A 57671-nucleotide genomic window follows, 5' to 3' on the forward strand; every position below is an offset into this window, starting at 1 on the left:
AGGAGTTGGTTTTTGATAGCGTTCTATAATTTTCATAATTCTGTGATTTAATGGTTAATGTTATTCTTTCTTTTCGATCTTTAGCTTGATATACTAAAGACAATAATTTCTGCATTGCATTTCTAGAATAAACACCTCTGCCAATTCCATTTAAATAAGTTACAGGAGCAATACAGCCTTGTAAATCTTTAAGTGCATCATTCGCAGGGTGAAATAAAATAAAGCTTCTACTTCGTACATTTTTCAAAATCAAATGATGCTGAAACCTTTTTGAAAACCTTGGCTCTATTTCATATACTCCTTCTGGTATACAAGAAATATTTCTTTTGTTATTTCTCCAGGGTAACTCAATGGTATGACAAAGGAACCTGTCTTGAACACTGTCGAAAGATGTATCAGAAGCAAACAGAGTACCATTGGTACCCTGTTTAAAATATGCTCTTTGCAATAGCAATTCCATAGTTATGGTTTGTCAATAATCGCAACTGATAAGGCATTATAAGCACCATTTTTAAGGGCATACATGTCGCCATTTACTTCTTGATAAAACTCTACGCCAATTACTTGGGTTACTGGTTGTGTAGAATTCGCAGTAATTGTTGCAGATAGTGCAATTGCAGCAGTGTCAGCAGCTGTATAGGGTAAGATAGCAGTTGCATCACTTTCAAAAGTTGAGGTTTCATTTTCAAAATCCAATTCTGTAGCACCCATTACAATTTTAAAATGTGTCGTTCCTGCAGGAGCTGCAATTCTCACCACTGGTGAAAAAGCAACCAAATCTAAAGTTGCTTCACCAGTTACTCTGTCAAAAGCTTTGGTAAAAGGAGCGAATAAAGTTGCTCCCAACTTTCCATTCAAATTGAATTCAAACCCTTCCAAAAGTGCTAAATTTCCGTCCTGCAAGGTTCTTAAACCTCGCTCATTAACCACATCAGTTTTAGTAACTGCCACTAATGTTTTGGTTAATCGAGAAACCACTCTTTTATCTTTTGCATTCTGTAAAAGCAAACGAATTGCGTTTCGCAATACTCTTCCACCTTTACCAGCTCTTCCAAATTCAGAGCCATTTTCACGCGTTCTTTGAAACGCAGGATCATTCTGAATTCTGTTTTTGTCCACTCCACCTTTTTCACGAGCCAAATGTCCATCTGAAGTTTTGTAAAAAGAAATACCTCCGATAGTTCCTTTTAATTTGATAATTCCTGTTTGTTTTGCCATAATAATTTTAATTTATTTTTTAATAATTAATCAAAACAACTAACTTTATGAGCAATAAAGAAAAAGCGAATACCATATACTACCATTACTTCCGATTTCGCCAAAATCAGCATATAAATGAAGTTTAGTATCAGTATGGTTAAAGCATAGATAAAGTATTATGAATACAAAAAGAGCTTGTATATATCCAAAAGACATTCAGCGCATCACAGGGCGTAGTGAACGTTATTGTCGTAAGCTTATTAATAAGATAAAAGAGTATTTAGACAAAGAGCCTCATCAATTTATAACAGTACAAGATTTTGCTAATTATAGTGGTATTGAGGAAGAAACTATTAATAAATATTTAATAGATTAATCATAATATTTGACGCTATTTGTTTGGTTTTAATGAAGTTAAAATCGTAAATTTGTTTTAGACGTTCAAATAAAACATACTATTTCAATTTAACTATTAGGTCTACAATTCGGTTCACACTGTTTTAGCACTTTTCCTAAAGTATTGATTTTACTGCATAGTGGCGGTTTAGTTATCATCCTGCCACCCCGACAACTTTAAGTATCATATTAGTATAAAACCTTGGTAATCTTACGATTACTAAGGTTTTATAGTTTTTAGACAATCATAAAATTTGATTGAATTTAAACAAACAAGTGACCTATTCGGTTACCTAAATTCTAAATACAAAAAAAGGTAACCGAATTATATTGATTTGACTTTCGTATTAAATAATTGTTTAACAAATTTAATGACGAAAAATTATGAAAACTTCTACCACCTTCAGTATGCTGTTTTGGTTAAAACAATCTAAAGCTAAAAACGGTAAAGCACCGTTGTACGCAAGACTTACGGTAAATGGACAAAGAGTTGAAATCAGTTTAAAAAGAAAAATTAAAGTTGCAAATTGGAACTCCTCAAAAAATCGAGTAAAAGGGACAAATCAAGAAGCAAGAACAATCAACGAATATTTAAACCAGGTACAAAAAGGGATTGTTCAATCTAAAAATGAATTAACACTTGAAAATAAATTCATCACCTCCCAAGCTATTAAATCAAGATATTTAAAAGAAGATGAACAGAACCATACTATAAACGATATTATTAAATATCATAATGAAGATATGGTAAATAAATTAAGATGGGGTACACAAAAGAACTATTATACTACTCAAAAATATATATCAAGGTTTATTAAAAAACGCTTTAATACATCAGATATGTATTTAAAGCAATTGGATTATAATTTCATTTTAAAATTTGAGAAATTCTTAAGAGAATATCAGCCATTAGACCATCAAAAGAAAATGGGAAACAATTCAGTAATGAAGCATATTGAAAGATTTCGAAAAATGATAACATTATCTTTTAAATTAGAGTGGATTGAAAGAGACCCTTTTATTAATTTTAAAGCAAAATTCGATAAAGTAGAACGAGGTTATTTAACGGAAATGGAATTAGAAAGCATTGAAGAAAAACAATTTTCAATACCTCGACTTCAGTTGGTAAAGGATTTATTCATCTTCTCTTGTTACACAGGATTAAGTTATATTGATGTTATCAATTTAACAGAAGAAAATATTAATTTGGGTATCGATGGAGAATTGTGGATTATCAAAAAAAGAGAAAAAACAAATAAACAGTTAAGGATTCCAATCCTTCCAAAGGCAAAAAAGTTAATCGATAAATATAAAACTTACCCAAAACCTGTAATAAATGGAACTATTTTTCCTAAAATTTCTAATCAAAAATTGAATTCTTATTTAAAAGAGGTTGCCGATGTTTGTTCAATAAAAAAGAATCTTACTTTTCATCTGGCTCGTCACACATTTGCTACTACTGTTACTTTAACTAATGGAGTACCAATAGAAACTGTTTCTCAACTTCTAGGTCATTCAAGGATTTCCACTACTCAAATTTATGCTAAAGTTATTGAAAGAAAAGTGAGTGAAGATATAGCAGCTTTAAAGAAAAAATTAATTAGTTGATGAAAGTAAAATGATAACTTTCATAATTTGACCCACAAAAAATACTAAATTGACCTCCTTTAATCTTTATAAATAGAAATATGTTTATTTTTTAGAAACCTTATATATTTTGAAATACAATAAAATACTTTTATTTACATTTTTAATAACCATATCTTTTTTGAGAAGTTTTGGGCAAACTCAACCAATATTTCAAAAAATAGATCAAACTCAGGGTCTTTCAAGCTCAAAAATTACAGGAATTGTAAAAGAAAAAAATGGATTTATTTGGATTAGTACTCAAAATGGACTGAACAGATATGATGGTAATATTATAAAAGTCTATAACAAGCAAAATAGTAATATAGAATCTAATGATATTTCTAGCCTTTATTTAGATAGTAAAAATAGGATTTGGCTAACTTCTTATGGTGGTGGATTAAATTTATATGATAACATAAATGATGATTTTATATCTTTTAAAAATTTAATTAATGATGAAAATTCTTTTATTTCTAATAGAATTAATACAATTAAAGAAGATACAAATGGCTTTTTTTGGATTGGTACAGAAAAAGGATTGTGCTTATTTAATTATGAATTAAATAAAATTACTGGTTTTTCTAATAAGGGGAAAAATAAACTTAACATAACGAGTATTTACCAAGATAAAATGGGCAATTTATGGTTAGGTACTTTTTCAAATGGTTTACTTTACTTTAACACTAAAAATAAAGAATTTAAAAAAATACATACAGAAAGTAAACAAACAAAAAACCCTATTAATGTAATTGAAGAATTAAATTCTGATAAAATTTTATTGGGAACTTCTGGAAGTGGTTTATTAATCGTTGATTTAAAAACTCAAAAAATATCAAACTTTTTCTACAACAATCCATCGTTAAATGATAAGGTTAAGATTGTTCGTTCAATCAGAAAAGATAGCGAAGATAATTTATGGATTGGTACAGATGGTTATGGTTTATTTGAATTGCAATATCCAAATAGTAAAGAGCCAGTCATTCATAACTATATGTATAATTCTCAACAGGCATCTGTAGCTGGTAATGCTATATATGTAATAACTGAAGATGATGATTCAAATATATGGATTGGTACTGCTTGGAATGGTATAAGTGTTTTAGATAAAAAAAATAAAACTGAAATTATGCTCAGTGATATTACTGGTTTAAACCCTACTCCTGTTTTATCAATTTTTCAAAATGAAGAAAATATTTACCTAGGTTTAGATGGTAATGGGCTAAATATCTACAACAAGAAAAATAAAAAGACACTATTTTTTGACAAAGATAAAATAGGTGCTAAATATATTCAAAAGATCATTCAAACAAAAGAGGGTAATATCTGGTTAGGCACTTTTAGTAATGGACTTCTTAAATTGGATAAAAAAAACAAAAGTGTAATAAAATATAAAAATGCTTTTAATGATAATTCGTCATTAAGTTTTGATAATGTAAGAGACTTTATTGAAGATGAAAAAGGTGATTTATGGATTGCAACTTGGGGAGGTGGTTTAAATTATTTAGATGTTAAAAAAGAAACCTTTTCAAGATTCAATTTACCAAACTATAATTTAGTTTCAATTCTAAAAGACAAAGATAAAATCTGGGCAACTTCTTATGGTGGAGGTTTAACTCTTTTTAATGTTAATAAAAAAGAGTTTGTAAACTACAGTTTTAAAGAAAAAGATTCCACTACTATAAGCAGTAATAATCTTTTTTCTATTCTAAAAGACACAAATGGATACTTATGGATTGGCACCTCTGGAGCAGGTGTTAATAGAATGAATTTGAGCTCAAATAAAGTTGATCGTTTTGAAAATTTTGAAGACATTAAATATAAAACAATTACTTCAATAATTGAAGATAATGAAAATAACATCTGGTTTGGAACTAAAAAAGGAATTATAAGATATAGTTACGAGAATAATACTTTTACTACTTTCAGTAATTTAAATGGGGATTTCCATATTAATTCTGCTTTTAAAGACAAACAAGGTTTTCTTTATTTTGGTGGAATTAATGGCGTCCTAAAATTTGATCCAAAAACAGTATCTAATACTAATTTACAACCAAAAGTTATAATTAGAAATTTTAAAATTTTTAATAAAGAAGTACCTATAGAAGAAAAAGGAATCCTAAATAAAAATATAAATATAACAACAGAGATTACACTCGAACATTTTCATAATGTAATTACTTTTGAGTTTTCAGCATTAAAATTTCCAATTTCTACAAATTACGAATATGCAATTAAAATGGAAAATTTTGACGAGGACTGGAGAACTATAGGTAGAGACAGAACTGCAACTTTTACTAATCTATCTCCAGGAAACTATGTTTTCAAAGTAAAAAGTAAAGAAATTGGTTCAAGTTGGGGAACTGATTTTTCATCACTTAAAATAAATATTCAAAAACCATATTGGCTAACTTGGTGGGCATATTCCTTTTATTTTATAGTATTCTTAATTTTTCTTTACTTGTTAAGAAAATATATTTTAGCCTGGGGAAAGTTAAAGTCTAGCTTAGAATTAGAAAAAATTACACATGAAAAAGATACTGAATTATACAATTCTAAACAACAATTTTTTACAAACATTTCTCACGAAATAAGAACACCAGTAACTTTAATATTAAGCTCTATAAACAGATTATTTGATAATCAAAACACCAAAGATAAAAAGCAAATTAAGGCTGCACATACTATTAGAAGAAATAGTAATTTACTTTTAAGATTAGTTAACGAACTTTTAGATGTTAGAAAATTAGAAACGAATGACATTGTTTTAAATGTTTCAAAAGGAGAACTCATCTCTTTTGCTAAAGAAATTTATTTATCATTTTCAGATATTGCTTCAGATAGAAATATTAAATACATTTTTAATACAGATGAAAATTTAATCTATTTATGGTTTGATAATAATCAATTAGAAAAAGTCATTTTTAACTTACTTTCCAATGCATTTAAATTCACAAATGATGGAGGTAAAATTGAATTAAAAATTGTAGCTATTGCAAATGAAGTACTTCTATCTGTAAAAGATACTGGCATTGGTTTATCTGTAAATGATCAAGAAAAAATATTCAACAGATTTTACCAAGTAAAATATACACATACTAAAAATAACAAAGGTTTTGGTCTTGGTTTATCGATAGTAAAAGACATTGTAAAATTACACAAAGGAAACATTAATGTTTCAAGTGAATTAAAAAAAGGAAGTTCTTTTGAGATAACATTATTAAAAGGAAACGAGCATTTTAATGATAATACAACTATCAATCTCGAAAATTTTGAAGAAGCAAATACTAAAGAGAAATTACAAAAGAAAATTTCTATTAGAAAAAACAAGAAAGAAACGATTTTAATTGTTGAAGATAATGTTGAAATTCAAGATTCTTTAAAAGATCTTTTAGAAAACGAAAACTACACAATACTGCAAGCTTTCAATGGTGTTCAGGGTTTAAAATTGGCATCAACAAATTTACCAAATTTAATTATTAGTGATGTAATGATGCCAGAAATGGATGGTTTTCAATTATCAAACAAAATTAAGGCAAATGGTATTACAAGTCATATTCCTCTTATTTTATTAACTGCAAAAACGGCAAATGACGATAAATTAAAAGGTTTTGAAAAAGGTGTAGATGCTTATATTACAAAACCTTACAACGAAGAAATTTTAATCAATAGAATAAAAAATATTCTAAAAAACAGAGTATTATTAAAACAAAAATTTACAACTGAAAAATTGGTTAACCCTAAAGAAGTGATTGTAAACTCAAAAGATCAGTTGTTTTTGGAAGGTATTTATAAAGTTTTAGAAGAAAACTTGCAGGAGAATAATTTAAAAGCAGATGTAATTTCTCAAAGTTTAAATATGAGTCATTCTTCTTTGTATAAAAAAATAAAATCCTTAACAGGCTTAACTTATATAGAATTTATTAGAGATTATAAATTATCTATCGCAAAACAATTGATTGAAGAAAATGGCTATTCTGTTTCAGAGGCTTGCTATAAAGTAGGCTATACAGACAGAAAATACTTTAGTAAATTATTTAAAAATAAGTTCAAAGAAAATCCTTCTTTCTATTTAAAACATTAATAGAAATAACCAAACTGCAAGTATATTATCCAAATTATATACTATTTATACCCATTTTATGAGTTTTTAATACTCATTGAATGAATTTGACCCCTTTTAATATCTCTTCTTTCATCTTAATTGCACCTGTAAATAGAAACTATTTGAAATTTCTATATCAGTAATAATCAATTAATCTAAAATAATATTTAATTATGACGATTTTCTTAAAAAAAGAAAGAGAATTAAGAAGGATGAAAAATAAACTATGTGTAGTCATATTTTTATGTTTTTCATTTATATCATTTGCACAAAAAATTAATGTAAGTGGTAAAATTCTAGATAAAAACAGTAGTACGCCTTTACCAGGAGTTAGTGTTATTGTTAAAGGAACAACAAATGGGACTTCCTCAGATTTTGATGGTTTATATTCCATAAGTTCAAAAAAAGGAGATATTTTAATCTTTTCATATTTAGGGTACAAAACAAAAGAAATAGAAGTAACCTCATCAAAACTAAATATTTCTTTAGAGGAAAGTGCAGAAAGTTTAGACGAAATAGTAATTATAGGTTATGGTTCAACAACCGTAAAAGATGCAACCGGTGCAGTAACAGCAATAACATCAAAGGATTTTAATAAAGGAAATATTACTACTGCAGAAAACCTACTAAATGGTAAGGTTGCTGGAGTAACAATTAATACTGGAGGAGAACCAGGAGCAGGTTCAACAATAAGAATTAGAGGTGGAGCCTCTTTAGGAGCTTCTAACAACCCTTTAATAGTTATAAATGGATTACCAATTGATAATAATACAATTGGTGGTTCGCGTTCTGTTTTAAGCTCAATTAACCCAAATGAAATAGAGTCTTTTTCTATTTTAAAAGATGCATCGGCAACAGCTATTTATGGATCTAGGGCTTCAAATGGTGTAATAATAATCACTACAAAAAAAGGTAAGCAAAAATTAAGTGTAAACTTAGATATGAATTTTGGTATAAATACTTTATCTAATAAAGTAGATGTATTTACAGCAGATGAATTAAGAAATGTAGTAAGTCAGTTTGATGCTAGACCAGATAGAATAAATGCTACTCCTTTACACCCATTATTGGGCAATGCAAATACTGATTGGCAAGATGAAATTTATAGAAATAGTGCTACCTCTATTATTAATGCATCAGCTAATGGAATGTTATTAGATAAGATTCCTGCTAGATTGTCTATTGGTAGAACTTTTCAAGAAGGTTTGGTATTAACTTCTCAATTTGAAAGAAATAATGCATCTTTTAATTTAAATCCAACTTTTTTTGACAATAGCTTAAAGATAAGTGTTAATGGAAACGCTTCTTTTGAAAGAAATAGATTTGCTTCAGGGCAATCTGGTAATGCATTATCATTTGATCCTACGCAGCCTGTTTTTGATAAAAGCTCTCCTTTTGGTGGATATTTTCAATATTATAAGGATAATAATGATGGTATTCTTAATGAAAATGATTTAATACCATTAGCTCCATTTAATCCAGTTGCAGAATTAATACAAAGAAAAAGTATTAGTAATGTTCAACGTTTTTATGGAAACATTAAGCTCGATTATAATTTTAAATTTTTACCTGAATTATCTGCTGTTTTAAATCTTGGTTTTGATAAGCAAAATGCAGATGGAACTGTTGTGGTTTCAGATAAAAATCCATTAACTCAAAATAATGGAAGCATTATTGGGTCTTCTTCAGAATATTCAAATGCTCAAAATAATTCACTTTTAGATGGTTACTTTACTTACAAAAAGGAATTTAATAAGTTAAGTATTGATGCTACTGCAGGGTATTCCTATCAAAAATTTACCAATAAAAGATATGTTAGTGGAGAGTTACTAGATAATGGCCCTGATACTGAACCTATAGAAAACATAGACCCAAATTTAGTGCTTATTGGTTTTTTTGGTAGAACTAATTTCTCTTTCAATGATAAATATCTATTAACTCTATCTTACAGAAGAGATGGTACCTCAAGGTTTAGTACAAAGAACAGGTGGGGTAATTTCCCTTCTGCTGCATTTGCTTGGAAAATAAAAGAAGATTTTTTTCCTAATTCACAAACTATTTCATCATTAAAATTAAGATTAGGTTGGGGTATTACAGGTCAACAAGATATTGGGCGTAACAATTTAGACTTGTTTTTATCAAGATATATAAAAGGTTTACCAAGTTCACAATATATTTTCGGAAACACTATCACACAAGTAGGTATACCTCAATTTAGAAATGAAGATTTAAAATGGGAAGAAACAACAACATACAATATAGGGTTTGATTACGGTTTGTTTAATGATAAAATTTCTGGTTCTATAGAAGGTTTTCATAAGGAATCTAAAGATTTACTGGCAAATGCAGCCATTTCTGATGGTTCTAATTTTAGTAATTCAGGGTTTCAAAATATTGGGAATTTCACCTCACAAGGAATTGAGTTTTCTATAGGTGGTGACATTGTTAGTAAAGAAAATTTGAATATTGATTTTAACTTTAATACCACATTCATTAAAACTGAAATTAAAGAATTAGCACTAAACCAAGACCAATTAGTTGGAGGTATTGCAGGTGGAACTGGAGGGACAGCTCAAATTCATAGAGTAGGTTTTACACCTTATTCATTTTTTGTGTACAAACAAGTATATGACAATAATGGTAAACCTCTAGAGGGTACTTATGCAGATTTAAACGGAGATAATCTAATAACTGATGCAGATAAATACATTCATCATAATGGAGCTCCAGCTATTACTTTAGGTTTTGCTTCTAATATCAATTACAAAAATATTGATTTATCTTTTAATCTAAGAGCCAATTTAGAGAATTATGTTTTCAATAATGTAAATTCAGCTAGAGCTCAATACGATTTATTAGAAAATAGCTCTGTAGTTGCTAATCTACCAACATCAGTATTACAATCTAATTTCAATACTACAGAAAACGTAATACTTTCTGATTACTATATAGAGAATGCCTCTTTTTTAAGAATGGATAACATTGCTCTTGGCTATACTTTTAAGGATGCTTTTAAAAGTAACTCTTCCATAAGGTTATCAGCAAGTGTACAGAATGTTTTTGTCATTACAAATTATTCAGGTTTAGATCCAGAAGTATTTAATAACGGTATTGATAATACCATAACTCCAAGACCAAGAACATTTACTATTGGCGCGAATATTAAATTTTAAAATAGAAAATATGAAAACTAAAAAAAAGATAGTATTTATTAAAACCTTTGTACTCCTTCTCGCATTTGTAGGTTGTACTAATGATTTAAATATTCTCCCTGAAGATGAAAACACTTTTTTAGCTGACGATTTTTATAACTCAGAAGAATCTTACAAACAAGGTTTGGCTGGTGTTTATGGAAATTTAGCTTTAACAAGTTCTCAGGGGCCAGGGAGTTCAAATATTTCTGGTTTAGATGCTGGTACAAGTCAATATGGACGTGGTTTTTGGAACTTACAAGAGCTTACAACTGACGAAGTTAAATGGTCTTGGGAAAATGACCCAGGATTAAGGGAGTTAAATAGAAATACTTGGACTTCTGAAAATGTAATTTTAAGAGGCTTTTTTGGGAGGTGTATGACGCAAGTTGCATTTGTAAATGAATATTTAAGACAGACATCAGAAGAAGTTTTAAATAAAAGAGGTGTCTCAAATAATTTAAAAAATGAAATAGTAGTGTTTAGAGCTGAGGCAAGGTTTTTAAGAGCTTTAGCATATTATCATATGATGGATTTGTTTGGGAAAGCAGGTTTTATTACTGAGAATGATCCTGTTGGCGCATACCAATCACCCGAGTATAATAGAGCACAATTGTTTCAATATATTGAATCTGAATTGTTAGCAATAATATCTAACTTAAAAGAACCTTTGCAAAATGAGTATGCTAGAGTTGATAAAGCAGCAGCTTGGATGCTTTTGGCTAAAATATATTTAAATGCTGAAGTATATATAAATGAAGACAAATACGCTAAATGCATAGAATATTGTGAAAAATTTGAAACAGCTGGCTACACACTTGCTAACAATTATTTAGATAATTTTAAAGCTGATAACAATGAAAATAATGCAAGAAATGAAATCATTTTTCCTATTGTTTCTGACGGAATTGTAACTCAGAATTATGGACCAACAACTGTTATGATAAATGGTCAAGTGGGTTCACTTGAACAAAACGGAAACAACTTTGGTGTAAATGCTGGTGGTTGGGGTGGTGCTTTACGTGTTACACGCCAATTTTCTGAAACAATGTTAAATGGAAATTATAATTCTGATGATCGTAACACAATTATAAGCACAAATAGACCTATTGAAATAACAGATATTGGCAATAATGGCACAGGTTATATTATTACAAAGTGGTCTAATAAAACTTCCACAGGAACTAATGGAGCTTCGACAGAAATTGTAGATACAGATTTTCCTATGTTCAGATTAGCAGATGTGTATTTAATGTACGCAGAAGCTTTTTTAAGAGGTGGTGGAGGTACTGAAAATAAGGCTATAACTTATATTAATCAATTAAGGACAAGAGCAAACAATAATAATAGTATTTCAGCATCAGACTTAAATTTAAATTTTATTTTAAATGAACGTTTGGTAGAATTACATTGGGAAGGTCATAGAAGGCAAGACCTTATTCGATTCAATAAATATACAGGAGGCAACTACAATTGGTCTTGGAAAGGAAACTCAGTTTCAGGAATTCCTATAGGTAATAACAGAAAAGTGTTCCCAATTCCAAGTGCAAGTTTAGCTGCAAACCCAAATCTTACTCAAAATTCAGGTTATTAAAAATTAAAACATATCAAAATGAAAAAAATAATATTAAAATCAGTAATAGCACTTTTACTATTAGTCACATATTCTTGTGAAGAAAATAATTCACCAATTTTTATTGCACAACCGGATGTAGATGGAATTGTTTTTACAAGTTCTTTCGCTTCAAATTATTTAATTTCTGAAGAAACAAAAGATAATATTGCAGATAGAATTATTTGGGAATCTGCTGACTTTGGTGTCGCAACAAACATAACTTATGAAATTCAAGGCTCTATAGACCCTACATTTGTAACATCAGAAGTTATTGGAACAACAAATGAAAATAATTATGCAATAACGGTTTCAAATCTTTTAAATTTTGCAAATCAGTTAGCTTTAGATGATGACCCTAATACTACAGATTCATCTGGATCGCCAAATAATGTAGGTCAATTTTTTATTAGAATTAAAGCTAATGCAGGTACAGCAAATAATCTAGAAACATTCTCTGAATTTGAAACTATTAATATTACTTGGATAGAGAAAGTATTAACAAATACTTGTGATTCTCTTTATGTTCTAGGAGAAGGAATTACAGATGCTGGTTGGAATTTTCCAGGTATAGAGGTAACCTGTGATACGGATGTTTTAACAGTCAAGACTCGTTTACAAAATGGGCATTTTAGATTTTTCACCACTGTTGGTGATTGGAATTCAGGTCAAGATTACTCATTCTATAAAAATGATGGTTATACTATAGATTCAAAATTAGAAAATGCACCTGCAGGAGATAATTTTAATTTTGTAGGTACACCAGGTATTTACACAATCACTATAGATAAAAATAATAAAACCATAGAAGTTAAGGAATCTAGTTCTCTCTGGGCAGTAGGTGCCGCAGTTCCTGGTGGCTGGGGTTTTAATTCAGATACTGTAGAATTTGTGGAGAATACACCAAATATTTGGTCAGCATCTATTGCACTTTCTAACGATATTTTTAGGCTTTTTCAAACATTTGACACCTGGGATACTAACAATAATATGACATACTATGAGGATGAAGGATTTACAATAGATTCTAATTTCGAAAATGATGGTAGTGGTGATGGAAACTTTAAATTTATTGGAACTCCAGGCACTTACACTATGACTATTGACGCTGTGAACAAAACAATAACTCTAAACTAAATTAAAAAAATACAGAGAGGGGATATTTTCAATCCTCTCTCTTTTATATAAACTGTTAAATTTTAAAATGATTAAATTATGAAAACAAAATTACTTTTTATCGCCTTATTAGTATCAACTTTTATCAATGCGCAATCCATTGAATTTACTTCATCGGAATTAACTACAGCAGAAATTGGAAGTACAATTAAAGTAGACTACAAATATACAATTGCTGCTGATGGTTACATTTATTGTGCAATAGAACTTTTAGATGATTGGACTTGGAATGCAAATGTTGCAAACGCTGAATTAGAACCTGCAGTTGCTGGTACAGAAGTAACAGGTTCTTTTAATCTTACTATACCTGAAAACACTACACCTACAGTTGATTTAACGGGGAACTTAAATTATAAAATTAAAATTGAGTTAAAGCAAAATCGTAATGATTGGTTGGCTGGTGCTTATCCTGCAACACAAATAAATATGACAGCTTCTACTGCAAGTGTTGGTAAAATTGACAATAGCTTGAAAAATGTTAAAGTATTTCCAAACCCTGCAGATGGATTTATTCAATTAAAAGGGATTAATGATTTATATAATTCGAATATTAAAATCACAAATGTGTTAGGCAAAGAGGTTTTTAAATCGAATTTAACTGATTCCAAAGTTAATATTTCAAATCTAAAATCTGGAATATACATCTTAACAATTCAATCAGAAAATAAATTAAAAAATATAAAATTTATAAAATAATAATATAAAATTCTATTAAAATTGTTATTTAAAAAAGTTCAAATTTGTTATATCAATATTCAACTTTTATAAATTATAATATGTTTATCACAAAAAATAAATAAATGAAAGTATTTCAATTAGCTTTTTTTCTATCAATATTTTTAGCAATCAAAGGTTGCTCTCGGCCAGAGAAATTTAAAAATCATAAACAAAATTTTAATGCTGATTGGTTTTTTAAAATATCTAAAGATAGTATTGATGATAATTCATCTTTTTTAAATAATAATTTTTCTAATTGGGAAAAAGTCAGTTTACCTCATACTCCTAAAATAGAGCCTAAAATAGTAAACAATCAATGGCAAGGAATTAGTTGGTATAAAAAGGAATTTACCATAGACCAAAAAATGAAAAATAAAAAACTATTTTTCAAATTCGAAGGTGCTATGAATATTGCCGAGGTTTGGATCAATAATAAGAAAATGATAAAACATCAAGGAGGGTATTTACCATTTGTAATAGATTTCACTAATGTCGCAAAATTTGATAATCAAAATACAATTTCTGTCAAACTCAATAATAAAGACAATCCTATCACAGGTCCTAAGCCTTTAAAAAAATTAGATTTCAATACTTATGGGGGTATTTATAGAAATGTTTGGTTAATTACTAAAAATAAGCTCCATATAACAGATCCTATTTTTGCAAATAAAATTGCAAGCGGTGGTATTTTTGTAAAATACCCAAAAGTATCTAAAAAAGAAGCTACTGTTAATATTCAAACACACATAAAAAATGAAAATACAAACGCAAAATCTTTTACTGTAAGAAATACTCTCCTTAAAAATGATAGTATTGTAACTTTTTTAGATAGCAAAAAAAGCACCATAAATCCAAATAATGAAGATGAAATAACAGTTGATTTAACTGTCAAGAATCCTAAGCTTTGGTCTCCAAAATATCCAAATTTATACCAACTTAAAACAGAAATCATAAATAATGGAGAAGTAATAGATACCGAATTAACAACAATTGGAATAAAAACAATAAAGTTTATTGGACAAGATTTCTATTTAAATGGAGAAAAAACTTTTTTAAGAGGTGTAAATCGTCATCAAGAATACCCCTACATTGGCTACGCACTTTCTGATAATGCAAATTATAGAGATGCAAAAAAAATTAAAGAAGCAGGCTTCGATTATGTAAGATTGTCACACTATCCGCAAAGTAAATCTTTTATGAATGCTTGTGATGAATTAGGTATCGTTACAATTGATGCTATTTTAGGTTGGCAATATTATAGTGAAGATAAAAAGTTTCAGGAACATATTTTTCAAACTGCAAAAGAATTGATTCGAAGAGATAGAAATCACGCTTCTGTAATTGCTTGGGAAGTTTCTTTAAATGAATCTTGGATGCCAGAAACTTTTATCGACAAATTAACTAAAATTGCTCACCTAGAATATCCTGGGAACCAATCGTTTACTGCAGGTTGGCAATCTTATGGTTATGATATTTATTTACAAGCAAGACAACATAGATTAAATCATTATGATACATCAATAAAAAAACCATACAACGTTTCAGAATATGGAGATTGGGAGTATTATGCGATGAACGCAGGTCTAAATCAAGATTCTTGGAATGGTTTACTACAAAAAGAACGCTCTAGCAGGCAATTAAGGACTGCTGGTGAAGTAGCTCTTTTACAACAAGCAACAAATATTCAAGAAGCACATAATGATAATTTTAATACACCTGCCTTTGCAGATGGTTATTGGGTGATGTTCGATTATAATAGAGGTTATGCTGATGATTTAGAAGCATCAGGAATTATGGATATTTTTAGAATCCCAAAACCAGCTTATTACTTTTACCAAAGTCAAAGAGACTTTAATGATTCTTTTGGAAATCCAATGATTTACATAGCCAATGAATGGAAAAAAAATAGTCCTTTAGATGTTCGGGTTTTTAGTAATTGCGATGAAGTCGAATTATTTTTAAACGGAAAAAGTTTAGGAAAACAAAAACCTGATAAAAATAGAATCTCTAACAACTTAAAACACCCTCCTTTTACTTTTAAAATAAAATCATATAAAAAAGGTAAACTAGAAGCAAAAGGGTATATTAATAATAAATTAAAATGTGTTGATGCAAAATTAACTCCAGAGCAAGCTACTAAAATTAATGTTATCATAGATAATGACTACAAAGGACTACAAGAGAGTGATTCAGATATTTTCTTTGTAAATGCTTTTGTTGTAGATAAAAATAATACAATAATTTCTGATTTTAAAGGAAAGGCAAAATTTAATGTAAAAGGTGATGGTGTATTAATAGGCGAGAATCCTGTAGTATTTGAAGCAGGAGTTGCATCAATTGTATTAAAAGCGAACACAAAACTAAAAAATGTAGAAATTTTAGCAACCTCTGCTGAATTAAAAAATAATTCAAATGATAATAAAAAGTAATAATATTTTAGCGGCTCTTTTTTTAATAACTTTATGCTATCCTAATGTTTCCTTAGCTCAAGAATATATCATTGGTGCGGATTTATCATTTGTAAAAGAAGCAGAAGATAAAGGGTATCAATTTAAAGAAAATGGTGAAGCGAAACCTTGCCTTGAAATCTTTAAAGATCACGGGTATAAATGGATACGATTAAGGTTATTCCACAGTCCAGAAAGTGGGAAATACAATTTACCTAACAATTTAAGATATACTATTTCTTTAGCAAAAGAAGCAAAAAATAAAGGATATAAGTTTCTATTAGATTATCATTATTCAGATACTTGGGCAGATCCTGCAAAACAATATGTTCCAAAAGCTTGGAAAAGTAAAACCCAAAAAGAAGTAGAGCAATTGGTTTTTGAATATACTAAAAAAACTATGATTGCTTTTCGTGAAGCAAACGTATATCCTGATATGGTTCAAATTGGAAATGAAATAAGTAATGGTATGATATGGCCTTATGGAAAATTACCTGAAAATTGGGATAGTTTTGCAGCATTAATAAAAGCAGGTATAAATGGTGTTTATGCCAGTATTGGCAATAATAAACATCCAAAAATAATGATACATATTGATAAAGGCGGTGATAAGAATTTTACAAAGTATTTCTTCGATAAATTGAATACATATAATATTAAATATGATGTAATAGGACAATCTTATTACCCCTGGTGGCACGGTAGCTTATTAGATTTACGTGAGTGTCTAAATTTTACTGCTCTAGAATACAAAAAAGATATCATTTTAGTTGAAACAGCATATAATTACAGTCCAGCTGAATATATTAATAAATCTGCACCTTTTCCTGAATCTCCTCAAGGGCAAAAAGAATTTTTAGAAAATGTAAATGACATTATATTAAGTATTCCTAATAATAAAGGAAAAGGAATCTTCTGGTGGGAACCTGCTGCTCCAAAAAAAGGATTCTCATTTAGAACATTTTTCAAAGAGAACGGAAATGTCCTCCCTGTAATAAATGTTTTTGATAAATATACTAAGCATTAAATATCTTTAGAATGAAAAATAAATCAAATAAAATTTTAAAAATAGTAGTCTCAGTTTTGGTACTGCTTTTTACTAAGATATCATTAGCACAATCTATTGAAATTGTATCTCATAGCGAAAACCCATTAGAAGTAAGCCCTTTGTTGGGGGCTAATTTAACAATCAATTACATATACACAAGTGAAGCTGGTTCTACTGGAAATCATATTTATATAGGTTTAGAAATATTAGATACCAACAATAATTATCAATCAACAGTAGCAGATGTGACTTTAAATAATCAACCTGTAGGAAATAATACTCAACAATCAGTAACTTTTTTTATAGGTAGCATTCATAAACTTTCTAATAATTTGCCTGCTGGTCATTACTATCAAACTAAAGCAATTTTGTATCAAAGTGGTGGCTGGACAGAAAATGCTTGGGCAGGTCATTGGAATACACCTGCTTTAGTTTTACAAGATACTAATGGTTATAATTTTAGTAGCAAAACTATCTCAAAGGGGGCAGATATTAGTTGGATGACAGAAATGGAATCCAAAGGCTATAATTGGAAAGATAATGAAGGTAATTCTAAAGAATTGATCCCTTTATTAAAAGAATATGATATAGATGCTGTAAGATTAAGAGTCTGGGTAAATCCAGAAAATTCTGGAGCCAATGGTTGGTGTGATATTGATGATTTAGTAGCAAAAGCAGAAAAAGCAAAAAATAATGGACTAGATATTATGCTAAGTATTCATTATAGCGATTGGTGGGCAGATCCCGGTAAGCAAAACAAACCAAATGCTTGGTCAAACTTTTCAGTTTCTCAATTAGAGACGGCTGTTAAAAATCATACGAACGATATTTTAAATGCTTTAAATACAAAAGGAATTACGCCTAAATGGATTCAAATAGGTAATGAAACTAATGATGGAATGTTATGGACAACTGGTAAGGCATCAACAGGAGGTTTTGCAAATTATGCTAATTTCTTAAATGCTGGTGCAAATGCGGTAAAAACATTTAACAACAATATTAAAACCATTTTACATTTAGCAAAAGGTAATGACAATGCTTTATATAGATGGAATATTGATGGATTATTAAATAATGGTTTCCAAATAAATAATTTTGATATAATTGGAATGTCTTTATATCCTGATGAAAATAATTGGAAAACTTATGTAGATGATACATATAATAATATGATTGATTTAACATCAAGATATAATAAAGAAGTGATGATGGTAGAAATTGGTTTTTCTTACAGTCGTCAAGATATTACCTATCAATTCATTACTTATATGATAGAAAAAACAAAACAAGCGAATGGCTTAGGTGTATTTTACTGGGAACCCATTGCAAGAAGCCCTTTTACTTCTTACTCTAAAGGAGCTTGGGATTCTGATGAAAGCCCTTCTATTGCAATGGATGCTTTTTTAGACAAATCAACTTTAAGTGTAGAAAATATTAAAAAATCAAGTCGTATAGATTTTAATGTTTCCCCAAACCCTTCAATAAGTAAAATTATAATTAATGCTTTAGAAAATCAAGTTAAAATAATAAAGCTTTACAACATAAAAGGGAGTTTGCTAATAGAAAAAAAAGGAAAAAAAAGCAGTTTAGAAATAGACATTTCTAAACTAACAACGGGTATTTATTTCATAAATATTAATAATAAAGTTATTAAAAAAATAGTTAAACTTTAATAAAAAATAAATGCAAATACTCACTTTTTTAGGATTTACAATTTTAGTCGCAGTAATCTCTTATCTAGCAACAAGAAAAACAAAAGAAGATTCTTCAGATGGTTATTTTTTAGGAGGTAGAAGTTTAACAGCAGGTGTCATTGCTGGGTCATTATTATTAACCAATTTATCTACCGAACAAATTGTAGGCTTAAATGGTGCTGCTTATCAAAGCGGATTATCAGTTATGGTTTGGGAAACTTTGGCAGCAATTGCAATGGTGGTTACAGCGATCTATTTATTACCTAAATATTTAAAAAGCGGATTAACAACTGTACCTGGTTTTTTAGAAAAAAGATTTGATGTAACAACAAAAACATTAACCTCAATATTATTCTTAACAGGTTATGTAGTTGTTTTATTACCGGTAATTTTATATTCTGGTTCTTTAGCTATCAGTGGTATGTTTGATGTGCCTACTCTACTAGGTGTAACCCATACACAATCTATTTGGATTTGCGTTTGGGGTATAGGTATTATTGGCTCTATTTATGCAGTCTTTGGTGGATTAAAAGCTGTGGCCGTTTCAGATTCAATCAATGCTGTAGGCTTGCTAATTGGAGGTATTCTAATTCCTTTCTTTGGATTGTTATTAATTGGAGATGGTAATCTATTTGATGGTCTAAATATTTTAACAACTCAAAACTCAGATAAATTTAATTCTATTGGAAGTAAAACAGATCCTGTTCCATTTTACACCATTTTTACAGGAATGATGTTAGTGCAATTATTTTATTGGGGAACAAATCAACAAATTATTCAAAGAGCTTTAGGTGCAAAAGATTTAAAAGAAGGTCAAAAAGGATTATTGTTGGCTTCATTTATTAAAATTTTAGGACCAATCATCGTAGTTTTACCAGGTATAATAGCATATCATATTTTTGAAGGGAATTTAGAAACCTCAGATAGTGCATATCCAATGTTAGTAAAAAAAGTATTACCTCAAGAATGGGTTGGCTTTTTTGCTGCAGTATTATTTGGAGCAATTTTAAGTTCATTTAACAGTGTATTAAATAGCGCTGTAACCTTATTTGGTATAGATATTTACAAACAACATATCAATAAAAATGCCAATGAAAAAACGGTTGTAAAATATGGTAAAACCTTTGGAGTTATTCTGGCAATAGCTGCAATGTGTATTGCACCATTAATTGCAAATGCTGGTAGTTTGTTTGATTACTTACAAGAAATAAATGGTATTTATAGCATCCCTATTTTAACGATTATTGTAGTAGGTTTTACCACTAAAAGAGTACCAGCTATTGCAGCTAAAATTGGTTTAGTGTCTGGTTGTATACTCTATATAATTAGTCAATTTTTCTTAAAACCTTACTTTATAAATTCAGCTCTAGATAATGCAAAACTAAAAGGGATTGTTGACGCTTCTGAATTAGCTGTTATTGAAACACTAGCCTATCCACATTTTTTAGATATAATGGCAATCCTATTTGTTTTAAACATTTTAATTATGCTGATAATTGGTAAAATAAAACCTAGGAAGACTGCTTACTTCCAAGAGTATACAAAACAAGTAGATATTTCTCCTTGGAAATATGTAAATAGTGCTGGTATACTTATCTCTTTAATTGTAATATTTATTTATATATACTTTGCTTAAAATGAAAAAAAAGATACTAGTAACAGGAGGTTGTGGTTATATTGGCTCACATACTATTGTAGAGTTAATACAAGGTAACTTCGATGTGGTAATTATAGATGACCTATCAAACTCAAACATTAACACTATTGATAACATAAAAAAAATAACAGGTGTACAACCAATTTTTTATCAATGTGATTTAAAGGACAGTAATCACGTTAAAAAAGTTTTAAAAGAAAATAAAGATATAGAAGCAACTATACATTTTGCATCATACAAAGCTGTAGGTGAGTCCGTTGAAAAGCCTTTATTATACTATCAAAATAATTTAATTTCTTTAATAAACATATTAACTGCTCAGCTAGAAAACGGTAATACAAATTTTATTTTTTCTTCTTCAGCTACTGTATATGGGAGTCCTAAAAAATTACCAATAACAGAAAAAAATGAAACTCAAAGACCCTTCTCTCCATATGGTAATACAAAAAAAATGGCAGAAGAAATTTTGGAAGATTTGTCTAAATCTCATAAAAAAACCAATATTATCTCTTTACGTTATTTCAATCCTATAGGAGCTCATCAATCAGGTTTAATAGGAGAATTACCTAACGGTATACCAAATAACCTAATGCCATACATTACTCAAACTGCTGTTGGTTTGAGAGATAAATTGTCTGTTTATGGCAATGATTACCCTACAACAGATGGCACCCCAATTAGAGATTATATTCATGTAGTAGATTTAGCCAAAGCACATGTTAAAGCACTAAAAAGACAACTTGAAGATAAACAAGATAAAAATTTTGAGATTTTTAATTTAGGAACAGGTAATGGGTATTCAGTATTGGAGGTAATTAAAACTTTTGAAGAAGTTTCTAAAAAGAAACTCAATTATGAAATCATTCAAAGAAGAGATGGTGATGTTCCTAAACTATATGCAAATGCAAAATTAGCTGAATTAAAGTTGGGTTGGAAAGCAGAGTGTAATTTAAAAGAAATGATTGATTCTGCATGGAAATGGGAACAGAAAATTAGAACAGAAAATAAATCTAATGCCCTATAGTCAAATTCATATAGATGATAATTTGTCTTTTGTTACTTTACAGCATCATAATAATTCAACTTTAGCAAAAATTTCTTTGAATGAAGGTGGAAGATTAAAGGAATTAATACTGAATAATAAAACTGTTATAAAAGAAATAGAGGGTTTTAAGTATAGTAAATCTTATGCTTCTTCAATTTTATTTCCTTTTGCAAGTAGAATTGAAAATGGAAAATATACTTTTAACAATAAAGAGTACGAATTAGACTGCAATGACTCTAATAAAAATGCATTGCATGGTTTAATTTATAATAAAACTTTTAAAGTTGTTAAGGTTATAGAGAACCCAAATTTCTCATCAGTTACAATCAATTATAAAGAAAATCAAAAAATTAAAGGTTTTCCTTTTAAATATAGTATAGCTTTAACTTACACATTATATGAAGATGAAATAGCACTTTCAGTAACGATTAGAAATATTGATAAAACTTCTTTTCCTTTTACTTTAGGTTGGCATCCTTATTTTATTACTGATGCTTTATCAAAAAGCATTTTAAAATTTAAAAGTGATCAAAAAATAAAATTCAATAACAATTTGATTACTCAAAAAGTGATTGATGAGAAAACAGAGAAAGAATTTAAAATAGAAAATAAACAATTTGATGATTGCTTTATTTTAAATACAGATACAGTCGAATTTATAACTCCAAATCATCAAATAGAAATTACAACAAATCAATTAGAAAACTATTTACAACTATACACACCTAAAGACTTACCACTTATAGCAATTGAGCCAATGACTGGCATTTCTAATAGTTTTAACAATAAAATAGGATTGCAAACTTTGGCACCTAATCAATCGCATTCAGTAAGTTGGAATGTGAAACTTAAACATTAACATATCAACTAACAATATGAGTACTATATTAATTGAACAGGTTAAAGAAGAATTTATAAAAATTTTTAAAATAGATCCTATATTAATTTTTTCTCCAGGAAGAATTAATATTATAGGAGAACACACGGATTATAATGGCGGGTTTGTTTTTCCTGCAGCCGTAGATAAAGGTATAGCAGCAGCTATCCAAAAAAGCAATACAGGAAAATGCACCGCAGTTGCTATAGACTTAGAAAGTACAATTGAGTTTGAATTAAGTACGATAAAACCATCAAAAGAAGGAAGTTGGGAAAATTATGTTTTTGGAGTTGTAGCTGAGATTCAAAACAGAAATAAAATTATTGGCGATTTTAACATCATATTCAAAGGAAATGTGCCAGCTGGTTCAGGTATGTCATCATCGGCAGCACTAGAAAATAGTGTAGTGTTTGGTTTGAATGAATTGTTTGATTTAGGATTAACTAAAACAGAAATGATTTTAATTTCACAAAAAGCAGAACACAATTATGTAGGGGTAAAATGTGGAATTATGGATCAGTATGCTAGCATGTTTGGAATTAAAAACAACGCACTATTATTAGACTGTAGAACTATTAAATCTACTGCTTATGAAATTGATTTTAAGGATTATCAATTAATGCTAATCAATACAAATGTAAAACATAGTTTGTCTGATAGTGCCTATAATGATAGACGTTCTGCTTGCGAAAATATTGCAAAAATATTAGAAGTTGAAACGTTAAGAGATGCTACAGAAGCAGATTTACAAAAAATCATTGATAAAGTTACTCCTACAAATTATCAAAAAGCATTGTATGTAATACAAGAAATAGATAGAACTCAAAAAGCAGCAAGAGCAATTGAAAATAACGATTTAGAATTATTAGGTTCTTTAATTTATCAATCTCACTCAGGTTTATCAGATCAATATAAAGTAAGTTGCGATGAACTAGATTTTTTAGTAGCTCAAGCTAAAAAAAATAAATATGTATTAGGTGCAAGAATGATGGGAGGTGGTTTTGGTGGCTGCACTATCAATTTAATTGCTCGAAAAGAAGCTAAAGTTTTTACAGAAATAGTTTCAAAAGCTTATCAAAATAAATTTAATAAAGATTGTTCGGTCTATTTTGTAGAGCTTTCAGAAGGAACACATTTAATCAAATAGAAAATAGTAAAATGGAAAATACAAACTTGCAACATTACTCGCATAAAAGGTTTAATATATTAACAGGAGAATGGGTTTTAGTATCACCTCATAGAGCAAAAAGACCTTGGCAAGGTCAAAATGAAGAAATATCTGAAGAGCAAAGACCTGCTTATGATGAGAATTGTTATTTATGTGCAGGAAATACAAGAATTAATGGTGAATTAAATCCAAAATATTCTGATGTTTTTGTGTTTACAAACGATTTTGCTGCGCTACAAAATGATTCACCAAAATTTGGTGTAAATGATGGTTTATTCAAAGCAGAAAGTGAAACGGGTATTTGTAAGGTGATTTGTTTTAGTCCTGATCATTCAAAAAGTCTGGCAGATATGTCATCGAAAGAAATACAGAAAGTAGTTTTTGCTTGGCAAAAAGAATATACAGAATTAGCAATAGAGCCTACAATAAATTATGTGCAAATCTTTGAAAATAAAGGTGCGGTAATGGGGTGCAGCAACCCTCATCCCCATGGACAAATCTGGAGTCAATCAACACTGCCAAATGAGGTTGATAAAAAAAACACACAACAATCAAGCTATTATAAAGAAAAAAAAAGTAGTCTTTTAGGAGATTATTTAAACCAAGAATTAAAAACTAAAGAAAGAATCATTTTTGAAAATAATGATTTTGTAGTATTGGTTCCATTTTGGGCTATTTGGCCTTTTGAAACTATGATAGTTCCTAAAAAACAGAGAAAAAGTATTTTAGAATTAAATATTCAAGAATCGCTAAATTTTGCTGAATCAATATCAGTAATTACAAAAGCATATGATAAACTATTTAACACATCATTCCCTTATTCTAGTGGGATACACCAAGCACCTACAAACGGTTTAAACAATAGTCATTGGCATTTCCATATGAGTTTTTACCCTCCTTTATTGCGTTCTGCTTCAGTAAAAAAGTTTATGGTAGGTTATGAAATGTTTGGAACTCCTCAAAGAGATATTACTGCAGAACAAGCAGCAACAAGATTGAGAGACTTAATTTAAAGTTTATAGCTAGCTCAAATAAAATTTAACTTTAAAAAGATATGGCAACTGCCATATCTTTTTTTTTCAAAAAAAAACACGGCAATGTAAAATTACTAAAAAAGAAAAAACTAAATAATTGCAAGAAAATGAAAAAGTATATCCCTCTAGTTGAACAATATTATGTTCAACAAAAAGAACTCTCACTAAAAAAAAATACTAAAATTGTAAAATTAAAACTCCATATAAAACAAGCAAAAGAGATTCTTCAAGATTTAAGAGTCAATATTAGAAACAGAAAATTCAAAGACTATAATGATGAAATTCATTTCTTTAAGCAAGTAAAACCAAGTATTTATGCTGATTTTATTTTTTATAATAATCAATTAAAATATCAAGTAGGTAAACCAAATTCTACTAATTCAATTTTAAAAAATTATTTGAAAAACGAATTAAAGAAATTAGAAGTAAAAAAGCGTAAGAATTTAGAGTTCTATAGATATTACAAGCATAAAAGTACTTTTTTAGATCATATATATTTTCTTCGGGAAAATAAACAATTAGAATTATTTTCTACAGATATATCAGTCTATTTAGATTCAGAATTTTACACAAGTCACGATACATTAGCTGCAGAAGTATTAGCCTATGATTTACTAACCAACTTTTACAAAAAAGAAATCAATACTTTAAAAAATATTTCAACTGGTATTTTTGAGGATAATAATAAAAAATTGAAGACATCATTAAACTGGACAGCATCAAAAACTGATTTCGTTGAATTGATGTATGCATTAAAAGTGTCAGGTGCAATCAATACAGGTAATATCAATACAAAAGAATTGATAATTAAGCTCTCTAAAGTTTTTAATTTAGAGATTTCAAATTCTTATAAAACCTATTCAGAGATAAAAAATAGAAGTTTAGAAAGAACAAAGTTTCTAAATAAACTGACATCTAACTTACAAGAAAAGTTAGACTATGATGATGGCATCTAAACTCGTAACCTCTTCGTAACTACGAAAACAATATTTTTAGAATAGTAAAGTATCATTTCTTACCAAAATGCAACAAAAAACAAGATAAAAGTGGTCAAAAAAGGCTAATAAAAACTTTTCGTAGTTACGAACAACTACCGAAATCATTCTAAAAAATCTTCTGAAGTTTGCCAACGAAAGTCAAATCAATAAGAAGAAGTTACTAATAATGTTGGGGGACATTCAGTAGCTTCTTCTTTTAAAAATCGTTTACAAATGCCAACATCAATTATTACCACAGAAGATTTACGAGAATTCAAAGAAGAATTACTAGAAGACATTAAAGCAATGATTAATCATCAATCTGGTTTTGCACCAAAAAAATGGCTCAAATCTCCAGAAGTTAGAGATTTGTTAAGTATTTCTCCAGGAACATTACAAAACTTAAGAATCAATGGAACACTCCCCTATTCTAAAGTTGGTGGTGTTATTTATTACGATTATGAAGAAATTGTAAAAGTGTTAGAGGAAAATCGTATTCATAATAAATTTTGACGCTTGCGTCACACTGTAGAAGTCAGCTTGAGCTGTATCAAAAGGTTATTACAATATCTCATTATAAACGACGAAATACAATTCAAAGTAAGAATCTAAATCCGACCTATTTTATTTTTAGTGGAAATTCAATTTTTATGGAACGGGAGAATCCAAAGAGTTTACGGTCTGGATTCGTAAGTGTAATAAAAAGTAGAATTCAATAAAAATGAAAGTGAGTCTTGATTTTTTGAATACTTTTTGATCAAGCAAAAAAGTATTGATATAAATTATGCAAAACGTAAATTTCATAAAACATCTCAAAGGAGTTTTCATTCAATTCTCAAAAGATAATCGTTTAAACCCAACACACATAAGTTTATACATTGCTCTATTTCAAATATGGAACAACAATCGATTCCTTGAAGAATTCTATATCAATCGTGAAGAAGTAATGCGTTTTTCTAAAATTGGCTCAAAATCAACATACCATAAGTGCATTAAAGATTTAAGTCATTGGAAATATATCACTTACTATCCTTCACACAATCCATACAAAGGCAGTAAAATTAAGATGTTCAAATTCGAGACAAGTTCTGGACAAGCAGAAGTACACAACAATACCAAAATAGAGACAAGTACTGGACAAGCACTGGTATCTATTAATAAACATATACAAACTAGTAGAAACAATAAAAACATTAATAAACTTGACCAGCCTAAAAACGAAAAAGAAGTAATCGATTTTTTTAAAAAAGAAAACTGGCCAAAAATAGAAGCACAAAAATTTTACAACCATTACCAAGGTATTGGTTGGAAAGTTGGAGGTAAAACAAAAATTGTCAATTGGCAAGCAACAGCAAAAAATTGGATGATAAAAGCTGAAGAAATAAAAAACAAAGAAAACCAAAATCCAGTTAGCCAAAATCAAGACAACTTAAAGACAAGTAAAAATAAAAACTACAATGAACCGCTCTAAATATCATTAAGAGAAGTTTTCGATGTGGCAATATCATCATAAAAAATAAAATATAATTTAGATAGTCAGAGTTTCCAATCGACATAGGATTTGCAGACAAGTGTCAATAGTTAGAAAATGACTTTAAAAATAAAAGCTGTTTGAACGAAGTGAGTTCTTTTATTTTAGGCATTAAAAACGTAATTGACCGTCGAAAATCCAAGTATTGAATTTTTGGTTCGTTTTGTTTCAAGACAAAATGAACAATATAAAATCAAGAAAAAGTATTAGAATAAAAAAACATCAATACTACATAGTCAGGAATACAGTAAGAATATGAAAATAGAATCACCCCATATCATTCAAGAAGGCAGCGTCCAATACCAATTAGGCGAACTAAAAGGAAATCAAATAATATACGATTTTCCAAAAATGCTAATCTATTTAGAAGCAAAAGGGAAATTATTATTTGACAAAAATTTCAAAATATATTCAGAAGATGAAGCAATTTTATACAAGTTATGCATTTATTTTATTCGTGATTTTGATGCTTGCAAAAAATTAAATATAGATCCCAATAAAGGAATTTTATTATCTGGTCCAGTAGGTTGTGGTAAAACAAGTTTAATGAAATTATTACCACACATTGTACCGCATCAAATTAAGCATATAGTTGTACCTGCAAGAAATATTACATTTAATTTCAATAAAAGCGGGTTCAAAATTATTGAAGATTATGGTAATAATGGTTTTTATTGTTTTGATGACTTAGGTGTAGAAACAACTGGCAGGCATTTTGGTCAAGATTGTAATGTAATGGGTGAAATCCTTTTATCACGTTACGATTTATCCCTAAAAAAAGATACTAAAACACACGCTACAACTAACTTAAATGCACAAGAATTAGAAGAAAGATATGGCAATAGAGTAAGGAGTAGAATGCGTCAATTATTTAATTTGATAGCTTTTGATAAAGAAAGTGTTGATAAAAGAAAATAAAGATAACACCTTCTCAGCATCGTTAAAAGTGTAATGTAAAGCCTAAAAACCAAACAATTTTAATAGATTTGTGAATAGTAACTACCCAATAATTTATGTTAAGTATCAACGAAATAAAATCACTTATAAATTCTGGAGAAGGATTCAATCTTGAATTTAAAGTAAGAATTCCTAATAAAATAAAAGAAGTTACAGAAGAAATTTGTGCTTTTGCAAATGCTTCTGGTGGTACTCTTATTTTGGGTGTTGATGATGCAAATAATATTCAAGGAGTTAATTTTAACAATGCAAAACGTTCTGCTTTGCAGAATTCAATAAATGAAATTACACCAACATTACATTGCAATATTTACACAACAACTATTGATAAAAAAGAAACTGTAATAATTGAAGTTCCTTCAGGTATAAATAAACCTTATGTTCTTTCTGGTGCTATTTATGTGCGTCAAGGTCCTAATTCTCAAAAATTAACTACGGTAGAAGAAATGAGAGATTTCTTTCAGCAAGCTGATAAGATTTATTACGACGAAGCACCTTGTAAGACAATTGATATTACTAAAGATATTCCTAATACCAACATCAATCAATTTAGAGAATTAGCAGGTTTAGGTACTACAGTTTCAAACGAACAAGTATTCAACAATTTAAAATTAGTAACTAAAGAAGGCTTCCTTAAAAATGGGGCTACTTTATTTTTTGCAGAAAATCCAGAATATTTTTTTGAAAAAGCAGTAATTAGATGTATTGTTTTTGATGGTATTGATAAAAGATATATTACTGATGATAAGATAATGACAGGTACTTTGTATCAGCAATTTTTGCAAACAATGTCTTGGTTAAAAACAAAACTAAATGTGCGTTATGATATTGAAGGAAATGGTTCAGAACCTCGAAAAGAAATATGGGAAATACCCGAAACAGTTTTTAAAGAAGCAATTATAAATGCTTTAGCACATAGAGATTATTATGATAAAGGAGCTCGTATTTCTGTGGAAGTTTTTAATGATAGAATTGAAGTTTCTAATCCTGGTGGTTTAGTAAGTGGAATTCCTAAAAATGAATTTGGAAAAAGAAGTTTAAGTAGAAATCCTTTAATATTTGGTCTTTTTGAAAGAATACGAATGGTAGAACAAGTAGGTTCTGGTATTAGTAGAATGAGAGATTTAATGTTAGAAAATAATTTAACGCCACCTGAATTTAATACTGAAGGTATATTTACTGTAACATTTAGAAGACCTTTTGATTTTAATAAGTGGGTAAATAAGTGGGTAGATAATCTAACAGATAATAGAGTTAATATTATTAAAGTTATTCATAAAAATAATAAAGTTTCTAAAAGAGAATTAGAAGAAATAATTGGCTTAAGTGCTACTGCTATTGATAATAATCTAAATGCTTTAAAAGATCGTGGACTTATTGAAAGAGTAGGAAGCGCAAAAGGTGGTCATTGGAAAATAAACTACATACTTCCGTAAGTGGGTAGAAAGGTGGGTGGAAAACTTTAAGAAGTAATAGTAGATAAATTCTCTTTGAAAATTTTTAAATCTAATTTTAATAATTTGTTTCCATAGCTCTTTAATTTTTCAACTTTCATAGCACAACATTTTTTATATTTTGGTTTACCACATATGGGGCACTCTCTGTTGCGTTCAGCTTTTAAAATCCCCAAAGAACACTCAAGATATTTGATAATAATAGTAAAATCAGTTAGTTCAAACTCTTCTTTATAATATTGTATTACACCAGCTATATCATGATCATATTCACCATTTGCATAAGAATCAGTTTTAATTTTAAATTGATGGTTCGCAAAAAAAGGATAAACAAATCTTTTATAAAAATCAATAATATTTATTCCTCTTCTTTGAACTAAAGCTAATCTATGGTAGATATCCAAACAACATTTTCCATTTGTATCAATATGAAATTTTATATCCCTATCTATTTTAGAACTTAATTCAAAAACTTCTGGAATAACGTTTGGATAGTTTAATTTTGATAAAAGTATTCTTATATTATAATTTTGCCAAAAAACACCTTCCTTATCTATAATATCAATAACACCATCTAAAACTAAACAATTTTGTATTTCCATTTCAGTGTTAATACTAAAATTAAAATATTTTTCTAAAAAATCTTCAGTATCTTTCTTTAAACAATAATTCATTAAAACTTAAAATATGGTTTATTTATCTCTGCAATAGGTCTTAAATGAGCTGGGTTTAATATTGGAGCTAGTGTATTACCGATGTTTAAAATTAAATCACCATCAATATTTTGCTTTGCAAATTCATTATCTACAAGATACTTTTCCCAATTGAAATCATATTGGTTATAAAATCGGCCATCTTCGTAATCCCAAATAGTGCTATTCTTTACTTTAAAATACTTATCTGATGAAGAAATTTGATTAACAATATTTTGCCCAGTAACGATTCCGTTTGAGGTTGCATTAGCTTGCATTTTAGGAGCAAGACTTGTATGCAGACTACACGTAGTCACTTCTCCAGAATTACTCAATCCTGAATACATCCAAAGCACTTGGCTATCGTGTCCTAAATCAATACCAGTTCTTGTAGATATGTCTTTGATATTCATTGATTCAAAATACTCTTTTAAATCATTTTTTACAAAGTAAGAAATCATTGCAAAAGCTTTTAAAGCATCTTTTGTTGCTTGTCCTTTATCAATTTTTTTGCCTCCAAAATAAACCATTAAACCATCTCCTTGTATTCTATGTACATATCCTCCACATAAATTAACTGCAAAAATAGATGCCTTTACAATACTTTCAGTAATTAATGCTGCAGTTGCAAGAGTAAAGCGATTATGTAGTTGAGTGCTTTTTTGCACATCAACAAAAGCTGAAATAATCCAATGCTTTTCTGTATCTGATGTATTTCTTAAGTCTGCAAAATCAGGATGATTTCCTAATCTTGGTAAGTTCTCTATTTCTAAAGCATTAAGACCTTTAACTAAACGAGAAGATTCATTTAATTTTTCTAAACCAGGTAATTCATTTCGTAATGCTTTTATATAACTTGTGTCAAAATCAGATTCTGGTTGTTCAGAAAAAAGTCTAATATTGTTTTGTTTAGGATCTTTATCTATTGCTTTTTTGATAACATCCAAATATGGGTTAAAAATGCTCATAACTCTTTATTTATAGTTTAATTAATATGGTTGTTAAAATTAATAATAGCATAGAAAATTGAATCACTAATAATATTCCTGCTAATTTTAGTTTTGTAAATTTTTTTGTTAAGCCTTCTGAAAGAACAAAAGCTTGTGACCTTAAATCTTTTAATTCTTCTTTTTGTGTATAATTTTTAGAAGTTTTATTAAAATCGGATTGTGTCATTTTAGATATCGCTCCAAAATAGTAGATAGATTTTGGTTTGGTTGAAAAAAAAGGGATGCTTGCAATAGATAGTACAATTAGATTTATAATACCAGTAATTAATAATAACCAAACAATAACTTGTCCAGCAATTATTAAGTCTTTAACAATTTCAGTTTGTGTAAGCAATACTATAACACCTCCAGTAATAAAAGTATTTATTGCTATATAAACAGCAGTTTTATTATTAACACTATCAAAATAATGATCAAATCTATTTATAGTATATTTCAATCTATCTTTTTCCATCTCCGCCAGTAATTAATTTTAAAGTGCCTAAACCTGCCAATATTAGAAAACCATTAGTAACTTGACTGCTAGTTTCTTTCCCATATTGTACCCAATTAGCAAAATGCTCACAGTTAAATCCTAAAAAACTATAAGGTTGCCCTAATTTTTGTCTCACTCTAATTACTGCTTCTTTAGCATCAAAATGATTACCAGTAAACTTTCTTATTTTTATTGGTTCATATACTTCCAATAATTCAAAGAGTTCTGGATATGTAACTTGTTTTACACTTCCTTTTAAATTTCCAACAAATATCCCATTACCTAAATAGACGATGTAGTGATTTAGAATTCTTCCTAAACCATCTCTTTTTTTAGCTACAATGACATCTATTGGTTTTAAGCTGTTTAATAATCTATTATAATCCTCCATAACTTAATTTTCTTTTCGAACTCCTTTAAAAGGTGTTTTACTTGATGTTTTACCATCTATAAAACGTCCAGTTTCCGAATCTTTTTTTACCCAAATATCAGTTTTTGGGCTTTTTACTTGTGAGCGCCCTTTGACTGCTCCATGTCTGCGATTATCTCCGCTTTTACCATTTGTTGCCATAAAATTTAATTTAATGGGATTAAGTTGTCTAAATTATCTTTGTCTGTTTTATTTCGATCAGTTCTTATAAACTCTTCGTTACCAATTTTTACAATATGAACATCAGCTCCTTTATTCCATTTTGGATAACCCCATATTACTGTTTTAAAAGTGTAACCTTTCTTAATTAGAACTATTACCTCATTTTTAGTTTTTATTCCCAATTGTAAGATTGATTCTCCTTTGTCTTCATGCATTAAAACACTTGTAACATTTCCATTAGAATCTCTTCTAACATGAGATATTAAATAGTCTGCCCATTTTGCCATAATTATATTTTTTTTAGTTTTATACAATGTAATGCTATAAAAAAATGATAAATTGCCATTACTATGGAAAAATTATTAAAAATATTAGCATTACTATATAGATGAAAGTTGAAAAAAGAGATATTGCAACTTTTGATGAAAAATGTAAAGCTATTAAGACAGCATTAACACCAGAATTCTATTCTGTTTTAGTAAAATATTCAATAAAAAGACTACATCTAACCTTTAACATAAAATATGATCTAGGTAAAGGATTTAGAGGTATTATGGTTGAAGATTTAATAAGTAACACATTTGAGACTTTACTAAAGAAAGATGGTAGAAACTGGTATAAGGACAAGTTTCCTGATATAAAACAACAGATAATTAGTTCTTTAGATAGTGTAATTTATAATTACATTTCTTCAGAATTGGAAAAAATAAATAATATTTTCGAAATTTATGAAAATGAAAATATAGAAACGGTTGAAAATTATGATTATGAGCAAATTTTATCTGCCTGTATAGATATTTTAGAGAAATTAGGTTGTAGCGACGATGAATTACTACTTTTTGAACCATATATTATTCACGAAATGAAAAGGAAAGATTTAGCCGACTTATTTGGTATTCCTCTCAATGTCATTACAAACTTAAAAAAGAAGTTAGATAGAAAACTTCCTATTTTAAAGATTAAACTAAATGAATTAGGTTATGAAAAATAATTTCGTAAAGAAGATTGACAAAGCAATAATTTCACAAATGTTAGAGGATAATAGTTCGCTTTTAGACTCTGAACTAGAAACTTTCGATTATAATATTAATGAAATTGAAGAGTTTTCTCAAAAAATGTTCAAGAGACAATCATTTTTCATAAAGGGTTACATCAATAAACAAAATGATGTACAACTTCTAGAGAAAGCTACAAAATTGTTACATAAGGCAATAGAAAGTCATATCGAAAAGCCAGTTAGTTACTTAAAGAATCTCATTAATAACAATGAATTTCAAATACAATATAGAAATCTTGAAAATCTAACAATTGAAGAAATAAAAGACATTATTAAGGATCAAAACTTGTTAGAGATCTTGGAAAAATTAAATGATGAATAATAAGGGTTCTAGAAAAGCAAAAGAACTTTTAGAAGAAATTGGTTTATATGATATTACAGATATGCCTATGGATTTATTTGTTTCAGCTCTAGGGGCAACATTAATTGAAGAGCCATTAAAAAATTCTGATGGGAAAATAATCAGAGGAAACACTAAAACCTTAATTAAGATAAATTCAGAAATTTTATACGAAGAAAAAAAAAGATTTACAATTGCTCATGAAGTTGGCCATTATCTGCTTCACGATAAATTAGATTTGGCAGTTCATAATGAAAATTCAAATACCTTAAACTGGTTTAAAAACATTGAACATCAAGCCAAAAAAGGAATTCAAGAATATGAAGCAAATGATTTTGCTTCTGAACTATTAATGCCAGAAAGTGTTTTTCGAAAATTTATAGAACATAAACCTTTTAGTCCATCTTTAATTAAGGAAATATCAAATAGATTTAAGACTAGTTTAACTTCTGTAGTTTATAGATTGATAACTTTAGATGTTTTTCCATTATTAGTTGTTTTTATTTCTGATGGCATAGTTAGATATTGGAGAAAATCTCCTGATTTAAAAGGGTGGCTAAAAGACGTTACAAAACTTTCACCTCCTGAAGATTCAGTTGCAAAAGAATATATTGATGCAGATTATGAATTTATATACAAAGGTGATGATAAAGCTCAAGAAATAGAGCGTTCTACCTGGTTTAAAATTTATGAAGATCAAGAAGATTCAGATTTTATGGAATATTGTATACCCACAAAGCAATACAAAACCATTATTAGTATTATTTGGGAAGAATAAACACCACAAAAACCAAAATCCAGTTTTCTCGTTCCTCAAAACCCTCTGTTTTTTTGGTTTGTTCAGCGCGCCAACGCAAGTTTAGCGTTTTAATATTCTAAAGGTACTTGCATTTTAGAGTTTGTTGCATTCGTAAACTCATTTCACAACTCTAAAAAGCAAAGCTTTTATATTTTTTTCATAAAACACAAAACTCCTCAAAGCTATATTAACATAATGCGCAGTTATATACACATTCATTCACTTTCTGGTCTATAACGCCATTATGTAAAATAGCCGCTCTTCCATCGCGCAAATCCGTTATCAACAATAAAATTAGTTATTTAAACAACATTCCGTATTTGTTGCATTGTTTTTATAAGTGCTTATTTGTAATTTAAATTAACATTACTAAAATTATTAATATTTCAGTTTATATTACAATTATAAAGCACCCATAAAATCAAAAAAAAGCCAATAAGAGTATAAATTTTTATTTGTCAGAAAATAAGGTAACATTGTTTTCACTAAAAGTAAATGAGTATTTACTAATCATAAAATATTAGTTTAAAATAAAAATTAAGTTAAAATAAATACGTTTTCTGAAGCATTCACTTTTAACAAAACCATTAATAAAAACAGAACAAAACAAATAAAAAGTTATACACTTATGTTCGCTGCTGCCAGCGCACTAGGTATTTTATTTTTTTATAATCCCTTACCTCATTTAACTGCACAAAACCATCGCTAAGTCCAAGTATTCCTTATCTCAAGTCTTTGTTTGTTTCATTTCGTTAAGTAATCACAAAAAAAATCCAGATAAAATCTATCATTATAGATATAATAAAAAGTAAAGGATAAAAAGAAAAACAAAAAAAAGACAGCAAAACAAATGGTTCCCTTAATGTTGCAATACTTTCAGCATCTGTTTCATTCAAGAAAAAATTTAATTGTATAATATTTTGTCTTTTAAAAGCCTCCGCTTTTAGCCTATAAAGGTCAAGCCCTTCGGGTTTTGAAAAAAATCTCCACCAAATAACAACTTAATACTTAAAATTCAACATTCAGTAGTTGGTAGTATTTTTTTCAAAAACCTTGATAGTCTATCCTCTCCATTTAGAAACAGCTTTCTTTTTGTTGTTTTCCTTTCCAAAATTTTATGGGCAAAAAAAATAGCAAAAGAATCTAAACCTAAAAAATGGATACTTATGCAAATTTTTGAAATCAAAACCCACAAAATTGGACGAACTTACCCAAACCCACATTTTTTTATTTTGAATAAAGGATTAAATTCTGGAAAGCCATTAGACAAACCTTGTCCAAACTGCTTTGTAATTTCCACAACTTCTACAGCAAATAGAGAGTCTTTGTATTACCTGTGTTTATCTTTAAAAGTTGGTCAATACTTTGGGTATTATTTAAAAGGTTCTGTCATTCCATTTATTGATATTTCAGACGTAAAAAAAGTAATCAATACTGCGCTGCAGAACTATGAAGAACAACAATGGCAATTGAAGGTTGAAAAACTTAAAAAAATAACTGCTTTCGAAGAAAACTTACAACAACAATTGTCAACTATATCAAAACTAAAAATAGCCTTACTAAGATCTTAACAAATTAAACTATGAAAATAATTATAGCTGGGAGCAGAAACTTCAACAACTATCAAAAATTAAAGCAAGAATGTGATAAATTTCTCCAGGATTATAAAAATATCGAGATTGTATCTGGAGCTCATTACAAAGGTGCAGACAAATTAGGAGAGCAATACGCGTCCGAAAAAAAAATCAAAATCATAAAATTTCCGGCTGATTGGATAAAATACGGAAAAGCTGCTGGACCTAAAAGAAATAACCAAATGGCAATATATGCAGACGCATTAATTGCTTTTTGGGATGGAAAAAGTAAAGGAACAAAAAACATAATTCAACTTGCTAGACAAAGACATTTAAAAACTAGAATAATTCTCATTGAAAACGAAATTCTTACTACCTAGTCAATGAAAAAAAAAAAGAATACCCAGTACTAAAACTAGGTATTCTTTTTTTGCTTTCTAAAAAACAACCACTTTAATAATGTAGAAACAGAAAAACTAACAATTGCTCCAATAACAGCCATAATAATAGTAAAAAGTATATCGTCTAAACTAATAGTAAAAACTGTAGAAAGTAATGTTCCCCCAACAACACCTGACTTTATTTGTATATCGTTCTGAAACATATTTTATTCATCCTTTTTTTCCTCAGAAACAACAGCTTGACTAACTGCTGTAGCTACAGTTCCTGCAACAGTCATATAGGTTGCCACAGTAATTATTGCAGCAGGTATACTAACAGGAGCTGCAATAATAGCACCTCCTGCAGTAGCTAATGCAATACCTATATTTCTTAATACTCTAAAAAATTTCGGAGTTGGTTTTTTATAACGTTCTATAATTTTCATAATTCTGTGATTTAATTTTTAATAGTATTTTTTCTTTTCGGTCTTTAGCTTGATAAACTAATGATAATAGTTTCTGTAGTGCATCCTTGGAATATACACCTCTACCAATACCATATAAGTAAGTTACAGGAGCAATACAGCCTTGTAAATCTTTTAAGGCATTATTTGCTGGATGAAATAAAATATAGCTTCTCCCTTTGACATTTTTCAAAATCAAATGATGCTGAAATCGTTTCGAAAATCTAGGAACAACTTCATAGGCTCCTTCAGGAATACAAGAAACATTTCTCTTATTATTTAACCAGGGTAACTCAATGGTATGACAAAGAAAATTATCAGAAGAAAAGAGAGTACCGTTAGTACCCTCTTTAAAATAAGCTCTTTGAAGCACTAACTCCATTATTACGGAGTATCAATTGTAACAACAGATAGCGCATTGTAAGCACCATTTTTAAGGGCATACATTTCTCCATTCACCTCTTGATAAAACTCTACACCTAAAACCTGTACTACTGGTAATGTAGAATTAGCAGTAATTGTTGCAGATAATGCAATTGCAGCAGTATTTGCAGCAGTATAAGGCAAAATTGCTGTTTCATCATTTTCAAATGTTGAAGTTTCATTTACAAAATCTAATTCAGAAGCCCCCATTACTACTTTAAAATGGGTAGTTCCTGCAGGTGCAGCAATTCTAACAGTTGGTGAAAATGCAGCCAAATCTAAAGTGGTATCTCCAGAAACTCTGTCAAATGTTTTTGTAAATGCAGCAAATAAAGTTGCTCCTAACTTTCCATTCAAATTGAATTCAAAACCCTCTAAAAGGTTTAAGTTTCCATCTTGCAACGTTCTTAAACCTCTTTCATTAGTCGTATCTGTCTTTGTGATAGCCACTAAAGATTTTGTCAAACGAGAGACAACTCTTTTGTCCTTTGCATTTTGCAAAAGCACACGAATTGCATTTCGCAATACTTTACCACCTTTACCTGCTCTTCCAAATTCAGAACCATTTTCACGAGTTCTTTGAAAGGCAGGATCATTCTGGATTCTATTTTTATCCACACCGCCTTTTTCTCGAGCTAAATGTCCATCTGCTGTTTTGTAAAAAGAAATACCTCCGATAGTTCCTTTTAATTTAATAATTCCGGTTTGTTTTGCCATAATTTTTACTTTTTTTATGATTAATATTTCAAATCACGTAACTTTATGACTTACTAAAGAAAAAGAGAAACCGATTAAAACCATTCTTACCGATTAAACCTAAATACTCCTAAAATGACACTACTGGTTTTAAATATGGTTAAAGCATAGATAAAGTATGATGATTACAAAAAGAGCATGTATATATCCAAAAGACATTCAACGCATTACAGGTCGAAGTGAGCGTTATGGGCGTAAACTTTTAAATCAAATCAAAGAACACTTGGACAAAAAGCCTCATCAATTTGTTACTATCAATGAATTTTCAGAATATTCTGGGATTGAAATAGACATTATTAATCTGTATATTAATTAGTTGCAAAATTACTTTTATAAATCATAAAATTTGCGTAAATTTATGTTGGATTGTATGTATAAGCGTATTATATTTGCACCACTTTTGTATAAAGCAATTCAAAACGAAAGTTCTTATCATTAAAGTTACCTATTCGGTTACCTCAAAAAGGAGATAATTTGTAACTAATTGATAATTAAAGATATTAGAGTGGTAGTTATAATCCTGCCACCCCGACAAAAAGCTTAAAAATCAGAAGATTTTTAAGCTTTTTTATTTTTCTAACATTTCTTTGGTAACTACTGTTCTAAAACCAATGTGGTCTGAGCTAGAACTTGGTTCCATTCCCATTCTTGCTGATATTCTAAAACTTGCGCAGTATGATTCGTGACATAAAAATGATCCACCTTTCATAACATATTCTAATTGATAAGGATTTGCCGGCGAATATGATTTTTCAGCTCCTTTTGGATTGTTTAAAACTTCATCTTTGTTTAAAGATTTATAGTAATTTACATTAAACAAGTCTGAAGTCATTTCCCAAACATTACCTGCCATATCATACAAACCAATATCATTAGCTGGATAAGAACTTACAGGAGAAATGTATTCAAAACCGTCTACCGAGTTATTTTCTGTAGGAAAAGTTCCTTGCCAAGTATTAGCGTTGTTATTTAAAGCCTCTTTATTATTACCCCAAACAAAAATATTGTCATTATTTAAACCTTGCGCAGCAGCTTCCCATTCTGCTTCTGTTGGCAACCTTCTGTTTGCCCATTTGCAATACGCCAATGCATCACTATAACTCACGTGCACAACAGGATAATTGTCTTTACCTTCTATAGAACTTCCTGGTCCTTCTGGATGTTTCCAATTTGCGCCAATTTTCCAACTCCACCATTGCTGATAATTATTCATAGAAACAATTTTACCTGCGTTTTTATTAAAAATTAAACTTCCTGGTTGTAAAATAGAATCGGCAGGCTTTGGAGTATTTGGCGGTAAATCCTTTTTAATTTCATCCCAATCAATAGGCTTTTCTGCAGTGGTAATATAGTTCGTAGCTTCTACAAATTTTCTAAACTGAAGGTTTGTAACTTCATTTTTATCAATATAAAATCCGTCTACATATACTTCGTGGGCCGGTTTTTCTCTCATCATTGCAAATTGGTCACCTTCTTTAGCGCCCATCAAAAATGTTTTTGAGTCGACCCAAACCATTCCCTTTGGCATAACAGACTTCCTTTTTTTTACGGATAATGAATTGTCGATAGAGGTTTTATTTTGCTCTTTCTTTTGGTTACAACCAGTAAAAAAAAGAAAACTAAACACTGCTAAAGAAACAGTTAAGTATTTATTGATAATCATTTAATAATATAATTTTATAGTTTATGGTTAAATAATTTCGTATCTTTTAATTTAGAAATATCTATTGTAAATATATGTTTTTAAAGGAAAAACACTACAAACTAATTCTTAAAAATTATAAACCTAGGTATTACTCTATTTTCAAAACTATAAAAAAATAGTATTAACAAAATATTATTGTTTAACTAAATTGAAATATCGTTAAACATTCGTATCTTTACATAAAATTTAATCAATTATGGCTCGTAAGAAAAACATCACAAAAGACAATTTAATTTCTTGGTACATGGAGTTTGTACTAGAAAATAACCATGACCCTAAAACTGTTTTTAGTTTTGCTAAAGAAAACAACTTCGAAGAAGCAGATTTTTATAAATTCTACGGTTCTTTTGAAGCTATTAAAGAATCTATATTTAGCGAATTTTTTAACCACACCATAAAAATTTTAGCAAAAAGTGAAGACTACCCTACCTACGACGCTAGAAATAAATTGTTAAGTTTTTATTTTACCTTTTTTGAAATCTTAACCGCAAATAGAAGCTATGTTGTTTATGCATTAAAAGAAAACAACGACTTAAAAAGTTTAAAATACCTAAAGGAGTTACGTGAAGATTATAAAATTTTTGTTAGCAATATTGGTATCGAAAAAATTGACCTTAAGCAAGAAAAGCTAGAAAAAATACAAAGTAAAACTATACAAGAATCTTCTTGGTTGCAGTTAATTGTTACCATGAAATTTTGGTTAGACGACACCTCTCCTTCTTTTGAAAAGACGGATATATTTATTGAAAAATCTATTAATGCCAGGTTTGATTTAATTGATGTAAAACCCTTAAAAAGCATTATCGATTTTGGAAAATTTATACTTAAAGAAAAAATTAACTTTAATTAATACCAATGAAAACAATAGACTCTATACCGACTTCAAAAATTCAAAGAGCTTCTAAATTAGTTACTACAGGTGCTAAAATCGGAGTTAATTATTTAAAGTATTATGGTGATAAAATCACAAAATCAGAAGGAGAAGCAAAAGCAAAGTTAAACGAAAACAATGCAGAAGATATTTATGATGGCTTAAAACAATTAAAAGGAAGTGCACTAAAAGTAGCGCAAATGTTAAGCATGGAAAAAAGTATTTTGCCACAAGCTTATGTAGAAAAATTTTCCTTATCACAATTTTCTGTTCCGCCACTTTCACCTGCACTAGTTACAAAGACTTTTAAACGTTATTTTGGTAAAAATCCGAATGAAATTTATGACAAATTTGATGCTGTATCTATAAACGCAGCTAGTATTGGCCAAGTGCACAAAGCAGAAAAAAATGGTAAAAAATTAGCTGTAAAGATTCAATATCCGGGTGTTGCAGATAGTATTGCATCAGATTTATCTTTGGTAAAACCAATTGCTATCAAAATGTTTAATATTAGAGGTAAAGATTCTGATAAATATTTTAAAGAAGTAGAAAACAAATTGGTAGAAGAAACCAATTACGTTTTAGAAGTAGCACAAAGTAAAGAAATTGTTGCCGCTTGTAAACACATACCAAATCTTAACTTTCCAGAATATTATGCAGATTTATCTTCGGATAGAATTATTACAATGGATTGGATGAATGGTGTGCATTTATCAGAATTTTCTACAAACAATACAGAAACAGCAACAAAAATTGGGCAAGCACTTTGGGACTTTTATATGTTTCAAATTCATAAATTAAAAAAAGTACATGCAGATCCACATCCAGGAAACTTTTTAATCTCTCCAGAAAATGAATTAATTGTAATTGATTTTGGTTGTATGAAAACAATACCAAATGATTTTTATGTTCCTTATTTTGAATTGGCAAAAAAAGAAAATATTTCGAATCCTGTTTATTTTGAAGAAAAATTATTCGAATTAGAAATATTAAGAAAAGACGATTCTAAAGAAGAACTAGATTTCTTTAGAGCGATGTTTCATGAAATGTTAAGTTTATTTACACAACCTTTTCATGAAGAAAACTTTGACTTCTCTGATGAAAATTTCTTTGGAAAAATATCTGATTTAGGACAAAAATATGCTAAAAGCACTGAGTTAAAAAACATGAATGGTAACAGAGGCTCTAAACACTTTATATACATCAACAGAACATTTTTTGGTTTGTATAATTTAATGCATGATTTAAAAGCGACCAATATCAAAATAAATAATTTTAAAAATTTATAATGGCATTTTTCAATTTTGAAGACATACAATCCTTAGAAAAAATTTATAAAATTAATTTAATAAATAGTTGTTCTGGCTTTAAGTCTGCCAACTTATTAGGTTCAATTTCTAAGGAAGGTGTTAGCAATGTAGCTGTTTTTAGTTCTGTAACACATTTAGGTTCTAATCCGCCAACATTAGGTTTTATTTTAAGACCAACAACAGTGCCTAGAAATACGTACAAAAACATAAAAGATAACGGATATTTCACAATAAATCATATTTATGAAGACATTATAGAAGATGCGCATCACACTTCTGCCAAATATCCAGAAAATGTATCAGAATTTGATAAAACTGATTTGGAAGAAGAATTCAAAGGAAATCATAATGCTCCTTTTGTAAAAAATTGTCCTGTACAAATGTGTATGAAATTTGTTGAAGAAGTATATGTTTCTTCTAACGACGTTATGCTTATTGTAGCACAAATTGAAGAGCTTTATATAAAAGACACTCTTTTACAAGAAGACGGTTTGGTAAATTTATCTCTAGGTAACGTTACTACTATTAATGGTTTAGACAGTTATGCCATACCAAAATTTAAAAAACAATTAAGTTACCAAAGACCAAAAAAATAAAGGCGTATGAAAATTCTTGTTACAGGTGCAACGGGTTATATTGGTAAAAGATTAATACCGTTATTAATTAACGACGGTCACACCATAGTTTGCCCTGTACGAGATAAAAAAAGAGCTCAAAATTATTACAAAAATCAAAAAAACATTGAATTAATTGAAGCCGATTTTTTAAACGGACATACTTTAGAGGCAATTCCTAAAGATATAGATATTGCCTACTATTTAATTCATTCTATGTCTAATTCAGCTAAAGAATTTCATACTTTAGAAGAAAAATGCGCATTCAACTTTAAACGCTTTGCAGAGAAATCTAATTTACAACAAGTAATTTATTTAAGCGGAATTACAAACGACACAAACCTTTCGAAGCACTTATTATCTAGAAAAAATGTAGAAAACGCATTGGCTTCAGATACGTATGCATTAACAACTTTTAAAGCAGGTATTATTGTAGGTTCTGGTAGTTCTTCTTTTGAAATCATTAGAGATATTGTAGAAAAATTACCTGCTATGATTGCACCTAAATGGCTAAATACAAAGACACAACCTTTAGCTATTAGAGATGTTTTATCTTTTTTACACAAAGCTTTAAATAAAAAAGAATTATTTAACACATCGCACGATATTTTTGGCCCAGAAGTTTTAACTTATAAAGAAATGCTATTGCAATTTGCAGAAGTAAGAAAGTTAAAAAGGTACATCTTAACTGTACCTGTTATGACGCCAAAACTGTCTTCTTATTGGTTGTATTTTGTTACCTCAACGTCTTATAAATTAGCTAGTTCTCTTGTAAACTCGATGGGTGTAGAAGTTATTGGCAAAAAAGGTGACATAAACAATCTGTTAAATGTTAAACCGATGTCTTATAAAGAAGCCGTTAAGTTGGCTTTTAAAAAAATAGAACAAAATAGTATTATTTCTAGTTGGAAAGATTCTTACGTAAGTAGCGGTAAATTAAAAAATTTTGTACATGAATTTATAAACGTTCCAGAATATGGATGTTTTAAAGATTTTAAAAAGAGAAAAGTTAAAAATAAGAAAAGAGCTCTTGACAGAATCTGGGCTATAGGTGGAGAAACTGGTTGGTATTATGGCACATTTCTATGGAAAATTAGAGGTTTTATAGATCAACTTTTTGGAGGAGCGGGCTTAAGACGAGGCAGAAGACATCCTACAGAATTAAATGCTGGTGATGCATTAGACTTTTGGCGTGTTATTTATGCGGATAAAGAAAAAGGAAAACTTCTGTTGTATGCAGAAATGATTTTACCCGGCGAAGCTTGGTTAGAATTTAAAATTGAAGATGGGCACATCTACCAAACCGCAACATTTAGACCACATGGTTTAGCAGGTAGATTATATTGGTATTCTGTAATGCCTTTTCACTGGTTTGTTTTTAATGGAATGATACAAAATATTAATAAATAATTTTGAAAAAACAACACCTTCCAGAAAAGATTTGCATCGTTTGCAACAGACCATTCAGCTGGCGTAAAAAATGGGAAAAAAACTGGGAAAATGTAAAATATTGTAGTAAAAAATGCAGCAAAAACAAGAAAATACTGGTTTAGTATGGTTTCGTAATAATTTACGAGTTAACGACAATGTCTCTTTAAAAAAAGCAATAGAAAACCATAAAAGAGTTATTGCAGTATTTTACTTTAATCCGAAGCATTTTAAAAAAGAGATTTTTGGTTTTAAAAAAACAGAAAAATTTAGAGCCCAATTTTTGATAGAAACAGTAAAAAATCTTCAAAAAAACCTTCAAAAATTAAATATTACTCTACTAACTTTTTACGATGCACCACAAAATCATCTAAACAAAATATGCAAAGAGTTTAATATTGATACCATATATTCTCAAAAAGAATGGACAAAAGAAGAAGTTGAAACTAACAAATTGATACAACAAAGTTTCTCTAACAAGATCTACTTTATAGAAGATTACGATCAATTTCTTTACAATCCAGAAACCGTTTCTAATGATTTTAATAATATTCCGAATGTTTTTACTTCTTTTAGAAAAAAGTTAGAAAAATCGGTTAAAGTTAAATCAGAAACAACTCCTACTCCATTACCAAAAGAAAATTTAATAGAAAATCAAACTAGTATTCCTCACTTAAAAGATTTAGGTTTTCATAATTTTGAAATCCACCCGAAATCAGCATTTAAGTTTTCTGGCGGTGAAGATGCTGCCTTAAATAGATTGAATAATTACTTTTTTGAAACCAAAAAAGTGAATTTTTATAAAAAAACTAGAAACGGATTAGTTGGCACAGATTATAGCACCAAATTTTCTCCATGGCTCGCAAACGGTAGCTTATCAGCAAAAACAATTTATTGGAAAATTAAAGAATTCGAAGCTGAATTTGGGGCAAATCAATCTACATATTGGGTTGTTTTCGAATTAATTTGGCGCGATTATTTTAAATATATCTCTTTAAAATACGATAATAGAATTTTTAAAATAGGTGGAATTTTAGAAAAAAACTACACTTGGAATTCAGATGAAAATCTAATTGAAAATTGGATAAACGGTACTACAAAAGACGATTTTGTAAATGCTAATATGATTGAACTCAAAGAAACTGGTTGGATGAGTAACCGAGGTAGACAAAATGTTGCTTCTTATTTAACTAAAGAACTTCTTATAGATTGGCGAATTGGCGCTGCTTATTTTGAATCTTTATTAATTGATTATGACGTTCATAGCAATTATGGAAATTGGATGTATGTTGCTGGCGTTGGTAACGACCCTCGAGACAGAAAGTTTAATACGCAACTTGAAGCAAAACGCTATGATGCAAATTACAAGTTTAGAAAAATTTGGTTAGAAAAAACATTATTTTAAAATGAAGAAATTAAGACTAATTCTTGGAGATCAACTAAATAGTAAACATTCTTGGTTTGATAAATCTTGTAAAGACACCATCTATTGCATGTTCGAGATGAGACAAGAAACAGATTATGTTACTCATCATATTCAGAAAGTTGTAGGCTTTTTCGCTGCAATGAGAAATTTTGCAGAAGAATTAGAAACTGCAGATCACCGAGTAATTTATTACAAAATAAATGATGAAAAAAACGTTCAAAATTTAACTGAGAATTTAAAAACGTTAATCAAAGAATATGCTATTGAGAAATTCGAATATTTAGCGCCAGATGAATTCAGATTAGACAGACAATTGTCTGAGTTCTCATCTTCTTTAAATATACCAAATCAGGTTTTTTCTACAGAACACTTTTATACTGAAAGAGATGATTTAAAAACAGTTTTTAAAGGTAAAAAACAGTTTTTAATGGAAAGTTTTTATCGTAACATGCGAAAAAAACATCAAATATTAATTGTTAATGAACAACCAGAGGGCGGAAAATGGAATTTTGACGCAAGCAATCGTAAAAAATGGAAAGGTGATGTTTTAATTCCTACAGAAATAAATTTCGATAACAACTTAGAAAATATTTTATCAGAAATTAAAAAAGCAGGAATTGAAACTATTGGTAAAATAAATGCAAAATATTTTGAGTATCCAATTTCTAGAAAACAAGCATTAGAACAATTAGAGTATTTCTGTGAAAATTTATTGGTGCACTTTGGCGATTATCAAGATGCAATGCACACAGATAAAATTTATTTATTTCATAGCCGAATTTCTTTTGCCATGAATACAAAAATGATATCGCCAAAAGAAATAATTAATTCGGTTTTAGAAACCTATAGAAAGAATATCGACCAAATAAACATTTCTCAAGTAGAAGGTTTTATTAGACAAATTTTAGGTTGGCGAGAATATATGAGAGGCATGTATTGGATGTTGATGCCAAACTATAAAAATGAAAACTTTTTAAACAATAATAATAAGCTACCAGAGTTTTTTTGGACAGGAAAAACAAAAATGAATTGTTTAAAAAACGCAATTCAAAATTCTTTAAATAACGGCTACGCGCACCACATACAACGTTTAATGATTACAGGAAATTTTGCTTTATTAACGCAAATTAATCCAGATGAAATTGATGCTTGGTATTTAGGCATTTATGTTGATGCTGTCGAATGGGTTCAGCTACCAAACACTCGAGGCATGAGTCAGTTTGCAGATGGCGGTAAAATTGCAACCAAACCTTATGTTTCTAGCGGGAGTTATATTGGTAAAATGAGTAATTATTGCGAGTCTTGTACATACAAAAAAACAAAAAAGCTAGAAGACGATGCTTGCCCTTTTAACTCTTTATACTGGAATTTCTTAGACGAAAAACAAACCGAACTTTCTTCTAATTTTCGAATGAAAATGATGTATAGTTTACTAAACAAAATGTCTACAGAAGAAAGATTAAAAATTAAAGAAAAAGCAAATCATATAATAGAAAACATAGATGCATATTAATAGAGAAGAAATTAATGTTGTTTGGTTTAAAAGAGATTTACGCTTAGAAGATAACGAAGCTATTTACAATGCTTTCGATTCTAATAAACGTACGCTGTTTTTATATGTTTTAGAACCATCTTTAATAAGTGACGAGCATTACGATAATCGTCACTGGAATTTTATAAAACAATCTATCGAAGATTTAAACGATCGTTTAAAAAAATATAATTCTAAAATTTTAACTGTAGAAACCGAAGTTGTAACCGCTTTTAATCAACTTGCAACAACCTATAAAATTAATACGGTTTTTTCGCATCAAGAAACAGGTTTACTACTAACCTTTAATAGAGACAAAGAATTTAAAAGATACTGCAGAAACAATACAATTGATTGGATAGAAAACAATAACAACGGCGTTTTAAGAGGTTTACTAAACAGAGAAGATTGGTTTGAAAAATGGGACAACTATATGTACGCTTCTCAAATAAAAATTAATATTTCTGCTAATAAATTAATCAATATTAATGAAATTGAAGCGATAGAAAAATTATTTAGAACGGTAAATCTAGAAACAAATAAAAAAACTCCGTTTCAAAAAGGAGGTTCCAAACTTGCCTGGAGATATGCTGATTCGTTTTTTAAAACAAGACATGAGAAATATATGTCTAATATTTCTAAACCCTTATTGGCCAGAGAAAGCTGCAGCAGGCTATCTCCTTATATTGCCTGGGGAAACGTATCTATAAGACAAATATTTCAGGAAGCCGTAAACAACACCACAGATAGTAATAAAAAACATATTAGCGCATTTATTTCTAGATTAAGATGGCAAGCACATTTTATTCAAAAGTTTGAAATGGAACACAGCATGGAAAACGAAAGTATAAATAAAGGATATCTAAAACTAAAAAAAAGTATTTCAAAAAAATACCAAGAAGCTTGGAAAGATGGAACTACAGGTTTTCCGATTATAGATGCCTGTATGCGATGTTTAAAAGAAACTGGTTACATAAATTTTAGAATGAGAGCGATGTTAGTTTCCTTTTTTACACATATTTTATGGCAACCTTGGCAACATGCATCGCAACATTTATCTCAACTTTTTTTAGATTTTGAACCAGGTATTCACTTTCCCCAATTACAAATGAGTGCTGGCGAAACGGGTATTAATTTATTACGAATTTACAATCCTATTAAAAATAGTTTAAAGCATGATGAAGATGCTACTTTTATAAAAAAATGGGTTCCAGAATTAAAAGAACTTCCTACACCTTTTATTCACGAACCGTATTTAATGACACCTTTAGATCAACAGTTTAATAATTTTGAGCTAGGTATTCATTACCCTAAACCAATTGTCGACATAAAAACAGCTAGAAAAAATGCAAGTGATATTTTATGGAAACTTAAAAAAGACAAAACTGTTCAAGAAGAAAGTTATAGAATATTAAAAAGACACACCGTTTCAAATAAAAAAAGCCTGTTTACTAAAGGTTAAACTTATTGATAAAAACAAATTTTAATATTTTGTTAAATTTTGTTTAATCATTTTTAAATATCATTAAACATAAATATATTTTTCGTATATTTGAGTAATGATATTTAATACCACACATAAAAACAATGACGCTAAAGCAACCATAGATGACTTATTAGGTGCGCCTTATAGTTTTTTTCAATCATTAAAAATGGGTGGAACAGGCTCTAAAAGAATGATAATTGAAAAAGTAGGTCATGGTTTTGCTAAATACATGAACAAAGTTTCTGATATAAATTACGGTAATATAGAACTTAGAGAAAAAGGAATTATAGTTCATATTAATAAAGGATTAGAAACTTTTAGTTGGGCAATACCTTATTACCAACTTCACACATACAGAACTAGTGGATTTAGCATACATGCACAAGGCAACTTTGTTAGGTTTAAATACAACAAACTGTTTAATGAAAACAAAAAGTTTATCGAAAAATTAGTAAACTTTAAAATAGAAAACGACAAACAATATCAACTATACTAGATGAAAAAATTAAATGGCACATCTATTGATAGAATAATAGAGATGGCTTGGGAAGACAGAACAACTTTCGAAGCGATAGAATTTCAATTTGGTTTAAAAGAACAAGAAGTAATCAATTTAATGCGTTCAGAAATGAAACTATCTAGTTTTAAAATGTGGCGTAAAAGAGTTCAAGGAAGAAAAACCAAACACGAAAAACTTAGAAACTTCGAAAAAGGACGTTTTAAATGTTCTAGACAAAAATCTATCTCGAACAATAATATAGCCAAAAGATAAACCCGTGCTTTGCTTTAACAAAAACGTTTAAGACAGCACATAAAAAAGAAAATTATGATAACAGAATTATTACAAGAAGAAAAAAAAGGTCTTTTAAATGGTTTTACCATCGATGATATTGGTGACGATCATTTATTTACCGGCTTAGAAACTCCAATGAAAAAGGATGCATTCGAGCTTTCTGACACGGAAAAGAAAGATAAAATTGCGTCTTTATTTTCAGAAATAATGGATGTAATGGGTTTAGATTTAACTGATGATTCTTTAAAAGGAACACCAAAAAGGGTTGCAAAGATGTACATTGATGAAATCTTTTCTGGTTTGAATCCTGCAAACAAACCCAAAATAGCATTATTCGATAACAAGTATCAGTACAATCAAATGTTAGTCGAAAAAAATATTACATTTTACTCTAATTGCGAGCATCATTTTGTTCCAATTATTGGTAAAGCACATGTGGCATATATTTCTTCTGGCAAAGTTATAGGTTTATCTAAATTAAATAGAATTGTACAATATTATGCAAAAAGGCCACAAGTTCAAGAAAGACTTACAAATCAAATAGCAGAAGAATTAAAAGCAATTTTAAATACCGAAGATGTAGCAGTAATCATAGATGCAAAACATTTATGCGTTTCTTCTAGAGGAGTCAAAGACGATACTTCTGCTACAGTTACCTCTTATTTTGGAGGAAAATTTAACAACCAAGAAAAAATAGTAGAATTACAGAATACCTTAAATTATTAATTATGAAGTTAATCGAACAAGCACTAGAGTTTGAAACTCGCAAAAAAAGATTTCCAACAACCAGCGATAGAATATTGGCTGCAAGAGAAGCAAAACAATTAATTTTAAGTCTAAATGAAGTTTATAAGAAAAATAAAGACGCAAATATTATGGATATTATGAAGCGTTTAACTCTTATAAAACAACGAATTGAAAGACGTTTGAAAGGAAAACCGCTTACTGCTTAATAATAAATGCACATTTTTATTGCTTATCTAAGTTTTATAATTATATTGGAAAAATTATAAAAACGACAAGATAAGTAGAATGGATTTATTAGAAAGAGCTGTAGAGTTTGAGAACAGAAAGTTCTCTTTTAAAACAACAAGTGATAGAATTTTGGCGTCTAGAGAAGTTAAAGCACTTATTTTAGAGCTAAACCAAGTATATAAAGTAGATAAAGATCCAGAAATTATGGATCAAATGAAGCGTTTAACTGCTGTGAAGCAAAAAATTGAAAAGCGCTTGAAAGGAAGACCTTAAAAAGCACATGAAAAAAATAATAGTAGTAGGAGGAAGCAAAGGAATTGGAGAAGCAATTGTTAATGCACTAGTAGATAATAATAGTATTATAAACATTAGTAGAACAGCGCCTTCGCTTTCTCACGCTAACTTAAAACATTACGACTGTGATGTTCTTAATGATGAACTACCAGAAATTGAAAACGCAGATACACTAATATACTGCCCTGGTAGCATCAATCTAAAACCTATATCTAGGTTAAAATTAGAAGATTTTAGAGAAGATTTCGAAATAAACGTTGTAGGAGCTGTGAAAGCTATTCAACAATATCTTCCTAAATTAAAAAATGGTAAAAATCCTTCTATTTTATTATTTAGTACAGTAGCTACAAAATTAGGAATGCCTTTTCATGCTAGTGTTGCTGCAGCAAAATCTGCAGTTGAAGGAATTACAAAATCTTTAGGAGCAGAACTTGCACCAACAATAAGAGTTAATGCAATCGCACCAACAGTTACAGATACAGATTTAGCATCAAAGCTACTTAGAAACGAAAGAATGATAGAAAATATCACAGAACGTCATCCTTTAAAAAAGTTTCTAAAACCAGAAGAAGTATCAGATTTAGCAACTTTTCTTATCTCAGATAAAGCTCAATCAATATCCGGTCAAATTTTCGAATTAGATTGCGGTATTGTTAACTTCAAAATATAATAACATGACTGATATTTACAAAATTAATATCAATAGCTTACAAAATAAAGCTATTGACTTATCTGAGTACAAAAATAAATTTATATTATTTGTTAACGTAGCTTCAAAATGTGGTTTTACATCACAATACAAAGAATTAGAAGAATTATACAACACTTATAAAGAAAATCTTATAATTATTGGTTCTCCATGCAATCAATTTGGAGCACAAGAACCCGGAACATCAGAAGATATAGAAGCTTTTTGTAAAGTTAATTTTGGTGTTACTTTTTTAATGACAGAAAAAATAGATGTAAAAGGCACTAAACAACACCCGCTTTACACTTGGCTTACAGACAAGTCTTTAAACGGAACTAAAAGCTCTTCTGTAAAATGGAATTTTCAAAAATATTTGGTATCTCCAGAAGGCAAACTAATAGATTACTATTTTTCTATTACAAAACCTCTTAGCACTAAAATTACAAAACATCTAAAATAAAATTATGTTTGGTTTATTCAAAAAGAAATCGCCTGTAGAAAAGCTACAAGAAAAGTATAAAAAACTGATGGAAGAAGCTTATAAGCTTCAATCTATAAATAGAACAGATAGTGATACTAAATATAAAGAAGCAGACGATTTATTAAAAAAAATTACTGAATTACAAGCTAATTCTTAATTAATGAAGCAACTTAAAATAACACTGCTTTTTCTAATTATTAATTTCGGTGGATTGGCATTTGGAAGTTGGTTAATGGACAGTGGGCCGCTTTCTGATTGGTACACAAATTTAAATCAAGCTCCTTGGACACCACCAGGAATTGTATTTGGTATTGCATGGACATTTATTATGGTTTGTTTCTCGATTTATCTTGGTAAGTTGTTTACAGTTGAAAATACTATCGAAAATAAAATTGCTTTTTTAATTCAATTTATATTAAACCTAAGTTGGAATTATATTTTTTTTAATAAACATTTAGTATTAACAGCCTTAATTACAATATTATTGCTTACCACTTTACTTTTTGTTTATTTTTTAAAACTTAGTTCTAAAACTTTATATTACAAATACTTGCTACTACCATATATTATTTGGTTGTGCATAGCAACATCGTTAAACTTATACATTCTAATACATAATTAAGATGAAAATTTACACACTTCATAAAAAACAAAACTTACCAATTTCTAAGGAAGAGGCTTGGAAATTTTTATCAGACCCAAAAAATCTAAAAACAATTACACCAGATTATATGGGGTTTAATATTCTTTCTGGTGCAGACAGAGATATGTTTTCTGGCCAAATTATACAATACATTGTTACACCAGTTTTAGGAATAAAAACGAAGTGGGTTACAGAAATTACACATGTTGTAGATAAAGAGTATTTTGTAGACGAACAAAGGTTTGGTCCTTATGCACTATGGCATCATAAACATTTTATTCATGAAATTGAAGGTGGTGTAGAAATGGAAGACATTATCGATTACAAGCTACCAATGGGAGTTTTAGGACAATTAGCACATCCTATTTTAGTAAAACCAAAATTAGAAGAAATTTTTAATTACAGACAAAAGAAATTAATTGAACTTTTTGGAGAATATCAAAAATAATGAAAGAGAATATAAATATTTTTTGGTTTAGAAGAGACTTAAGGCTAGACGACAATATTGGTTTCTACAATGCACTTAAAAGTGATTGCAAAGTGTTACCTATATTTATTTTTGATGAAAATATTTTATCTAAATTACCTAAAGATGATGCTAGAGTAAGTTTTATATTTGAGACGCTACAAAAAATGCGAAAAGAATTGCAAGAAAACAATAACAGCAGTCTTGCAATATTTCATGGTAAACCTATAGATATTTATAAAGAATTAATAGACACTTATACCATAAATTCTGTTTTTACTAATAGAGATTACGAACCTTATGCCAACAAAAGAGATCAAGAAATTGAACAATTATTAAATGAAAATAATATAGAGTTTAAAACTTTTAAAGATCAAGTAATTTTCGAAAAAGATGAAGTTGTAAAGAAAGACGGTAATCCTTATGTAGTTTACACACCTTTTATGAAAGTCTGGAAAGAAAAATTTAAGGAGTACAATCTAGACATTTATTATACAAATTCTTATCTAAATAATTTAGTTGAAAACAAAAGGTTACCAAACTTAAGCTTATCAGAATTAGGTTTTACAAAGTCTAAACAAAAAATTCAAGAATATACGGTAACACCAACTTTAATTCAAGAATACGAAGACACAAGAAACTTTCCTGCATTAGACAATACCTCTAAACTAGGTCCACATTTACGTTTTGGTACCGTTTCTGTTCGTAAAATGATAAAAAAAGCAACTTCAGAAAAAAATGAAATTTTTTGGCAAGAACTAATTTGGAGAGAATTTTTCATGCAAATACTATGGCATTTTCCAAAAACAGCAACTGCTTCATTTAAACAAAAATACGACAGAATTGAATGGAGAAATAATGAAGCGGAATTTCAAAAATGGTGTAAAGGAGAAACTGGTTATCCGCTTGTTGATGCTGGTATGAGACAGTTAAACGAAACTGGTTTTATGCACAACAGAATTAGAATGCTTGTTGGTAGCTTTTTATGCAAACACCTTTTAATAGATTGGCGATGGGGAGAAGCATACTTTGCAGAAAAATTGCACGATTATGAAATGGCGAGTAATATTGGTAATTGGCAATGGGTAGCAGGTTCTGGTGTAGATGCCGCACCATATTTTAGAATTTTTAATCCTACTACTCAAATTAAAAAATTTGATAAAGATTTAGAATATATTAAAAAGTGGGTGCCAGAATTTCAAGAACTAACTTACAGCAAAGAAATTGTAGATCATAAAGAAGCAAGAGAACGTTGTTTAAAAACCTACAAACAAGCATTAAATTAAAATACTTTTATTTTTAATCGCTTAATTTTCATACTTTTAAAGACAATCAAAAAAAACTAAAATATGAATACAAATGAAGTTGCACAAAAATGGAAACAAATGTGCGAGCAAGGTAAAAACTTAGAATGCATAACAGAATTATATGCAGATAATGTTGTTAGTAAAGAAATGCCAGGTGTGCCACACGGAGAAATCGTTTCTGGAAAACAAAATGTAATGGAAAAAAGTAAACAATGGTTAGAAGACGTAATAGAATTTCATTCTAATGAAATCTCTGAACCTGTAGTTGCTGACAAGCATTTTACAAGCAAAATGAACTTTGATGTAACATTTAAAAGCAGAGGAAGACAACAAATGGAAGAAGTTTGCGTTTTTGAAGTACAGGAGGGAAAAATTGTAAACGAACAATTTTTTTACTCTATGTAATATTATTATTTCTTGACTTAGAAAGCTTCAATTTTAATTGAAGCTTTTTTTTATAAAAAAAAGTGAAATTTATTTTGGCAGTTATTGTTTTTTGTATTTAATTTGCCATCTCAAAATAAAAGCCGATGTAGCTCAGCTGGCTAGAGCAGCTGATTTGTAATCAGCAGGTCGTGGGTTCGAGTCCCTCCATTGGCTCAATATTTTATAAAGTCTCAAAATTCATTTTTTGAGACTTTTTTTATGCCTAAAACCATGTTAAACAACTAATTGTTTAACAATTAATAGTTTTAGTTTTAAATTGAATTACTTATCCATAGTAAAAACTAGCGTTAAACTATTTTTTGATTCTGAAAAACAAGCCACATAACTTATAAATTTATATATTTATAATATCTTTACAGCTTTAAGTAAATATTTTATCAAAATCATAATTTTTTATGCTAATTATAGGAATTGCAGGTGGAACTGGAAGTGGAAAAACTACAGTTGTAAATCAAATTATAAAACAATTACCAACAGATGAAGTTTGTGTAATCTCTCAAGATTCATATTACAATGCAACAGACAATTTACCTTACGAAGAAAGAACTAAGATAAATTTCGATCACCCAAGAGCTATCGATTTTGAATTGATAAAAAAACATTTAAAAGCTTTAAAATCTGGTAAAACAATTAACCAGCCAGTTTACTCTTTTGTTACGCATAATAGAACTAAAGACACAATTAAAACACACCCAAGAAAAGTAGTTATTGTAGAAGGAATTCTAATTTTTAATAACAAAGAATTAAGAGATTTATTTGATATTAAAATTTTTGTGCATGCAGAAACAGATGAACGCCTAATTAGACGTTTAAAAAGAGATATTACAGAAAGAGGAAGAGATATGGATGAAGTGTTAACCAGATATCAAACAACACTTAAGCCAATGCATCAACAATTTATAGAACCTACAAAAAACTTTGCAGATTTAATTATACCTAATGATAGGTTTAATAATGTAGCTATCGATATTGTTAGAACCGTAATAAACGAACGTTTGTAAAAATGTCTCTAAAAAAGATTAAAGAAAATAAAGCTTTTAAATTTTTGACAAATAGTTTTGTCTTAATTTTTATTCCGTTTTTAATATGGATGTTATTTTTTGATGAAAACTCGTATTTGGTTCACAGAAAATTTAATCAAGAAATTAAAGATTTAGAAAGCACTATCTCTTTTTACAAAATAAAAATTGCTGAAGACAAAGCGACCATTAAAAAACTCGGAGATTCGTTACAATTAGAACGTTTTGCAAGAGAAAAATATCTTATGAAAAAAGAAAATGAAGATATTTATATAATTGAATTTGATACCATAAAATAGCATGAGTAAATTTTTGTTTAGTGAATTCGAAGAAACATCTCCTTCTGCTTGGAAACAAAAAATTCAAGTAGATTTAAAAGGTGCAGATTATAATGACACCTTACTTTACACTACCAACGAAGGCATAACTGTAAAACCTTTTTACACAAAAGAAGATAGAACAAACCTTAAAGTTGCTGCAACACAAAAAGCTTCTTACAACATATGCCAAACAATACTAATTGTAGACGATAAAGAAGCAAACGATTTAGCTATTGACGCTTTAAAAAGAGGTGCTAATTCAATTCAATTTATTGCTCACAAAAGATTTGATTACAAAACAGTATTAAATCAAATTAATTTTAATGAGAGCATTGTTTACTTTAAAGTTATTTTTTTAGATGCAGATTTTATTATAGAAATTGATAAATTCATCAACCATAAAAATTGTTTTTTTCAAATTGATATTTTAGGAAATCTAGCTGAAGCTGGTAATTGGTATATCAGTTTAAAAGAAGATGCTCAAAAAATAGAAGACATTATAGCAACTGTAGATAATTCTATTTCAATTTCTGGTGATTTATACGAAAACGCAGGTGCAAACATTGTACAACAACTTGCATATATGTTAGCACACGCCACAGAATACATTCATGTTTTTGGCGATAAAGTTGCTAGCAAATTACATTTCGAAATTTCCGTTGGTACAAACTATTTTCATGAAATTGCTAAACTTAGAGCATTTAAACTTCTATGGAAATCGTTATTAACTCAATTTAAATTAGAGGAAAAAGAAGCTCATATTTTTGCAAAACCAACTTTACGAAACAAAACAATTTACGATTACAATGTAAATATGCTTAGAACAACTTCTGAGTGTATGAGTGCTATTTTAGGTGGTGCAACTACAATTTCTAATGTTTCTTATGATGAAATTTTTGCTGTTAAAAATGAATTCGGAGAACGAGTTTCTAGAAATCAATTGTTAATTCTTAAAGAAGAAAGTGGTTTTGAAAACGCTAATGATTTTGCTAACGGAAGTTACTATATCGATTCTTTAACAGAACAAATGGCAGAAAAAGCCTTGGCTATTTTTAAACAAATAGAAAAAGGTGGTGGATTTTTAAAACAATTAAAAGAAGGTGTTATCCAAAGAAAGTTAAAAGAAAGCGCTTCTAAAGAAGAAACTCAATTTTTAAATAATGAATTGATTTTATTAGGAACTAATTTGCAACCAAATAAAGACAATTTAATGCATGATAAACTAGTTTTAGATCCTTTTTTAAAACAACGAAATATCAAAACTTTATTTCCGCCAATTAATAGAAAAAGGCTTTCAGAAAAACTAGAACAACAAAGACTTAAAGAAGAAAAAGAAGGTGAATAAGAATAGCGAAATTTTAGAATATCAAAAAGAGCAAAAACTTCTAAAAAA

Annotated in this window: 63 protein-coding genes and 1 tRNA gene (2 of these 64 only partly in view); 50 read left to right on the plus strand and 14 right to left on the minus strand. The window is 28.9% G+C overall.

The window, feature by feature from the left end:
- Nucleotides 1-36: the beginning of a hypothetical protein gene (locus tag WG950_RS05650; protein WP_340934748.1), read on the minus strand. It extends 210 nt beyond the left edge of the window; only the first 36 of its 246 coding nucleotides appear in the window; it begins with the start codon at nucleotides 34-36; the stop codon falls past the left edge of the window.
- Nucleotides 1-460 carry the 5' portion of a DUF5675 family protein gene (locus tag WG950_RS05655; protein WP_340934750.1) on the minus strand. 2 nt of this gene lie to the left of the window's left edge, so only the first 460 of its 462 coding nucleotides appear in the window; the start codon lies at nucleotides 458-460; only part of the stop codon is in view: it crosses the left edge, with 1 base visible at nucleotide 1. Before WG950_RS05655 ends, WG950_RS05650 begins: the two co-directional genes overlap by 38 nt.
- 2 nt (nucleotides 461-462) lie before the next feature.
- Nucleotides 463-1218 carry a hypothetical protein gene (locus tag WG950_RS05660; RefSeq protein WP_077811296.1) on the minus strand — a complete coding sequence of 252 codons (756 nt, stop codon included), beginning with the start codon at nucleotides 1216-1218 and terminating at the stop codon, nucleotides 463-465.
- 160 nt (nucleotides 1219-1378) lie between these two features.
- Between WG950_RS05660 and WG950_RS05665 the strand changes: the two genes are divergently transcribed.
- The 20 genes from WG950_RS05665 (at nucleotide 1379) to WG950_RS05760 (ending at nucleotide 29894) form a co-directional block, all read left to right on the plus strand.
- Nucleotides 1379-1576 carry a hypothetical protein gene (locus WG950_RS05665; protein ID WP_077811295.1) on the plus strand — a complete coding sequence of 66 codons (198 nt, stop codon included), beginning with the start codon at nucleotides 1379-1381 and terminating at the stop codon, nucleotides 1574-1576.
- Nucleotides 1577-1980: 404 nt separating this feature from the next.
- On the plus strand, nucleotides 1981-3204 hold the full coding sequence (locus WG950_RS05670; RefSeq protein WP_340934753.1) for a site-specific integrase: 1224 nt from the start codon (nucleotides 1981-1983) through the stop codon (nucleotides 3202-3204).
- A gap of 109 nt (nucleotides 3205-3313) precedes the next feature.
- On the plus strand, nucleotides 3314-7306 hold the full coding sequence (locus tag WG950_RS05675; RefSeq protein ID WP_340934754.1) for a hybrid sensor histidine kinase/response regulator transcription factor: 3993 nt from the start codon (nucleotides 3314-3316) through the stop codon (nucleotides 7304-7306).
- Between the two features lie 194 nt (nucleotides 7307-7500).
- Complete coding sequence (locus WG950_RS05680) at nucleotides 7501-10500, plus strand: SusC/RagA family TonB-linked outer membrane protein (protein WP_340934756.1); 3000 nt, start codon at nucleotides 7501-7503, stop codon at nucleotides 10498-10500.
- Nucleotides 10501-10510: 10 nt separating this feature from the next.
- The gene (locus tag WG950_RS05685; RefSeq protein ID WP_340934758.1) at nucleotides 10511-12112 is read left to right on the plus strand and encodes a RagB/SusD family nutrient uptake outer membrane protein; all 1602 of its coding nucleotides are present in this window, start codon (nucleotides 10511-10513) and stop codon (nucleotides 12110-12112) included.
- Between the two features lie 18 nt (nucleotides 12113-12130).
- The gene (locus tag WG950_RS05690; RefSeq protein WP_340934759.1) at nucleotides 12131-13267 is read left to right on the plus strand and encodes a SusE domain-containing protein; all 1137 of its coding nucleotides are present in this window, start codon (nucleotides 12131-12133) and stop codon (nucleotides 13265-13267) included.
- A gap of 78 nt (nucleotides 13268-13345) precedes the next feature.
- Nucleotides 13346-14002, plus strand: coding sequence for a T9SS type A sorting domain-containing protein (locus WG950_RS05695; RefSeq protein ID WP_340934761.1), 657 nt, complete (start codon nucleotides 13346-13348; stop codon nucleotides 14000-14002).
- Nucleotides 14003-14106: 104 nt separating this feature from the next.
- On the plus strand, nucleotides 14107-16452 hold the full coding sequence (locus tag WG950_RS05700) for a glycoside hydrolase family 2 TIM barrel-domain containing protein (protein ID WP_340934764.1): 2346 nt from the start codon (nucleotides 14107-14109) through the stop codon (nucleotides 16450-16452).
- Entirely contained in the window at nucleotides 16436-17497 is a 1062-nt protein-coding gene (locus WG950_RS05705) for a glycoside hydrolase family 53 protein (protein ID WP_340934766.1), read from the plus strand. Before WG950_RS05700 ends, WG950_RS05705 begins: the two co-directional genes overlap by 17 nt.
- Before the next feature lie 11 nt (nucleotides 17498-17508).
- On the plus strand, nucleotides 17509-19191 hold the full coding sequence (locus tag WG950_RS05710) for a glycosyl hydrolase 53 family protein (protein WP_340934768.1): 1683 nt from the start codon (nucleotides 17509-17511) through the stop codon (nucleotides 19189-19191).
- A 10-nt stretch (nucleotides 19192-19201) separates the two neighbouring features.
- Nucleotides 19202-20848, plus strand: a complete 1647-nt coding sequence (locus tag WG950_RS05715; RefSeq protein ID WP_340934769.1) for a solute:sodium symporter family transporter — start codon at nucleotides 19202-19204, stop codon at nucleotides 20846-20848.
- Nucleotide 20849: 1 nt separating this feature from the next.
- A complete protein-coding gene (galE, locus tag WG950_RS05720) occupies nucleotides 20850-21893 on the plus strand; it encodes a UDP-glucose 4-epimerase GalE (protein ID WP_340934770.1) in 1044 nt (347 codons plus the stop codon).
- Nucleotides 21883-22773, plus strand: coding sequence for an aldose 1-epimerase (locus WG950_RS05725; protein WP_340934771.1), 891 nt, complete (start codon nucleotides 21883-21885; stop codon nucleotides 22771-22773). Before galE ends, WG950_RS05725 begins: the two co-directional genes overlap by 11 nt.
- A gap of 16 nt (nucleotides 22774-22789) precedes the next feature.
- Nucleotides 22790-23938, plus strand: coding sequence for a galactokinase (gene galK, locus WG950_RS05730; RefSeq protein WP_340934772.1), 1149 nt, complete (start codon nucleotides 22790-22792; stop codon nucleotides 23936-23938).
- An 11-nt stretch (nucleotides 23939-23949) separates the two neighbouring features.
- Complete coding sequence (locus WG950_RS05735) at nucleotides 23950-24972, plus strand: UDP-glucose--hexose-1-phosphate uridylyltransferase (protein WP_340934773.1); 1023 nt, start codon at nucleotides 23950-23952, stop codon at nucleotides 24970-24972.
- Between the two features lie 128 nt (nucleotides 24973-25100).
- A complete protein-coding gene (locus WG950_RS05740) occupies nucleotides 25101-25949 on the plus strand; it encodes an RteC domain-containing protein (protein ID WP_340934774.1) in 849 nt (282 codons plus the stop codon).
- Between the two features lie 255 nt (nucleotides 25950-26204).
- Nucleotides 26205-26483, plus strand: a complete 279-nt coding sequence (locus WG950_RS05745) for a helix-turn-helix domain-containing protein (RefSeq protein ID WP_026775378.1) — start codon at nucleotides 26205-26207, stop codon at nucleotides 26481-26483.
- A 271-nt stretch (nucleotides 26484-26754) separates the two neighbouring features.
- Complete coding sequence (locus WG950_RS05750; protein ID WP_340934775.1) at nucleotides 26755-27441, plus strand: hypothetical protein; 687 nt, start codon at nucleotides 26755-26757, stop codon at nucleotides 27439-27441.
- Between the two features lie 315 nt (nucleotides 27442-27756).
- On the plus strand, nucleotides 27757-28419 hold the full coding sequence (locus WG950_RS05755; RefSeq protein ID WP_340934778.1) for an ATPase: 663 nt from the start codon (nucleotides 27757-27759) through the stop codon (nucleotides 28417-28419).
- A 95-nt stretch (nucleotides 28420-28514) separates the two neighbouring features.
- Nucleotides 28515-29894: a helix-turn-helix domain-containing protein gene (locus WG950_RS05760; RefSeq protein WP_340934780.1), complete on the plus strand. Its 1380-nt coding sequence runs from the start codon at nucleotides 28515-28517 to the stop codon at nucleotides 29892-29894.
- Nucleotides 29895-29920: 26 nt separating this feature from the next.
- On the opposite strand, the gene WG950_RS05765 is transcribed toward WG950_RS05760, so the two are convergent.
- From WG950_RS05765 to WG950_RS05790, 6 genes are read right to left on the minus strand one after another with little or no spacing between them, the layout of a single operon-like run.
- A complete protein-coding gene (locus tag WG950_RS05765; protein WP_340934781.1) occupies nucleotides 29921-30586 on the minus strand; it encodes a hypothetical protein in 666 nt (221 codons plus the stop codon).
- Nucleotides 30586-31572, minus strand: coding sequence for a hypothetical protein (locus WG950_RS05770; protein WP_340934783.1), 987 nt, complete (start codon nucleotides 31570-31572; stop codon nucleotides 30586-30588). Before WG950_RS05770 ends, WG950_RS05765 begins: the two co-directional genes overlap by 1 nt.
- A 10-nt stretch (nucleotides 31573-31582) precedes the next feature.
- Nucleotides 31583-32068 carry a Pycsar system effector family protein gene (locus WG950_RS05775; RefSeq protein ID WP_340934784.1) on the minus strand — a complete coding sequence of 162 codons (486 nt, stop codon included), beginning with the start codon at nucleotides 32066-32068 and terminating at the stop codon, nucleotides 31583-31585.
- A complete protein-coding gene (locus tag WG950_RS05780; RefSeq protein ID WP_340934785.1) occupies nucleotides 32055-32480 on the minus strand; it encodes a lecithin retinol acyltransferase family protein in 426 nt (141 codons plus the stop codon). The genes WG950_RS05775 and WG950_RS05780 overlap by 14 nt, the downstream gene beginning before the upstream one ends.
- Nucleotides 32481-32483: 3 nt before the next feature.
- Nucleotides 32484-32660 (minus strand): hypothetical protein, encoded by a 177-nt coding sequence (locus tag WG950_RS05785; RefSeq protein ID WP_340934787.1) that lies wholly within the window; start codon nucleotides 32658-32660, stop codon nucleotides 32484-32486.
- 5 nt (nucleotides 32661-32665) lie between these two features.
- Nucleotides 32666-32968 carry a DUF3892 domain-containing protein gene (locus WG950_RS05790; protein WP_340934789.1) on the minus strand — a complete coding sequence of 101 codons (303 nt, stop codon included), beginning with the start codon at nucleotides 32966-32968 and terminating at the stop codon, nucleotides 32666-32668.
- A gap of 101 nt (nucleotides 32969-33069) precedes the next feature.
- On the opposite strand from WG950_RS05790, the gene WG950_RS05795 reads away from it, so the two are divergent.
- From WG950_RS05795 to WG950_RS05815, 5 genes are all read left to right on the plus strand, one after another.
- Nucleotides 33070-33672: a hypothetical protein gene (locus WG950_RS05795; RefSeq protein WP_340934791.1), complete on the plus strand. Its 603-nt coding sequence runs from the start codon at nucleotides 33070-33072 to the stop codon at nucleotides 33670-33672.
- A complete protein-coding gene (locus WG950_RS05800; protein WP_340934793.1) occupies nucleotides 33662-34060 on the plus strand; it encodes a hypothetical protein in 399 nt (132 codons plus the stop codon). Before WG950_RS05795 ends, WG950_RS05800 begins: the two co-directional genes overlap by 11 nt.
- Entirely contained in the window at nucleotides 34050-34856 is an 807-nt protein-coding gene (locus WG950_RS05805; RefSeq protein WP_340934794.1) for an ImmA/IrrE family metallo-endopeptidase, read from the plus strand. Before WG950_RS05800 ends, WG950_RS05805 begins: the two co-directional genes overlap by 11 nt.
- Nucleotides 34857-36043: 1187 nt before the next feature.
- The gene (locus WG950_RS05810) at nucleotides 36044-36448 is read left to right on the plus strand and encodes a DUF6943 family protein (protein ID WP_340934796.1); all 405 of its coding nucleotides are present in this window, start codon (nucleotides 36044-36046) and stop codon (nucleotides 36446-36448) included.
- An 11-nt stretch (nucleotides 36449-36459) separates the two neighbouring features.
- Nucleotides 36460-36831, plus strand: coding sequence for a DUF2493 domain-containing protein (locus tag WG950_RS05815; RefSeq protein ID WP_340934798.1), 372 nt, complete (start codon nucleotides 36460-36462; stop codon nucleotides 36829-36831).
- A gap of 35 nt (nucleotides 36832-36866) precedes the next feature.
- On the opposite strand, the gene WG950_RS05820 is transcribed toward WG950_RS05815, so the two are convergent.
- From WG950_RS05820 to WG950_RS05835, 4 genes are read right to left on the minus strand one after another with little or no spacing between them, the layout of a single operon-like run.
- Nucleotides 36867-37055 carry a hypothetical protein gene (locus WG950_RS05820; RefSeq protein ID WP_340934800.1) on the minus strand — a complete coding sequence of 63 codons (189 nt, stop codon included), beginning with the start codon at nucleotides 37053-37055 and terminating at the stop codon, nucleotides 36867-36869.
- Between the two features lie 3 nt (nucleotides 37056-37058).
- Nucleotides 37059-37277 carry a hypothetical protein gene (locus WG950_RS05825; protein ID WP_340934802.1) on the minus strand — a complete coding sequence of 73 codons (219 nt, stop codon included), beginning with the start codon at nucleotides 37275-37277 and terminating at the stop codon, nucleotides 37059-37061.
- A complete protein-coding gene (locus WG950_RS05830) occupies nucleotides 37255-37677 on the minus strand; it encodes a DUF5675 family protein (protein ID WP_340934804.1) in 423 nt (140 codons plus the stop codon). Before WG950_RS05830 ends, WG950_RS05825 begins: the two co-directional genes overlap by 23 nt.
- 2 nt (nucleotides 37678-37679) lie before the next feature.
- The gene (locus WG950_RS05835; protein WP_340934805.1) at nucleotides 37680-38435 is read right to left on the minus strand and encodes a hypothetical protein; all 756 of its coding nucleotides are present in this window, start codon (nucleotides 38433-38435) and stop codon (nucleotides 37680-37682) included.
- Between the two features lie 160 nt (nucleotides 38436-38595).
- Between WG950_RS05835 and WG950_RS05840 the strand changes: the two genes are divergently transcribed.
- Nucleotides 38596-38790, plus strand: a complete 195-nt coding sequence (locus tag WG950_RS05840) for a hypothetical protein (RefSeq protein WP_340935241.1) — start codon at nucleotides 38596-38598, stop codon at nucleotides 38788-38790.
- A gap of 252 nt (nucleotides 38791-39042) precedes the next feature.
- Here WG950_RS05840 and WG950_RS05845 read toward each other — a convergent pair whose 3' ends face one another.
- Nucleotides 39043-40137 carry a formylglycine-generating enzyme family protein gene (locus tag WG950_RS05845; protein ID WP_340934807.1) on the minus strand — a complete coding sequence of 365 codons (1095 nt, stop codon included), beginning with the start codon at nucleotides 40135-40137 and terminating at the stop codon, nucleotides 39043-39045.
- A 238-nt stretch (nucleotides 40138-40375) separates the two neighbouring features.
- Between WG950_RS05845 and WG950_RS05850 the strand changes: the two genes are divergently transcribed.
- The 24 genes from WG950_RS05850 to WG950_RS05965 all read left to right on the plus strand — a co-directional run bounded on the left by WG950_RS05850 (nucleotide 40376) and on the right by WG950_RS05965 (nucleotide 57623).
- On the plus strand, nucleotides 40376-41029 hold the full coding sequence (locus tag WG950_RS05850; protein WP_340934810.1) for a TetR family transcriptional regulator C-terminal domain-containing protein: 654 nt from the start codon (nucleotides 40376-40378) through the stop codon (nucleotides 41027-41029).
- A 5-nt stretch (nucleotides 41030-41034) separates the two neighbouring features.
- Nucleotides 41035-42339 (plus strand): ABC1 kinase family protein, encoded by a 1305-nt coding sequence (locus WG950_RS05855; protein WP_340934811.1) that lies wholly within the window; start codon nucleotides 41035-41037, stop codon nucleotides 42337-42339.
- On the plus strand, nucleotides 42339-42956 hold the full coding sequence (locus tag WG950_RS05860; RefSeq protein ID WP_340934812.1) for a flavin reductase family protein: 618 nt from the start codon (nucleotides 42339-42341) through the stop codon (nucleotides 42954-42956). The genes WG950_RS05855 and WG950_RS05860 overlap by 1 nt, the downstream gene beginning before the upstream one ends.
- A gap of 6 nt (nucleotides 42957-42962) precedes the next feature.
- A complete protein-coding gene (locus WG950_RS05865; protein ID WP_340934814.1) occupies nucleotides 42963-44384 on the plus strand; it encodes an SDR family oxidoreductase in 1422 nt (473 codons plus the stop codon).
- Nucleotides 44385-44386: 2 nt separating this feature from the next.
- Nucleotides 44387-44527: a DUF2256 domain-containing protein gene (locus WG950_RS05870; RefSeq protein WP_340934816.1), complete on the plus strand. Its 141-nt coding sequence runs from the start codon at nucleotides 44387-44389 to the stop codon at nucleotides 44525-44527.
- Nucleotides 44497-45807, plus strand: a complete 1311-nt coding sequence (locus WG950_RS05875) for a DASH family cryptochrome (protein WP_340934818.1) — start codon at nucleotides 44497-44499, stop codon at nucleotides 45805-45807. The genes WG950_RS05870 and WG950_RS05875 overlap by 31 nt, the downstream gene beginning before the upstream one ends.
- A 1-nt stretch (nucleotide 45808) precedes the next feature.
- Nucleotides 45809-47341: a cryptochrome/photolyase family protein gene (locus tag WG950_RS05880; RefSeq protein WP_340934819.1), complete on the plus strand. Its 1533-nt coding sequence runs from the start codon at nucleotides 45809-45811 to the stop codon at nucleotides 47339-47341.
- Nucleotides 47331-48821, plus strand: coding sequence for a cryptochrome/deoxyribodipyrimidine photo-lyase family protein (locus WG950_RS05885; protein ID WP_340934821.1), 1491 nt, complete (start codon nucleotides 47331-47333; stop codon nucleotides 48819-48821). The genes WG950_RS05880 and WG950_RS05885 overlap by 11 nt, the downstream gene beginning before the upstream one ends.
- 97 nt (nucleotides 48822-48918) lie before the next feature.
- Nucleotides 48919-49341, plus strand: a complete 423-nt coding sequence (locus tag WG950_RS05890; RefSeq protein WP_340934823.1) for a hypothetical protein — start codon at nucleotides 48919-48921, stop codon at nucleotides 49339-49341.
- On the plus strand, nucleotides 49342-49617 hold the full coding sequence (locus WG950_RS05895; protein WP_077811284.1) for a TIGR03643 family protein: 276 nt from the start codon (nucleotides 49342-49344) through the stop codon (nucleotides 49615-49617).
- A 54-nt stretch (nucleotides 49618-49671) separates the two neighbouring features.
- Nucleotides 49672-50364 carry a GTP cyclohydrolase I FolE gene (gene folE, locus WG950_RS05900; RefSeq protein ID WP_340934826.1) on the plus strand — a complete coding sequence of 231 codons (693 nt, stop codon included), beginning with the start codon at nucleotides 49672-49674 and terminating at the stop codon, nucleotides 50362-50364.
- 2 nt (nucleotides 50365-50366) lie between these two features.
- Nucleotides 50367-50591: a hypothetical protein gene (locus WG950_RS05905; RefSeq protein WP_077811282.1), complete on the plus strand. Its 225-nt coding sequence runs from the start codon at nucleotides 50367-50369 to the stop codon at nucleotides 50589-50591.
- A gap of 79 nt (nucleotides 50592-50670) precedes the next feature.
- A complete protein-coding gene (locus tag WG950_RS05910; RefSeq protein WP_077811281.1) occupies nucleotides 50671-50886 on the plus strand; it encodes a hypothetical protein in 216 nt (71 codons plus the stop codon).
- Between the two features lie 7 nt (nucleotides 50887-50893).
- The gene (locus tag WG950_RS05915) at nucleotides 50894-51577 is read left to right on the plus strand and encodes an SDR family NAD(P)-dependent oxidoreductase (RefSeq protein WP_340934828.1); all 684 of its coding nucleotides are present in this window, start codon (nucleotides 50894-50896) and stop codon (nucleotides 51575-51577) included.
- Nucleotides 51578-51581: 4 nt separating this feature from the next.
- On the plus strand, nucleotides 51582-52055 hold the full coding sequence (locus WG950_RS05920) for a glutathione peroxidase (protein WP_079739012.1): 474 nt from the start codon (nucleotides 51582-51584) through the stop codon (nucleotides 52053-52055).
- Between the two features lie 4 nt (nucleotides 52056-52059).
- On the plus strand, nucleotides 52060-52233 hold the full coding sequence (locus tag WG950_RS05925; RefSeq protein WP_154066962.1) for a Lacal_2735 family protein: 174 nt from the start codon (nucleotides 52060-52062) through the stop codon (nucleotides 52231-52233).
- Between the two features lie 3 nt (nucleotides 52234-52236).
- Nucleotides 52237-52698 (plus strand): TspO/MBR family protein, encoded by a 462-nt coding sequence (locus tag WG950_RS05930; protein WP_340934833.1) that lies wholly within the window; start codon nucleotides 52237-52239, stop codon nucleotides 52696-52698.
- 1 nt (nucleotide 52699) lies between these two features.
- Entirely contained in the window at nucleotides 52700-53167 is a 468-nt protein-coding gene (locus tag WG950_RS05935; RefSeq protein ID WP_077811278.1) for an SRPBCC family protein, read from the plus strand.
- Nucleotides 53167-54471, plus strand: a complete 1305-nt coding sequence (locus tag WG950_RS05940) for a cryptochrome/photolyase family protein (protein WP_340934836.1) — start codon at nucleotides 53167-53169, stop codon at nucleotides 54469-54471. The genes WG950_RS05935 and WG950_RS05940 overlap by 1 nt, the downstream gene beginning before the upstream one ends.
- A 63-nt stretch (nucleotides 54472-54534) precedes the next feature.
- Complete coding sequence (locus WG950_RS05945; RefSeq protein ID WP_340934839.1) at nucleotides 54535-54897, plus strand: nuclear transport factor 2 family protein; 363 nt, start codon at nucleotides 54535-54537, stop codon at nucleotides 54895-54897.
- Between the two features lie 121 nt (nucleotides 54898-55018).
- Nucleotides 55019-55092, plus strand: a tRNA-Thr gene (locus WG950_RS05950).
- 242 nt (nucleotides 55093-55334) lie between these two features.
- A complete protein-coding gene (udk, locus tag WG950_RS05955; protein ID WP_079738286.1) occupies nucleotides 55335-55940 on the plus strand; it encodes a uridine kinase in 606 nt (201 codons plus the stop codon).
- 2 nt (nucleotides 55941-55942) lie between these two features.
- Nucleotides 55943-56257: an FtsB family cell division protein gene (locus WG950_RS05960; RefSeq protein WP_079738285.1), complete on the plus strand. Its 315-nt coding sequence runs from the start codon at nucleotides 55943-55945 to the stop codon at nucleotides 56255-56257.
- Between the two features lies 1 nt (nucleotide 56258).
- Nucleotides 56259-57623 (plus strand): methylmalonyl-CoA mutase subunit beta, encoded by a 1365-nt coding sequence (locus tag WG950_RS05965; protein WP_340934844.1) that lies wholly within the window; start codon nucleotides 56259-56261, stop codon nucleotides 57621-57623.
- Nucleotides 57624-57671 lie beyond the last annotated feature (48 nt).

The sequence above is a fragment of the Polaribacter marinaquae genome, from assembly GCF_038019025.1.
In the GTDB taxonomy this organism is placed as follows: domain Bacteria; phylum Bacteroidota; class Bacteroidia; order Flavobacteriales; family Flavobacteriaceae; genus Polaribacter; species Polaribacter marinaquae.

Coding starts and splice junctions, on each gene's coding strand:
- WG950_RS05880 (WP_340934819.1), top strand. CDS start 45,809: ATGAAGAAATTAAGACTAATTCTTGGAGATCAACTAAATAGTAAACAT.
- WG950_RS05865 (WP_340934814.1), top strand. CDS start 42,963: ATGAAAATTCTTGTTACAGGTGCAACGGGTTATATTGGTAAAAGATTA.
- WG950_RS05795 (WP_340934791.1), top strand. CDS start 33,070: ATGAAAGTTGAAAAAAGAGATATTGCAACTTTTGATGAAAAATGTAAA.
- WG950_RS05910 (WP_077811281.1), top strand. CDS start 50,671: ATGGATTTATTAGAAAGAGCTGTAGAGTTTGAGAACAGAAAGTTCTCT.
- WG950_RS05755 (WP_340934778.1), top strand. CDS start 27,757: ATGAAAATAGAATCACCCCATATCATTCAAGAAGGCAGCGTCCAATAC.
- WG950_RS05695 (WP_340934761.1), top strand. CDS start 13,346: ATGAAAACAAAATTACTTTTTATCGCCTTATTAGTATCAACTTTTATC.
- WG950_RS05780 (WP_340934785.1), bottom strand. CDS start 32,480: ATGGAGGATTATAATAGATTATTAAACAGCTTAAAACCAATAGATGTC.
- WG950_RS05750 (WP_340934775.1), top strand. CDS start 26,755: ATGCAAAACGTAAATTTCATAAAACATCTCAAAGGAGTTTTCATTCAA.
- WG950_RS05770 (WP_340934783.1), bottom strand. CDS start 31,572: ATGAGCATTTTTAACCCATATTTGGATGTTATCAAAAAAGCAATAGAT.
- WG950_RS05860 (WP_340934812.1), top strand. CDS start 42,339: ATGGCATTTTTCAATTTTGAAGACATACAATCCTTAGAAAAAATTTAT.
- WG950_RS05735 (WP_340934773.1), top strand. CDS start 23,950: ATGGAAAATACAAACTTGCAACATTACTCGCATAAAAGGTTTAATATA.
- WG950_RS05895 (WP_077811284.1), top strand. CDS start 49,342: ATGAAAAAATTAAATGGCACATCTATTGATAGAATAATAGAGATGGCT.
- WG950_RS05745 (WP_026775378.1), top strand. CDS start 26,205: ATGCCAACATCAATTATTACCACAGAAGATTTACGAGAATTCAAAGAA.
- WG950_RS05825 (WP_340934802.1), bottom strand. CDS start 37,277: ATGAAAATTATAGAACGTTATAAAAAACCAACTCCGAAATTTTTTAGA.
- WG950_RS05845 (WP_340934807.1), bottom strand. CDS start 40,137: ATGATTATCAATAAATACTTAACTGTTTCTTTAGCAGTGTTTAGTTTT.
- WG950_RS05700 (WP_340934764.1), top strand. CDS start 14,107: ATGAAAGTATTTCAATTAGCTTTTTTTCTATCAATATTTTTAGCAATC.
- WG950_RS05710 (WP_340934768.1), top strand. CDS start 17,509: ATGAAAAATAAATCAAATAAAATTTTAAAAATAGTAGTCTCAGTTTTG.
- WG950_RS05925 (WP_154066962.1), top strand. CDS start 52,060: ATGTTTGGTTTATTCAAAAAGAAATCGCCTGTAGAAAAGCTACAAGAA.
- WG950_RS05740 (WP_340934774.1), top strand. CDS start 25,101: ATGAAAAAGTATATCCCTCTAGTTGAACAATATTATGTTCAACAAAAA.
- WG950_RS05875 (WP_340934818.1), top strand. CDS start 44,497: ATGCAGCAAAAACAAGAAAATACTGGTTTAGTATGGTTTCGTAATAAT.
- WG950_RS05665 (WP_077811295.1), top strand. CDS start 1,379: ATGAATACAAAAAGAGCTTGTATATATCCAAAAGACATTCAGCGCATC.
- WG950_RS05830 (WP_340934804.1), bottom strand. CDS start 37,677: ATGGAGTTAGTGCTTCAAAGAGCTTATTTTAAAGAGGGTACTAACGGT.
- WG950_RS05805 (WP_340934794.1), top strand. CDS start 34,050: ATGATGAATAATAAGGGTTCTAGAAAAGCAAAAGAACTTTTAGAAGAA.
- WG950_RS05935 (WP_077811278.1), top strand. CDS start 52,700: ATGAAAATTTACACACTTCATAAAAAACAAAACTTACCAATTTCTAAG.
- WG950_RS05905 (WP_077811282.1), top strand. CDS start 50,367: ATGAAGTTAATCGAACAAGCACTAGAGTTTGAAACTCGCAAAAAAAGA.
- udk (WP_079738286.1), top strand. CDS start 55,335: ATGCTAATTATAGGAATTGCAGGTGGAACTGGAAGTGGAAAAACTACA.
- WG950_RS05820 (WP_340934800.1), bottom strand. CDS start 37,055: ATGTTTCAGAACGATATACAAATAAAGTCAGGTGTTGTTGGGGGAACA.
- WG950_RS05920 (WP_079739012.1), top strand. CDS start 51,582: ATGACTGATATTTACAAAATTAATATCAATAGCTTACAAAATAAAGCT.
- WG950_RS05930 (WP_340934833.1), top strand. CDS start 52,237: ATGAAGCAACTTAAAATAACACTGCTTTTTCTAATTATTAATTTCGGT.
- folE (WP_340934826.1), top strand. CDS start 49,672: ATGATAACAGAATTATTACAAGAAGAAAAAAAAGGTCTTTTAAATGGT.
- galK (WP_340934772.1), top strand. CDS start 22,790: ATGAGTACTATATTAATTGAACAGGTTAAAGAAGAATTTATAAAAATT.
- WG950_RS05765 (WP_340934781.1), bottom strand. CDS start 30,586: ATGAATTATTGTTTAAAGAAAGATACTGAAGATTTTTTAGAAAAATAT.
- WG950_RS05885 (WP_340934821.1), top strand. CDS start 47,331: ATGCATATTAATAGAGAAGAAATTAATGTTGTTTGGTTTAAAAGAGAT.
- WG950_RS05855 (WP_340934811.1), top strand. CDS start 41,035: ATGAAAACAATAGACTCTATACCGACTTCAAAAATTCAAAGAGCTTCT.
- WG950_RS05850 (WP_340934810.1), top strand. CDS start 40,376: ATGGCTCGTAAGAAAAACATCACAAAAGACAATTTAATTTCTTGGTAC.
- WG950_RS05685 (WP_340934758.1), top strand. CDS start 10,511: ATGAAAACTAAAAAAAAGATAGTATTTATTAAAACCTTTGTACTCCTT.
- WG950_RS05690 (WP_340934759.1), top strand. CDS start 12,131: ATGAAAAAAATAATATTAAAATCAGTAATAGCACTTTTACTATTAGTC.
- WG950_RS05680 (WP_340934756.1), top strand. CDS start 7,501: ATGACGATTTTCTTAAAAAAAGAAAGAGAATTAAGAAGGATGAAAAAT.
- WG950_RS05785 (WP_340934787.1), bottom strand. CDS start 32,660: ATGGCAACAAATGGTAAAAGCGGAGATAATCGCAGACATGGAGCAGTC.
- WG950_RS05840 (WP_340935241.1), top strand. CDS start 38,596: ATGATTACAAAAAGAGCATGTATATATCCAAAAGACATTCAACGCATT.
- galE (WP_340934770.1), top strand. CDS start 20,850: ATGAAAAAAAAGATACTAGTAACAGGAGGTTGTGGTTATATTGGCTCA.
- WG950_RS05940 (WP_340934836.1), top strand. CDS start 53,167: ATGAAAGAGAATATAAATATTTTTTGGTTTAGAAGAGACTTAAGGCTA.
- WG950_RS05760 (WP_340934780.1), top strand. CDS start 28,515: ATGTTAAGTATCAACGAAATAAAATCACTTATAAATTCTGGAGAAGGA.
- WG950_RS05705 (WP_340934766.1), top strand. CDS start 16,436: ATGATAATAAAAAGTAATAATATTTTAGCGGCTCTTTTTTTAATAACT.
- WG950_RS05915 (WP_340934828.1), top strand. CDS start 50,894: ATGAAAAAAATAATAGTAGTAGGAGGAAGCAAAGGAATTGGAGAAGCA.
- WG950_RS05800 (WP_340934793.1), top strand. CDS start 33,662: ATGAAAAATAATTTCGTAAAGAAGATTGACAAAGCAATAATTTCACAA.
- WG950_RS05670 (WP_340934753.1), top strand. CDS start 1,981: ATGAAAACTTCTACCACCTTCAGTATGCTGTTTTGGTTAAAACAATCT.
- WG950_RS05960 (WP_079738285.1), top strand. CDS start 55,943: ATGTCTCTAAAAAAGATTAAAGAAAATAAAGCTTTTAAATTTTTGACA.
- WG950_RS05815 (WP_340934798.1), top strand. CDS start 36,460: ATGAAAATAATTATAGCTGGGAGCAGAAACTTCAACAACTATCAAAAA.
- WG950_RS05715 (WP_340934769.1), top strand. CDS start 19,202: ATGCAAATACTCACTTTTTTAGGATTTACAATTTTAGTCGCAGTAATC.
- WG950_RS05810 (WP_340934796.1), top strand. CDS start 36,044: ATGCAAATTTTTGAAATCAAAACCCACAAAATTGGACGAACTTACCCA.
- WG950_RS05945 (WP_340934839.1), top strand. CDS start 54,535: ATGAATACAAATGAAGTTGCACAAAAATGGAAACAAATGTGCGAGCAA.
- WG950_RS05790 (WP_340934789.1), bottom strand. CDS start 32,968: ATGGCAAAATGGGCAGACTATTTAATATCTCATGTTAGAAGAGATTCT.
- WG950_RS05835 (WP_340934805.1), bottom strand. CDS start 38,435: ATGGCAAAACAAACCGGAATTATTAAATTAAAAGGAACTATCGGAGGT.
- WG950_RS05965 (WP_340934844.1), top strand. CDS start 56,259: ATGAGTAAATTTTTGTTTAGTGAATTCGAAGAAACATCTCCTTCTGCT.
- WG950_RS05775 (WP_340934784.1), bottom strand. CDS start 32,068: ATGGAAAAAGATAGATTGAAATATACTATAAATAGATTTGATCATTAT.
- WG950_RS05890 (WP_340934823.1), top strand. CDS start 48,919: ATGATATTTAATACCACACATAAAAACAATGACGCTAAAGCAACCATA.
- WG950_RS05725 (WP_340934771.1), top strand. CDS start 21,883: ATGCCCTATAGTCAAATTCATATAGATGATAATTTGTCTTTTGTTACT.
- WG950_RS05660 (WP_077811296.1), bottom strand. CDS start 1,218: ATGGCAAAACAAACAGGAATTATCAAATTAAAAGGAACTATCGGAGGT.